Annotated in this window: 72 protein-coding genes and 1 riboswitch (2 of these 73 only partly in view); of the genes, 19 read left to right on the forward strand and 53 right to left on the reverse strand. The window is 31.6% G+C overall.

Features of this window, described 5'->3' with window-relative positions; genetic code table 11:
- The 30 genes from BS101_RS18485 to BS101_RS18595 form a co-directional block, all read right to left on the reverse strand.
- Positions 1–141, reverse strand: partial view of a DNA cytosine methyltransferase gene (locus tag BS101_RS18485; RefSeq protein WP_347472797.1) — the beginning only. The gene continues 834 nt to the left of window position 1, outside the view; the window shows 141 of its 975 coding nt (coding positions 1–141); it begins with the start codon at positions 139–141; its stop codon lies off the left edge, out of view.
- Complete coding sequence (locus BS101_RS24460; RefSeq protein ID WP_347472798.1) at positions 107–493, reverse strand: DNA cytosine methyltransferase; 387 nt, start codon at positions 491–493, stop codon at positions 107–109. The genes BS101_RS18485 and BS101_RS24460 overlap by 35 nt, the downstream gene beginning before the upstream one ends.
- 103 nt (positions 494–596) lie before the next feature.
- A complete protein-coding gene (locus BS101_RS24030) occupies positions 597–1,154 on the reverse strand; it encodes a hypothetical protein (protein WP_242951333.1) in 558 nt (185 codons plus the stop codon).
- Positions 1,155–1,280: 126 nt separating this feature from the next.
- Entirely contained in the window at positions 1,281–2,432 is a 1,152-nt protein-coding gene (locus BS101_RS18495; protein WP_073540093.1) for a DUF4317 domain-containing protein, read from the reverse strand.
- 4 nt (positions 2,433–2,436) lie between these two features.
- The gene (locus BS101_RS18500) at positions 2,437–2,700 is read right to left on the reverse strand and encodes a DUF1064 domain-containing protein (RefSeq protein ID WP_242951327.1); all 264 of its coding nucleotides are present in this window, start codon (positions 2,698–2,700) and stop codon (positions 2,437–2,439) included.
- A gap of 43 nt (positions 2,701–2,743) precedes the next feature.
- The gene (locus BS101_RS24035; RefSeq protein ID WP_242951328.1) at positions 2,744–2,908 is read right to left on the reverse strand and encodes a hypothetical protein; all 165 of its coding nucleotides are present in this window, start codon (positions 2,906–2,908) and stop codon (positions 2,744–2,746) included.
- Complete coding sequence (locus BS101_RS18505; RefSeq protein ID WP_198039630.1) at positions 2,905–3,186, reverse strand: hypothetical protein; 282 nt, start codon at positions 3,184–3,186, stop codon at positions 2,905–2,907. The genes BS101_RS24035 and BS101_RS18505 overlap by 4 nt, the downstream gene beginning before the upstream one ends.
- A gap of 52 nt (positions 3,187–3,238) precedes the next feature.
- Positions 3,239–4,108 (reverse strand): ATP-binding protein, encoded by an 870-nt coding sequence (locus tag BS101_RS18510; RefSeq protein ID WP_073540095.1) that lies wholly within the window; start codon positions 4,106–4,108, stop codon positions 3,239–3,241.
- Positions 4,038–4,856 carry a hypothetical protein gene (locus BS101_RS18515; RefSeq protein WP_073540096.1) on the reverse strand — a complete coding sequence of 273 codons (819 nt, stop codon included), beginning with the start codon at positions 4,854–4,856 and terminating at the stop codon, positions 4,038–4,040. The genes BS101_RS18510 and BS101_RS18515 overlap by 71 nt, the downstream gene beginning before the upstream one ends.
- A 13-nt stretch (positions 4,857–4,869) precedes the next feature.
- Positions 4,870–5,637: an MBL fold metallo-hydrolase gene (locus BS101_RS18520; RefSeq protein ID WP_347472952.1), complete on the reverse strand. Its 768-nt coding sequence runs from the start codon at positions 5,635–5,637 to the stop codon at positions 4,870–4,872.
- On the reverse strand, positions 5,610–5,828 hold the full coding sequence (locus BS101_RS24040; protein WP_242951334.1) for a hypothetical protein: 219 nt from the start codon (positions 5,826–5,828) through the stop codon (positions 5,610–5,612). The genes BS101_RS18520 and BS101_RS24040 overlap by 28 nt, the downstream gene beginning before the upstream one ends.
- Positions 5,825–6,217, reverse strand: coding sequence for a recombinase RecT (locus BS101_RS24045; RefSeq protein WP_242951335.1), 393 nt, complete (start codon positions 6,215–6,217; stop codon positions 5,825–5,827). The genes BS101_RS24040 and BS101_RS24045 overlap by 4 nt, the downstream gene beginning before the upstream one ends.
- A gap of 800 nt (positions 6,218–7,017) precedes the next feature.
- Entirely contained in the window at positions 7,018–7,215 is a 198-nt protein-coding gene (locus BS101_RS18530) for a hypothetical protein (protein WP_073540146.1), read from the reverse strand.
- Between the two features lie 202 nt (positions 7,216–7,417).
- On the reverse strand, positions 7,418–7,555 hold the full coding sequence (locus BS101_RS23005; protein ID WP_156876091.1) for a hypothetical protein: 138 nt from the start codon (positions 7,553–7,555) through the stop codon (positions 7,418–7,420).
- Between the two features lie 21 nt (positions 7,556–7,576).
- Entirely contained in the window at positions 7,577–8,023 is a 447-nt protein-coding gene (locus tag BS101_RS18535; protein WP_073540147.1) for a hypothetical protein, read from the reverse strand.
- 40 nt (positions 8,024–8,063) lie between these two features.
- On the reverse strand, positions 8,064–8,471 hold the full coding sequence (locus BS101_RS18540) for an AAA family ATPase (RefSeq protein WP_073540148.1): 408 nt from the start codon (positions 8,469–8,471) through the stop codon (positions 8,064–8,066).
- Positions 8,472–8,643: 172 nt separating this feature from the next.
- The gene (locus BS101_RS18545; protein ID WP_073540149.1) at positions 8,644–8,949 is read right to left on the reverse strand and encodes a hypothetical protein; all 306 of its coding nucleotides are present in this window, start codon (positions 8,947–8,949) and stop codon (positions 8,644–8,646) included.
- Positions 8,950–8,952: 3 nt separating this feature from the next.
- The gene (locus BS101_RS23500) at positions 8,953–9,093 is read right to left on the reverse strand and encodes a hypothetical protein (RefSeq protein ID WP_198039514.1); all 141 of its coding nucleotides are present in this window, start codon (positions 9,091–9,093) and stop codon (positions 8,953–8,955) included.
- A gap of 12 nt (positions 9,094–9,105) precedes the next feature.
- Positions 9,106–9,243: a hypothetical protein gene (locus BS101_RS23010; RefSeq protein ID WP_156876093.1), complete on the reverse strand. Its 138-nt coding sequence runs from the start codon at positions 9,241–9,243 to the stop codon at positions 9,106–9,108.
- Between the two features lie 18 nt (positions 9,244–9,261).
- Entirely contained in the window at positions 9,262–9,441 is a 180-nt protein-coding gene (locus BS101_RS18550; RefSeq protein WP_073540150.1) for a hypothetical protein, read from the reverse strand.
- 16 nt (positions 9,442–9,457) lie between these two features.
- A complete protein-coding gene (locus tag BS101_RS18555) occupies positions 9,458–10,219 on the reverse strand; it encodes a hypothetical protein (protein WP_073540151.1) in 762 nt (253 codons plus the stop codon).
- Between the two features lie 24 nt (positions 10,220–10,243).
- Positions 10,244–10,453: a hypothetical protein gene (locus BS101_RS18560; RefSeq protein ID WP_073540152.1), complete on the reverse strand. Its 210-nt coding sequence runs from the start codon at positions 10,451–10,453 to the stop codon at positions 10,244–10,246.
- Positions 10,454–10,470: 17 nt separating this feature from the next.
- Positions 10,471–10,686, reverse strand: coding sequence for a hypothetical protein (locus BS101_RS18565; protein ID WP_073540153.1), 216 nt, complete (start codon positions 10,684–10,686; stop codon positions 10,471–10,473).
- Positions 10,687–10,688: 2 nt separating this feature from the next.
- Positions 10,689–11,093 carry a hypothetical protein gene (locus tag BS101_RS18570; RefSeq protein WP_073540154.1) on the reverse strand — a complete coding sequence of 135 codons (405 nt, stop codon included), beginning with the start codon at positions 11,091–11,093 and terminating at the stop codon, positions 10,689–10,691.
- Between the two features lie 6 nt (positions 11,094–11,099).
- Positions 11,100–11,306 carry a hypothetical protein gene (locus BS101_RS18575; protein ID WP_073540155.1) on the reverse strand — a complete coding sequence of 69 codons (207 nt, stop codon included), beginning with the start codon at positions 11,304–11,306 and terminating at the stop codon, positions 11,100–11,102.
- Entirely contained in the window at positions 11,284–11,478 is a 195-nt protein-coding gene (locus tag BS101_RS18580; protein ID WP_073540156.1) for a hypothetical protein, read from the reverse strand. The genes BS101_RS18575 and BS101_RS18580 overlap by 23 nt, the downstream gene beginning before the upstream one ends.
- Positions 11,479–12,267, reverse strand: a complete 789-nt coding sequence (locus tag BS101_RS18585; RefSeq protein ID WP_073540157.1) for an ORF6N domain-containing protein — start codon at positions 12,265–12,267, stop codon at positions 11,479–11,481.
- Positions 12,268–12,292: 25 nt separating this feature from the next.
- Entirely contained in the window at positions 12,293–12,787 is a 495-nt protein-coding gene (locus tag BS101_RS18590) for a helix-turn-helix domain-containing protein (protein WP_073540158.1), read from the reverse strand.
- A gap of 185 nt (positions 12,788–12,972) precedes the next feature.
- Positions 12,973–13,155: a hypothetical protein gene (locus tag BS101_RS23015; RefSeq protein WP_148204860.1), complete on the reverse strand. Its 183-nt coding sequence runs from the start codon at positions 13,153–13,155 to the stop codon at positions 12,973–12,975.
- Between the two features lie 41 nt (positions 13,156–13,196).
- Positions 13,197–13,406, reverse strand: coding sequence for a helix-turn-helix transcriptional regulator (locus BS101_RS18595; RefSeq protein ID WP_073540159.1), 210 nt, complete (start codon positions 13,404–13,406; stop codon positions 13,197–13,199).
- 155 nt (positions 13,407–13,561) lie between these two features.
- Here BS101_RS18595 and BS101_RS18600 point away from each other — a divergent pair, with 155 nt between their 5' ends.
- The gene (locus BS101_RS18600; protein ID WP_073540160.1) at positions 13,562–13,801 is read left to right on the forward strand and encodes a helix-turn-helix transcriptional regulator; all 240 of its coding nucleotides are present in this window, start codon (positions 13,562–13,564) and stop codon (positions 13,799–13,801) included.
- 24 nt (positions 13,802–13,825) lie between these two features.
- Positions 13,826–14,110, forward strand: a complete 285-nt coding sequence (locus BS101_RS18605; RefSeq protein ID WP_073540161.1) for a hypothetical protein — start codon at positions 13,826–13,828, stop codon at positions 14,108–14,110.
- Positions 14,111–14,175: 65 nt separating this feature from the next.
- On the opposite strand, the gene BS101_RS18610 is transcribed toward BS101_RS18605, so the two are convergent.
- A complete protein-coding gene (locus BS101_RS18610; RefSeq protein WP_073540162.1) occupies positions 14,176–14,421 on the reverse strand; it encodes a helix-turn-helix transcriptional regulator in 246 nt (81 codons plus the stop codon).
- Between the two features lie 163 nt (positions 14,422–14,584).
- On the opposite strand from BS101_RS18610, the gene BS101_RS18615 reads away from it, so the two are divergent.
- From BS101_RS18615 to BS101_RS18640, 6 genes are all read left to right on the forward strand, one after another.
- Complete coding sequence (locus tag BS101_RS18615; protein ID WP_073540163.1) at positions 14,585–14,995, forward strand: helix-turn-helix domain-containing protein; 411 nt, start codon at positions 14,585–14,587, stop codon at positions 14,993–14,995.
- Positions 14,996–15,118: 123 nt separating this feature from the next.
- Positions 15,119–15,262, forward strand: coding sequence for a cyclic lactone autoinducer peptide (locus tag BS101_RS18620; protein WP_073540164.1), 144 nt, complete (start codon positions 15,119–15,121; stop codon positions 15,260–15,262).
- 109 nt (positions 15,263–15,371) lie between these two features.
- The gene (locus BS101_RS22455) at positions 15,372–15,500 is read left to right on the forward strand and encodes a Spo0E family sporulation regulatory protein-aspartic acid phosphatase (RefSeq protein ID WP_242951496.1); all 129 of its coding nucleotides are present in this window, start codon (positions 15,372–15,374) and stop codon (positions 15,498–15,500) included.
- Between the two features lie 124 nt (positions 15,501–15,624).
- The gene (locus BS101_RS18630; protein WP_073540165.1) at positions 15,625–16,938 is read left to right on the forward strand and encodes a sensor histidine kinase; all 1,314 of its coding nucleotides are present in this window, start codon (positions 15,625–15,627) and stop codon (positions 16,936–16,938) included.
- A gap of 139 nt (positions 16,939–17,077) precedes the next feature.
- Complete coding sequence (locus tag BS101_RS18635) at positions 17,078–17,266, forward strand: hypothetical protein (RefSeq protein WP_242951336.1); 189 nt, start codon at positions 17,078–17,080, stop codon at positions 17,264–17,266.
- Between the two features lie 166 nt (positions 17,267–17,432).
- Positions 17,433–19,073, forward strand: a complete 1,641-nt coding sequence (locus BS101_RS18640; protein WP_073540167.1) for a recombinase family protein — start codon at positions 17,433–17,435, stop codon at positions 19,071–19,073.
- Here BS101_RS18640 and BS101_RS18645 read toward each other — a convergent pair.
- Positions 19,035–19,337, reverse strand: a complete 303-nt coding sequence (locus BS101_RS18645; protein WP_073540168.1) for an ABC transporter substrate-binding protein — start codon at positions 19,335–19,337, stop codon at positions 19,035–19,037. The two genes, BS101_RS18640 and BS101_RS18645, sit on opposite strands and share 39 nt — an antisense overlap.
- A gap of 175 nt (positions 19,338–19,512) precedes the next feature.
- On the opposite strand from BS101_RS18645, the gene BS101_RS18650 reads away from it, so the two are divergent.
- On the forward strand, positions 19,513–20,859 hold the full coding sequence (locus BS101_RS18650; protein WP_073540169.1) for a flavodoxin domain-containing protein: 1,347 nt from the start codon (positions 19,513–19,515) through the stop codon (positions 20,857–20,859).
- Positions 20,860–20,910: 51 nt separating this feature from the next.
- On the opposite strand, the gene BS101_RS18655 is transcribed toward BS101_RS18650, so the two are convergent.
- Together BS101_RS18655 and BS101_RS18660 are read right to left on the reverse strand one after the other, a co-directional pair.
- Positions 20,911–21,819, reverse strand: a complete 909-nt coding sequence (locus tag BS101_RS18655; protein ID WP_073541425.1) for an MBL fold metallo-hydrolase — start codon at positions 21,817–21,819, stop codon at positions 20,911–20,913.
- A 127-nt stretch (positions 21,820–21,946) separates the two neighbouring features.
- On the reverse strand, positions 21,947–26,242 hold the full coding sequence (locus tag BS101_RS18660) for a 2-hydroxyacyl-CoA dehydratase (RefSeq protein WP_073540170.1): 4,296 nt from the start codon (positions 26,240–26,242) through the stop codon (positions 21,947–21,949).
- 426 nt (positions 26,243–26,668) lie between these two features.
- On the opposite strand from BS101_RS18660, the gene BS101_RS18665 reads away from it, so the two are divergent.
- From BS101_RS18665 to BS101_RS18675, 3 genes are all read left to right on the forward strand, one after another.
- Positions 26,669–27,427: an ABC transporter ATP-binding protein gene (locus tag BS101_RS18665; protein WP_073540171.1), complete on the forward strand. Its 759-nt coding sequence runs from the start codon at positions 26,669–26,671 to the stop codon at positions 27,425–27,427.
- Entirely contained in the window at positions 27,427–28,230 is an 804-nt protein-coding gene (locus BS101_RS18670) for an ABC transporter permease (protein WP_012103659.1), read from the forward strand. Before BS101_RS18665 ends, BS101_RS18670 begins: the two co-directional genes overlap by 1 nt.
- Before the next feature lie 193 nt (positions 28,231–28,423).
- Positions 28,424–28,783 carry a tetratricopeptide repeat protein gene (locus BS101_RS18675; RefSeq protein WP_073540172.1) on the forward strand — a complete coding sequence of 120 codons (360 nt, stop codon included), beginning with the start codon at positions 28,424–28,426 and terminating at the stop codon, positions 28,781–28,783.
- Positions 28,784–28,814: 31 nt separating this feature from the next.
- Here the strand turns inward: BS101_RS18675 and BS101_RS18680 are convergent, their stop codons facing one another.
- The 3 genes from BS101_RS18680 to BS101_RS18690 form a co-directional block, all read right to left on the reverse strand.
- On the reverse strand, positions 28,815–29,990 hold the full coding sequence (locus BS101_RS18680; protein WP_073540173.1) for a transglutaminase domain-containing protein: 1,176 nt from the start codon (positions 29,988–29,990) through the stop codon (positions 28,815–28,817).
- A gap of 104 nt (positions 29,991–30,094) precedes the next feature.
- The gene (gene recX, locus BS101_RS18685; protein ID WP_073540174.1) at positions 30,095–30,919 is read right to left on the reverse strand and encodes a recombination regulator RecX; all 825 of its coding nucleotides are present in this window, start codon (positions 30,917–30,919) and stop codon (positions 30,095–30,097) included.
- 23 nt (positions 30,920–30,942) lie between these two features.
- Positions 30,943–32,172 (reverse strand): M16 family metallopeptidase, encoded by a 1,230-nt coding sequence (locus tag BS101_RS18690; RefSeq protein WP_073540175.1) that lies wholly within the window; start codon positions 32,170–32,172, stop codon positions 30,943–30,945.
- Between the two features lie 161 nt (positions 32,173–32,333).
- On the opposite strand from BS101_RS18690, the gene BS101_RS18695 reads away from it, so the two are divergent.
- A complete protein-coding gene (locus tag BS101_RS18695; protein WP_073540176.1) occupies positions 32,334–33,908 on the forward strand; it encodes a DEAD/DEAH box helicase in 1,575 nt (524 codons plus the stop codon).
- A gap of 119 nt (positions 33,909–34,027) precedes the next feature.
- Here BS101_RS18695 and BS101_RS18700 read toward each other — a convergent pair whose 3' ends face one another.
- The 4 genes from BS101_RS18700 to greA form a co-directional block, all read right to left on the reverse strand.
- Complete coding sequence (locus BS101_RS18700) at positions 34,028–35,614, reverse strand: glycoside hydrolase family 57 protein (RefSeq protein ID WP_073540177.1); 1,587 nt, start codon at positions 35,612–35,614, stop codon at positions 34,028–34,030.
- Positions 35,615–35,711: 97 nt separating this feature from the next.
- A complete protein-coding gene (locus tag BS101_RS18705; protein WP_242951337.1) occupies positions 35,712–36,179 on the reverse strand; it encodes a DUF4912 domain-containing protein in 468 nt (155 codons plus the stop codon).
- A 135-nt stretch (positions 36,180–36,314) separates the two neighbouring features.
- Positions 36,315–36,791 carry a YbaK/EbsC family protein gene (locus tag BS101_RS18710; protein ID WP_073540179.1) on the reverse strand — a complete coding sequence of 159 codons (477 nt, stop codon included), beginning with the start codon at positions 36,789–36,791 and terminating at the stop codon, positions 36,315–36,317.
- Positions 36,792–36,900: 109 nt separating this feature from the next.
- A riboswitch (SAM riboswitch) is annotated at positions 36,901–36,997 on the reverse strand.
- Between the two features lie 143 nt (positions 36,998–37,140).
- Complete coding sequence (greA, locus tag BS101_RS18715) at positions 37,141–37,605, reverse strand: transcription elongation factor GreA (RefSeq protein WP_073540180.1); 465 nt, start codon at positions 37,603–37,605, stop codon at positions 37,141–37,143.
- A gap of 325 nt (positions 37,606–37,930) precedes the next feature.
- Between greA and BS101_RS18720 the strand changes: the two genes are divergently transcribed.
- Positions 37,931–38,575, forward strand: a complete 645-nt coding sequence (locus tag BS101_RS18720; RefSeq protein ID WP_073540181.1) for an undecaprenyl diphosphate synthase family protein — start codon at positions 37,931–37,933, stop codon at positions 38,573–38,575.
- 121 nt (positions 38,576–38,696) lie between these two features.
- Positions 38,697–38,858 carry a CDIF630_02480 family spore surface protein gene (locus BS101_RS18725; RefSeq protein ID WP_073540182.1) on the forward strand — a complete coding sequence of 54 codons (162 nt, stop codon included), beginning with the start codon at positions 38,697–38,699 and terminating at the stop codon, positions 38,856–38,858.
- 36 nt (positions 38,859–38,894) lie between these two features.
- On the opposite strand, the gene nifJ is transcribed toward BS101_RS18725, so the two are convergent.
- On the reverse strand, positions 38,895–42,413 hold the full coding sequence (gene nifJ, locus BS101_RS18730; RefSeq protein WP_073540183.1) for a pyruvate:ferredoxin (flavodoxin) oxidoreductase: 3,519 nt from the start codon (positions 42,411–42,413) through the stop codon (positions 38,895–38,897).
- 304 nt (positions 42,414–42,717) lie between these two features.
- Here nifJ and BS101_RS18735 point away from each other — a divergent pair, with 304 nt between their 5' ends.
- Complete coding sequence (locus tag BS101_RS18735) at positions 42,718–43,641, forward strand: cation diffusion facilitator family transporter (RefSeq protein WP_073540184.1); 924 nt, start codon at positions 42,718–42,720, stop codon at positions 43,639–43,641.
- A 206-nt stretch (positions 43,642–43,847) separates the two neighbouring features.
- Here BS101_RS18735 and BS101_RS18740 read toward each other — a convergent pair whose 3' ends face one another.
- The 3 genes from BS101_RS18740 to cobS all read right to left on the reverse strand — a co-directional run bounded on the left by BS101_RS18740 (position 43,848) and on the right by cobS (position 46,029).
- Positions 43,848–44,045: a DUF1858 domain-containing protein gene (locus BS101_RS18740; RefSeq protein WP_012103672.1), complete on the reverse strand. Its 198-nt coding sequence runs from the start codon at positions 44,043–44,045 to the stop codon at positions 43,848–43,850.
- Between the two features lie 129 nt (positions 44,046–44,174).
- Complete coding sequence (locus BS101_RS18745; RefSeq protein ID WP_073540185.1) at positions 44,175–45,227, reverse strand: FAD:protein FMN transferase; 1,053 nt, start codon at positions 45,225–45,227, stop codon at positions 44,175–44,177.
- Positions 45,228–45,270: 43 nt separating this feature from the next.
- The gene (gene cobS / locus BS101_RS18750; protein WP_073540186.1) at positions 45,271–46,029 is read right to left on the reverse strand and encodes an adenosylcobinamide-GDP ribazoletransferase; all 759 of its coding nucleotides are present in this window, start codon (positions 46,027–46,029) and stop codon (positions 45,271–45,273) included.
- Positions 46,030–46,240: 211 nt separating this feature from the next.
- Here cobS and BS101_RS18755 point away from each other — a divergent pair, with 211 nt between their 5' ends.
- Positions 46,241–46,663, forward strand: coding sequence for a Fur family transcriptional regulator (locus BS101_RS18755; protein ID WP_073540187.1), 423 nt, complete (start codon positions 46,241–46,243; stop codon positions 46,661–46,663).
- 135 nt (positions 46,664–46,798) lie between these two features.
- Here the strand turns inward: BS101_RS18755 and BS101_RS18760 are convergent, their stop codons facing one another.
- Positions 46,799–48,025 carry an ABC transporter substrate-binding protein gene (locus BS101_RS18760; RefSeq protein WP_073540188.1) on the reverse strand — a complete coding sequence of 409 codons (1,227 nt, stop codon included), beginning with the start codon at positions 48,023–48,025 and terminating at the stop codon, positions 46,799–46,801.
- A gap of 125 nt (positions 48,026–48,150) precedes the next feature.
- Here BS101_RS18760 and BS101_RS18765 point away from each other — a divergent pair, with 125 nt between their 5' ends.
- Positions 48,151–49,092, forward strand: coding sequence for an FG-GAP repeat domain-containing protein (locus BS101_RS18765; RefSeq protein ID WP_073540189.1), 942 nt, complete (start codon positions 48,151–48,153; stop codon positions 49,090–49,092).
- A 145-nt stretch (positions 49,093–49,237) separates the two neighbouring features.
- On the opposite strand, the gene BS101_RS18770 is transcribed toward BS101_RS18765, so the two are convergent.
- Positions 49,238–50,200: a helix-turn-helix transcriptional regulator gene (locus tag BS101_RS18770; protein WP_073540190.1), complete on the reverse strand. Its 963-nt coding sequence runs from the start codon at positions 50,198–50,200 to the stop codon at positions 49,238–49,240.
- 261 nt (positions 50,201–50,461) lie between these two features.
- Between BS101_RS18770 and BS101_RS18775 the strand changes: the two genes are divergently transcribed.
- Positions 50,462–50,842: a hypothetical protein gene (locus BS101_RS18775; RefSeq protein WP_073540191.1), complete on the forward strand. Its 381-nt coding sequence runs from the start codon at positions 50,462–50,464 to the stop codon at positions 50,840–50,842.
- Between the two features lie 100 nt (positions 50,843–50,942).
- On the opposite strand, the gene BS101_RS18780 is transcribed toward BS101_RS18775, so the two are convergent.
- From BS101_RS18780 to tig, 6 genes are all read right to left on the reverse strand, one after another.
- Entirely contained in the window at positions 50,943–51,644 is a 702-nt protein-coding gene (locus BS101_RS18780) for a CPBP family intramembrane glutamic endopeptidase (protein WP_073540192.1), read from the reverse strand.
- A 77-nt stretch (positions 51,645–51,721) separates the two neighbouring features.
- A complete protein-coding gene (gene yihA / locus BS101_RS18785) occupies positions 51,722–52,315 on the reverse strand; it encodes a ribosome biogenesis GTP-binding protein YihA/YsxC (RefSeq protein WP_073540193.1) in 594 nt (197 codons plus the stop codon).
- A gap of 12 nt (positions 52,316–52,327) precedes the next feature.
- Positions 52,328–54,652, reverse strand: a complete 2,325-nt coding sequence (gene lon, locus BS101_RS18790; RefSeq protein ID WP_073540194.1) for an endopeptidase La — start codon at positions 54,650–54,652, stop codon at positions 52,328–52,330.
- A gap of 116 nt (positions 54,653–54,768) precedes the next feature.
- Entirely contained in the window at positions 54,769–56,061 is a 1,293-nt protein-coding gene (clpX, locus tag BS101_RS18795; RefSeq protein ID WP_012103683.1) for an ATP-dependent Clp protease ATP-binding subunit ClpX, read from the reverse strand.
- A 19-nt stretch (positions 56,062–56,080) separates the two neighbouring features.
- Entirely contained in the window at positions 56,081–56,665 is a 585-nt protein-coding gene (gene clpP, locus BS101_RS18800; protein WP_073540195.1) for an ATP-dependent Clp endopeptidase proteolytic subunit ClpP, read from the reverse strand.
- A gap of 147 nt (positions 56,666–56,812) precedes the next feature.
- Positions 56,813–57,135: the 3' end of a trigger factor gene (gene tig, locus BS101_RS18805; RefSeq protein ID WP_073540196.1), read on the reverse strand. The gene runs 970 nt beyond the window's last position; 323 of the gene's 1,293 nt are visible here — the last part of the coding sequence; its start codon lies beyond the right edge, outside the window; the stop codon is at positions 56,813–56,815.

Below are 57,135 nucleotides of genomic sequence, written 5' to 3' on the forward strand. Positions count from 1 at the left end.
AGCTATCAACTCCCTACTGTCAAATTCATAACCTAATCCTTTCATTGCACTAATGAATTTCTTATAATCTTCCCCTTTACGTTCTTTTATAGGATGTCCCTCATTATCAAGAGGACCCCATTTTTTGAATTTCTTCGACATTTTCCATTAGGATAACATCTGGCAAAATTTTTCTCGCATGTTTGTATACTGCCCATGGCAATATTCTTAATCCTTTTATCTTGGGTTGCCCGCCTTTTGCTTTTGAATGACTTGTACAGTCTGGGGAAGCCCACATAAGTGAAACATGACGACCTTTTGTATATTTAAGCATGTCAACCTTGAATATATCTTCTGTAATGTGCATAGTCTCTGGATGGTTAGTTTTATGCATTAATATAGCATCAGGATCATGATTTACTGCTAAATCAATCGGTCTCCCCATTGCCATTTCAATTCCCGTAGATGCTCCACCTCCACCTGCAAAAATATCAATTATAAGTCCTTTATTCATTGTTTTAACCTCCACGTCTGGAGGCATGGCCATGCATTTTATCTAGAATTACTCCGATTTTTATTTTTTATTTACTTCACAATAATTTCAGATTATGTCACAACTAATATCCTATAATAGTTTCAGTTCTGTCCATAAAACCACAATCTAATAAATATTTGCAGAATTCTTCAGGTGTGGGGTCTTCACTATCATGTTCCCCTAATACATTAATCAAATCATGAAAATTTGACAACGCGCTCCAAGCATCACTGAATATATTCAATTCAGGAACTATTTTTCCACTTAGATTTATCCAATCCACTGTCATTTCACCGGTTGTACCTCCTTGGGAGGAATACAACCCAAAAATTACTCTATCTACATAATCTGAATTCCTTAAACAAACCTCTCCATACCATGCTCTTGATAATTGAGTAAAACCTTTAATCATGCCTTCGTTTTTATTTTCCATCATCCTATCTCCTACCACATCAGCCCCAACCTCTGCACAAGCCTCACAGCCCCTATCAACCAACTTTTTATTGTGCCTGTGAAATCCCTGAACTATGTCAAAATTCTCTCTAAAAAGCTTGGCCAAGATTCCTATACCTACTTGAATAACGTCCAGTACCTCTTCCATTATCTTTTTCTTATCTCCAGAGGAGAGAGCTTCACACAACTCTCCTGCTCCTCTAAAACTTTATCCTTCCAATCTTCCCAAGTCATTGTACGATTGTCTATTTTATTCCTTTCGGTCTATCAATTTCTAAGCACCATTAGTTTTAGTTTCAATGTGTTCACCTTCCTAATCAACTTCTGTTTCCAAATTAAATCCATCTATAACCATGTCCTCTTTAAGTTCTATAAGTAAGCACTTCTTTCCCGATTTAACATATACCACCTGTTTTACAGTACTCAAATCCCTGGGACTTATGGTTATATTGGTACTCTCATTTTCTATCTTTATAGACTTGCTTCCAAAATCAGGTATTACATTTCTGACCTTAAATTCATAATCCCCTCCACACACTTCTTCAAAAGCACTTTTAACTATTCCTGTGTTTTCAACTCCACTTTCCCTTAACACTCTGGTTACTTCATTTATATCCAAAATAGGCTCTTCTTCTCCCTCATCTTGAAATTTTTCATTTATCCTTTCGTATATATCCTGAACTATATCAGGTTTTATTTTTCCCCCTAATGAGATCCCTAAAATGGCATTAAAATTCTCCTTTTCTTCCAAAGCTGTGGGTTTAATATTGCATTCCAATACTTTTTCTACGAAAACATTGTTCATCTTCTTTGATTTTGAAGAATAATAAATTATTTTATTTACATCTACATATTCAGATGTAAAGCTTGGAAACATGAATCCTTCCACAGGAGAATTTAAGTTTATAACCATATCTAATGCAGAATTAGGTTTAAATTTCATCTCCGTATAATCAAACTTCAGCATCTTTTTAGGTATTTCCACTTTATTTACACTACACAATATAACTTCTATGGCTTGTACATATTCCTCTAAAGAATCTTTTTTTCTCTTACCATCACTGTAATATTCTGCCTTTGTAAAACTTATAACCACATCCGTATCATAATTATAGTTTTGAGAAATTTTATCCACTATCTTATCTGCATATTCACTTATTCTTTCCTTTGAATTTAAAGCAGCATATAATACATGCTGAGTATTTTCTTCTGATTCTTCCTCATTTATATTTTTAAAATCCAACTCAAATATTTTAGAATCCAAAGTTCCTGTAAGCACTTTTTTAAAGTTATTTAAATAAAGCTCTCTCTTTTCTACTTCCATCATTTCAAAATATTCCAGTTCTCCTGTTATTATTTCACCGTTATCCTTTTTCAGGTAAACACTATAGATTTCCTTAACTTTAAGCATATAGCTTCCCAACTTAAATTCTTTTCTTATATCCGATAAATCCTTTTTATTCACAAACTTATACCTCCTTCAATATTTTCAGTTCTACCTCTGGATACCTCAATTTAAACTGCTTGTACGTCCTCTTCCATTGTGCTGACTCATAACCTTTGGTATCCTCAACACTGTAGGTACCATCCTTATTCAAAACCAGAAAATCAGCAGTATAAGTTATAGCTCTTTCTTCTCCTTTACCTTCCTGAAGAATAAACTCCGGCTGCAATATAAATCCTGCGATTTCCCCAGCATAGAATAAAAGTTTTAACTGGCAGTATCTCTTCATTTCCAGCTGACTCCTGAAATACATTCCATCATGCCATGCACCCTTATTCCTGTATTTCTGCTTCTTTACTTTTGGTTTCTCTACCTTCTGACCTCTCTTTTTGAGGTATTCCTGGTATTGTTCCTCTGTCCAGTTCATCCATCTTCATTCCTATCTGATTACCAAATTTTATGGGTTTGGCTCCTCTTATGATTTTTAAACTACTCATGCCTTGGCTACTTCCTTAAGCTCCCTAAGTTCTGCAATAAAATCATCAATATCCTTGAAATCTACTGGTATGGTATTAATATAAGATTTTTGCCTTAAAAGAAATCCACCCTCTTGAATTTCATAACTCATTACCTTACCTTGGAGTAATGCTATTTTCAGTCTTTTCCCAGACTTTTCATTAATATCTTTCGCCGGCTCTTCGCAGTCCTTCGTCGGTTTATCCGCCGGCTTCGCTGGCTTATCGTCTGTTTTCTTGCTTTCCATGTTTGCCGCCAATCCATTTTATGTTGCTTAAATTCTTAAGTTTCACATTATTCCTCCTTACTTTCTAACTGTTTAGTATATCTCTGAGCATCTGGGTTTTTCTAATCCCATTCTTTATCCGTATACTTGAACCTGTATTTTCAATAGGGGAACACATGTCATGGATTAATCTATCTGCAGTTCTGCCAATATCATATTCACAGTCCCTGTCATATCTCCTCTTAAGTTGATTCATTGACAAATTTGATGTTATAATTAATGGTTTTTTCTTCCTGTACCTTGAATCCAATATTTGATACATGGTAGCTCTGGACCAATCCGTATTATTTTCAACTCCTATATCGTCAATAATCACCAAATCTGCGTTATCCAAGCAATTGAGTATGTTCTGCACTCCTTCATCACCGTAGCTTCTGAAACTGCTCTTTATCCTCTCCAAAATTCCAATAGCAGAAACACAAACCACAGGTATAAACTGTTTTATAAGTGTATTAGCAATACACCCCGATAAAAATGTTTTTCCGTTACCTGGCTTTCCGTAAATAAGCAGGCCTACGTTTTCTTTCAAGGCTTTTTCTTTGAAACATTTCACATACTTTATTCCTAGTTCATACATGCTCTCATTGCCCAAAGTATGGTCCCAGCTTTCAAAGGTGAACTCCCTAAACTCCCTGGTCATTAAGCTGTTATTAAATATTCTCTCAAGCCTAATCTGCTTTTCTCTGGCTTGAGATATACGCTCGTTTTCTTCAAAGGCTTCTTTTTTACACTTACACATCCTTGGGACTATATAATTTCTCCCCATTAGCCTGACCACTTTTCCTGTAGGTTCACCACAAACAGGACAATTGTCTAGTTCTGTTTCAGAAGTGGAAACCAATCCCGGAGCTGTCGATCCCCTTTTCTGTATTTTCTTGTTTTGGGTCTCTATCATGACTTTTACCCCCATTCTTGATATTTTCACGTTTCCATAAATCTTTTATAATGCCTATGCAGTAGCAAAAAGAGTTTATTTTATCATTCTCAGTATCTGGCTTGAATCTATCAAAGGCTTGATCTATACCTCTTAGAACTGTATTGAGGGACAGCACCTCATTACAAATCTTCTGGGCGGCTTCTAGTTCACGAGGTTTTAAATTCAGATCCAGCTTTCCTGATTTTTGGCAAAAATATTTTAATGCTATTTCCCATGGCTCTTTTTCAGTAGTAGTAATATTATTATCTTTATTATCATTATTGTTTGTCTCTGTTTGTAATCCATTATCATTCTGTTTGTAATCTGTTTGTAATCCATTATCGTTCTGGTTATCGGCGGAACTCGTTGATATATCTTCATTTAAACCGTTCTGATTTTGGTACTCTTCATAATTCACTACTGTAATCATAGTTTTTCTTTTATCAGTTGATAATTTTATCATTTCTTCGGTAGCAAGGAGCTTTAAAAACCTTCTAGTTTTTTCTGTACCCCACCCCCATCTTTCCATTAATTTTTTTTGTGACGTTATAAAACTTCCTCTTTTTACATTTATTAATTCACTACCAAGTAAAGTTTTCTTATCCTTATGGTTGGCTGACAGGAGAAGGTCAATCCAAGCCTGGCCTTTAGAAAAAGGCTTCTCTTGCCATAACCAACTGTATTGAATTTTTCTGTGTACACTTATCCATCCTTTGCCTTCTCCCATAATCCAATACTCCTTAAAATAAATCTATCTTCAAACCTTTATCCGCAATATAGGTAGGCTTTCCTGTAAGCCTCTCTATCTCTTCTTGAAACTGTGCAGCATTACTATTGCTATCACTAAGATGTAAAAGCACAATATCTTTAACCTGACTTAAATCAGTGACCTTTAAAAATTCTTTTACATTCTCCAGGCTAAAATGAGATTTCAAAAGCCTGTTCCTAAGTACAGGATGTATTAATCCTCTTTCAAAGTTTTCATTTACAATATCCATACTGTAGTTGCACTCAATCATAATGTGATTAAGTCCTGTAAAGTTATACTGGCAGTAGTAACTATCTGTAATGAAGAGCAGCTTGCCCATATCACTATGTTGTATAAGGAACCCTAAAGGCTCTATTGCATCATGTTCAGTTTCGAATGGAAGTACAGTAAAATCCCCTATAGAAACCTGATTTTCAGATTCAATTACTTGTGCTCTATAATCCCCAGCATCTACTGCCTTCAATGTTCCACTGCTGCTGTAAACATCTATTCCGTTACTGATAAACTCCTTTATGGCCTTACTATGATCCTTATGCTCATGTGTTACCAGGCACCCTACAACATTCATCAAATTAAAATCTAGTCCTTTTAAAATAGTCTTATAGGGCAATCCACATTCAAGTATCAAAGTCTCATCTCTATTCTGGAGCAGATAGCAGTTTCCACTGCTACCACTCCCTAAAACTGTAAGTTCATCAAAATCCTGGCCTTCTATTTCAGTCTGTTCTGTGAATTGGATTTGTTTTCTTCCACCTTCTCAGGCTCCACATCAATTACATTCTGCTTATCCGTTTTCTCCTCAGAAGCCTTTATATCTATAGACTTTTTATTTGCCTTATCCTTTATTTCTTCCTTAACTTCATATTCAACATTACCTACCATACTTTCTTCATCATAGGTCTTATCCGTATTGTTAAAAGCTTCAATCAAAAGGTCACTGTCGTCAGAAGTATTTGCATACATCTTGCAAGCCTGTTTATCACCGATTTCTTTGCCATTTCATCAGTAAAATTATTATGGGCTGTAGATTTTCCACTTTTATAGGCAATACCCTGTCCCCATGCTTTTCTAATCTGGTCGATATTCATTACCTCTGCATGGATGGGACCATTCTCTCCTATTACTACAGCAAAGGCACCTTTGATTTTATTTGTATCTATATTTTCAAACTTAGGATTGAATTTACTGATTTTTAAAGTTGCTGTATCTAAATCATAGGTCTGCTCAAATTCATCACCTTCATATATACAATAGGCTTTAATGTCCTTAACACCTTTCAACCTTTTGGTTACTGCTACTGTTCCCATGTAACTACGCATAATGCAGTTGATTTCCGTAAACTACAAATAGCATTGTTTTTTAGCGGTGAGTCCCTGCAGCACATATCATAAGAACCTATAATTGAATTTTTGTACATACTTCCAATGCAGGTTTATGTCCTTTTCTTACTTCTTGAAGTTGAACCATGCACTGTTTAGGGCATTGCAACTGAATAATTAGGCGGAAAACTATTCATTATTTTTTCTAAGCTCCCCTATTTTTTCCGTTATCTGATTTAAGGGCATCTTCTTTGGCTAGTGTTATTGCAGTACTTTTATTTCCATTTATCACCTTCCTTTAACTTAACTTGCCAGTGTTTTTCCTCCGCAAGTTCACCATTTTCAATCCTTAAAGATTTATCTTTACTGCTTACAACTAAATTCACTACCTGGCTTTCCACATCTATAAGCTTGTGGTGCTTTCCCTGTTGTCTATAAATATTGGTGCATTAATTCCATAGTGCTGAGACAGGGTGTTTATAATATCTATACCGCATTAATCCTTGCGCCTGAATTTAAGTTTCGTAGAAAGGAACCATCTACAAGGGTTCACAGCCCTCTTCAATCCTCCGTTAACTGTTTAAAGAACCTAAACTTAACATATTTGAATTTGAATTGATACTTGATTCCATAAGTTCAACCTTGGTTTTTATAAATTCATCACCAGGAACTCTTGTTTCTCTAAATTAGCAATCTGCTGGACTTAGTCTTTTTCTTGTTTAAAGTTCTCAATCCTGCATTTGTCTTATCATTCATTTCCCTGTATCCCAGCTTGTAGTTGACCTCCTCAAGTTCTTTTTCTATACTTCTTTTCTCTCCTTAGTTCTCTTATCTGGGTATCCGTTCACTGGTTTTGAAAGTTCCGTTTCAAGTTCTTCCACATGTTTTAATATTCCCTGGTATTCCTTGTTACTATCAAGGTCTATATTTATTTCAAAATTGTCCATTTCAGATTGACGTTTATCTTTTTCATTATTGAATTTTTCCAGAGAATCCATAGCATTTTTCAGGGCGCATCATTCTTTATATCTCTCTTTATACTTTTAAGTTCATTAGATTTTTCTAACCTTGGGCCTTATCTTCTTGTAATTGTCGCTTATTCTGTTTAAATTACCCTCCATCTCTTGCCTGTGACTCTCCACATCTTCTTCATCAAAAGGTCTTTGGCAGAAAGGACAAATCTTTGCATCTTCTGGAAGTTCAAAAACTTTTCATCTTCCTCATACCATTTGTCCTTAAATTCTTAACTTCTACTTCTAAGTTGCTGGCTATTTTAAGGTTGTTGTTTTTCTCCATTTCAAGGGATTTAATATCAAACTTAAGCTGGCTATTTCCCATTTAAACTGGTTATGTCCTGGGCTATTTTATCTTTCCACTTTCGGCCTTTTCAACTTCCTCATGTTCAATATCCTTAAGTTTGGATTTAAGTCCATAAAGCTTGTCTTTTTTCATAAATAGTTCATCATCAAGTTTTGTTTTATCAAGGAGCTGCTCCTCCACACTCTTCATTCCTGCAACTATTCCACGCTTTCTGAACTTCAGGGCTTCAAAGTCAACATCTTCTTCTTTTATACTTTTTCTAAGTTCGTCAACTCTAGGAGGTATTGACTCCTTGTCCTTTATAAGCTTTTTTCTTGATGCATTTATGCTTTTTTTAAGTTCATCTATATCCTTGTTTACGAGAAGTTCTTCCAGAGGTTTCAATTTTCCCTTTGAATCAATGACATTCTGGTCTGTAATTTCACCTATCATTCCCATGAGTATATTTTTTCTTTCCTGCCATGTCATTTTAGTTGAGAAATGCATTGGATTTGTCAGGAGCTTAAATATATCCTCCTGGATGATTTCATTTATTTTTTCTTATACTCTTTCTCTTTCTTAGGTACATCATCAATATAATAAGAAGTAGTGGCACCCTGAAACTCTGATTCAGTTTTTCCTTTGGTTTAACCCACTTTTCTTTCAAGAGCTTCCTTAACACTGTGTTTATACCATTTATCTCAAGTACTGCTTCCACTTCCGTATCAACCATATGAACTACTTTATTATTTTCATCAAGTGGCTGCACATCAAACTTGCTTATGTCCTGGCTATCCTTGTTAAACAAAAGCCATGTAAAGGCATCAAATATCGTAGTCTTTCCTGTAGCATTGTCCCCATAGACGTTGGTTATTTTGTCAAAGTTTATGTCAAGCTCTTTTATTCCCTTGAAACTTCTAAGATGCAGTTCTTTTAAAACTATTGTTTTACTCATGTTCTACCTCCTTGATATTTTTCTATAAAAGTTATTCCCATAAATACTAATGCTACATAGTATATAAAGAAATCAAATATCATAATCTCTCTCCTATTTGATTTTTCCCCCATTCTGCGGTAGAATGGGGATAACGAAGTTTTAATTTTGTGCCCTTTGGCGAGGGCGTTTTTTATTTCTCTGGCATTTGGTAAACATACCGACCTTGTGCATACATTTTTTCATTGTGAGATTTATACACTTTGTCATACTCCAAAACGTTGATATTTTCTTGTATATCATCCAGCACCTCAATAGCTCTTTTTTTAGATTCATATTCGCCTAAGCTATCATAATCTGCGAAAGTACCAAGTTCAGCATCTGATATTTCTGAAACATAGTTAACTATTTCAAATTTCTTTCTGTAGGCATTGGGTGAAAGTATTAATATCCTTTTTGCCTCTACAAGAAACAATTTGTCCTGGCTTCTAATCCACATCTCCTATCCCTCCACAAATATTTTTACTTCCTCAACTGTTAGTTCATCAATGCTCTTGAAAGTCTCCCCAGATACCGGATCATAAAGCTCTCCGTTGTTATCCAGTTTGCACTCTCTAAGCTTCTTTACTGTAAGTGCATCCATGTTATTCACCCCCTAACTCTTCTGCTTGCACACATCCTCCTGACACTTAACCTTTTCCACGCAAATTTCCATAAATTGAATACCTTCTCTTAAAAGCTCCCTAAGCACCTTGTTTTCCTTCTGCAGCTTCATAAACTCCTTATCTCGCATCTATTTATTGGCCTCCCTTCAAGCACTCATCAGCACTTTTAAACTTCTTTTTGCAATAGTAAACATCTGCTCCATGCTTGTCTTTTTACCGAACTTCATTCGGTTTTCTCTTATATCATCTGTAGTAATTTGCATTATTTCTTTGAGTTCCTGGTCTGTCACTTTGATGCCGGCGTTATGGAACAATTGTTTTATCATGCTTCCACCTTCTTTCCTATTTATGTTTTACTAATATGCCATCCCTTATTAACCTTTCTATCTTCCCATTTATAGCTTGAGCAGACTTATTTATATATTCTTTTATGACATCACTTTTATAACCATTGTTATACATATCAGTTACAATACTTATTTCTTCACTTCTCCAGCTGCGGGACAAGTCCTTGATAGGCCACATGTTTAGACCTAAATCGTTGATTCTCCTTTTAATGCCTGCTTCTGTCCTAAGAATCTGCATTGACAGCTCTCTATAACTGTATCTGAAGATTCCAAGTAAACTTTCAAGCTGCGAATCTTCCTTTTTGGTCCATTGGGTAACCTTGTATTTAGAAAAAGCAATATCCGCCCTTCTCTGCCCTTTTACCCAATCTGGCTCAAGTCCCAATTCATTTTCTTTAAATTTGCTAAAATCAATATGCATTCTGTATTCTCTGGCCCACTTCCAAAAATCTTCCAAATAAACTACTCTAAAACTACTATTCAAAACTTTTTTATTTTTAACAGGGAACCCTTTTCTTATCCAGTTACGCAATGTATAACCAGTACCTTTTTCTCTTCCTATAGCCTTAAAAAGTTGATTGACTGTTATATACTCACCATTATCCAAAAATGCTCCAAGCTGCAAACGTGTTTTCTTATTCATTATTGAAGATATACTTCTGTTTAAATCATTAGCCATAGCATTAATGGACTTAATTCCCCAATTATTTTCTAGATACTCAACTTCACTTATGGAAAAATTACTATTCCTTCCCATGGCTTCTTCTCTCCCTCTCCATACCTAATACCACTCACAATCCTTAGTAATATGCAACCAGCTAACATCAACCAAAGTCACCTTCAAATACCCCTTCATTTTTTGCACTTTTACCGGTTTATGCTTCTCTGGATATTCCCATGCATCATAAAACTTTTTACAGAATCTTGTGAACAGGTCCTTGTCTGCATTACTTAATTTGTTAAATCCTTTAACTTCCTCGGCATTAAACATTTTCTTTATCTCCCTTCCTAAATTTTCAAATACCACTGTCCGTTTTTGATTACCTCTGCTAGCTGGTCCGGTTTGAAGCAAAGACTTAAATGATACATGATACATGAAAACATCATATAGCCATCAAATATATTTTTTAGCCCTTCTTTCTGTATTAAAGGGTGCTCCACCTTAACCTTTATGTCTGGATTGTACTTTATAGATTCCAATAATACCTCGTTAAAATCATTCATCCTTAATCCTCCTTTATATACCATTTGCCCTCTAAAATGACTTCTCTCAATTCTGCTGCACCCAAACTATTAGATAAGATATATAACAAACGATCTATTGAGTTCCAATATGTTGTATCTCCATAGTCACTCAGAAATCTTTCTGGTTGTATAATCTCATGCTCAACTTTAACCCATTTCCCACTCTCTAAAGCTTCCATAAAAGTTACTGGTTTCTGAACTAATTCCCATTTTCCTTCTATATCAATAATTATTTCATCCCCATGAGCGTTCCTACTAACTAACCAACCTCTATCGTTTAATTTAAGAAAAACAACTCCATCCACATCCGTATACTGTTTAAACTCTAACTTACGGTTTTTCTCCAACATTTGTATTGCTTCTGATAAACTATAAGTCCTTGGCATCCTTCTTTACCTCCTTCTCCTCCTACAAGGTCGTTCCATACTCTCCAATTCCTCGGAATATTTATTTAAGGGTAAACTTTCTAAAGAATCGGTATAGTAATCAATATTTTCATGCGGGTAACATAGTTCTTGAATAATAGCTTGAGCCAATTCTCTGCGTGTTACCTGTGCTCCTGCAAATACACCCATTTTAATTTTTACTGAGTTGGTCATGCTCAATCTCACTCCATCCCCAATCTAAATTTTGACAAAGTATATCAAATAAAGCTTTTTCTATTTCTTCATTAGTTGCATCCTCGTTCAATCCTAATTCCTTCATTGTAAATTCCTCACCATTTACATAAGGTGTTGAAGCACTAAGTTTAATTCTTCTTGAGGTGGTCATTTATATTGCAACCTCCTCCCTTATCCTTACTCCATTTTTAATGGCCATTTCCTTTACTATAGTTACATATATTTCTTTAAGCCTTGGCTCATTTTCCAGCACATCAAGTATGTTTAATTTTTCTATTTTACTTGGAGCCATGCCATTTTCTTTAGCTCTTTTCTTAAGATTTACGATCAATACATTGGGTCTGCATTTACCCCTTACTTTCAGAGCTTCATACACCTGATCCTTTGGAGTCTTATAATCTCCAAGTTCTCTTCCTATGGCATTTAAAATCCTATTACACTCTCGGCGCCACGCTGCTTGTGGATTCAATGTAATTACATTTCTTATATCCTGTACTTCTTCTTTAACCTCGCTGGTCTGTTTCTTGGCTTCCTCAATCTGTAGGCGCATGTCTTTCATTTCTTGAAGTGACTGAATCAAAACATCTTCTATGCATGTTGGTTTACTTTCCTTAACCCTGAAATAAGTTTCTTCTAACTCCTCATATATATCCCATGCTTCGTCAGTATCTAAAATTTTTGCATGTCTCGCTGCTCCCCTGTCTGTCCATAAATATAAAATAGATACAAATTTTAGGCTTTCGTCATTTAGTACATACCCTTTAAATTCCTTTAATTCCTCACCTTCCAATTTAAAATAATGTTTACCTTCTACAAATCTTTCTGAATTTCTAGTGAAGTTTTTACTTATGTTTTGTTCATTTGTTCCATACTGCTCCGCCAAAACCTTAGTAGTCATAATTCTCTGATTTTTAAATTCCATGGGCATTATATTACTCAACTCTTATCCCTCCTTCCATTTTCCCCTAAAGACATTCACCACACTTCAAATATTTTTCCACTGAGAGTTTTAGACTGCTTGTTTGTTTAGAAATCTCTTCAAGAAAATTAATAACATGTTCAAGCTTTGGTTTTTCATCCTCATCAATAACCCCATCTTTAGTGATAGCGATTAATTCCGATTTAATTACCCCTATACCTTCCAGTGAACCAATGACTTGAAGTGTAACCCTGTCAATTCCCAGCACCTCAATCTTTGGTACTGTAAGTCTTCCTATGGGGCATTCGTTGCAACAATAATAGTTCATGAGTTCTGGTGCGCTATAGATTTCTGCCATCTTAACTACTACATCTGGAGGTATTTGTTTACATACTCCAGTCTCATAATTGAGAATAGAGCTTGGACTAACTCCCATCATTTCAGCTGCTCCTTCTCTACTTTTGAGCTTGTCATTGAATTCTGATGCTCTTATCCTTGCCTTTTTATAAGCATTGTCAGCATCCCTTACTGTTTTTCCCATCCGTCTCTCACCCCTTTCTTATTCAAACTATAAATTTTCATATGGAATATACAGTTAAATTACACCCCACGCTTTTTTCTCTTATGATAAAATTTTAGTAGCAAAAACTTTGAAAATTTCATAGCATATATTGAGGATGTGTTTGCTTTTAATTGAAAGTGAAATTTTAAAATAGGCATTTCGGCCTATAATCTTTTGCTTTCAATTCTTTGCATTAACACATCTAGTCCTCTGGCTCCTGAGCCTTCCTCTTTAAATAATTTTTCAAGGACTATTAATGTTGCTCTCGCTTGACTTTCGTGAAGTTGTCGCATTGCTTCTGGATCATCCAATGGCCAATTAGCTATAACTTTTATTGCCATGCCCATACCCCTTTTACTTACTTTTTACTATAGTATTCAGTTTAGAATTAAGTTGTTACTGTTTCATCCAACTCTAGTAGCTTACTTACTGGTACTTCTAGAACTCGAGATATTTTTAGTGCTTGTTCAACATTTGCTATACTTTTACCGGTTTCTATATCGCTAATCGTAGTTTGTGGTATGCCAGTCTTCTCTGACAAAAATGCTTGTGACCATTTAAGTTTAGTTCTCATTTGTCTAAGTTTTTTACCGAACATTATTAAGAACCTCCTTTGCACTTCTTAACGATGTATCGTTAAATTTATTATATTATTACTTTTGTAGTTTGTCAACGATGTATCGTTAAAAGTTTTTCTATTATTTTGATATAATTGTTTTAACGGTAATTCGTTACGAACAGGTGGTGTTATTATTGAACATATCCGAAGCTACAGCTAAAAGAATTATTGAATTATGCAAAGACAAAAATATTAGTGTAAATAAGCTCTCTTCTCTATCAGGGCTTACACAGTCAACAGTAGATAGCATAATTAATGGTAAAAGTAAGAATCCTCAACTTAAAACAATTTTAAAAATATGCTATGGGGTTGAAATTCCTCTGTATGAGTTTTTCAAATCACCTGTTTTTCAAAATATTGATATTGATATTTAAAATAAACTGAAAGGATATGATTTCATGGATAAAGAAACCTTATCTGCTATCAAGCAGCTACTGCAAGAAGAACTGTCTCCAATAAAATCTCAGCTTGATGAAAACACCCAAATACTTAAAGCTCTTGAACATAAAGTTGACATTGTAAAAGCCGAGCAAGAAAACATGAAGCATAATTTAGCCAATATTTCCGGCGACATACAATCAATAAAAAAAGATGTTAATATACTATCAAAAGATGTAGCTTTCATTGAAACTGCAACTGGTAAAAACATAATGGATATAGCCTACCTTAAATCTGCCAAATAGATCGAACTATATCTTTAATATTCAGATTGAAGTTAAGTGGTTACTGCTTGTTCTAATTTTGCTAATTACACTACTTCTTTTTGAATTTTAGTTTCTTCAAAAGCAACTTTCGTATTAAAAAAAATTGCATCTATTGTTTCTGGAGATAAATGTAATAACTGTTTTAAAATTTTTATCTCACTAGCTGTAAAATCTACTAATCCATTTTCTTTTTTTGAATATGTTGAAACATCCTTATTTAAAGCATTTGATAGATCTTTCTGGGTAAGCCCTGCTTTAACTCTCTCTGCCTTTAAAAGATTTGGTTTCATTTTCTATCACCTCGTTTCTTTGAAAACAACTTTATACTAAAATATTAATGCTTTTAAAGAAACTTGTCAATACTTTTCAAATAAAAAGTTTCTCGTAACGCAAAAATTATTTCTTTTCATGCAACATAGTTTATAATTAAATGTATTAGGGAGGGAGACTTAAATGGCTTCATTCGGAGATAGATTAAAAGAACTAAGAAAAAAATCAAATTTGACTCAACAAGAACTGGCAAATAAATTTTACCTCAATAAAAGCTCCATATCTAGATATGAAAATGATACACAATTACCCGAGCATAATATACTTGAAAAAATAGCCGATTACTTTAACGTTTCTATAGATTATTTACTAGGCAGGACAAATATACGAAACACCGAAAATACCTATGTAACACCCAAAGAACATGAAGATATAGAAGAAGTTGTGGAAGAACTAAGAGAACGATTACTAAATACAGAAAATTTTAAGATAGAAGGCAAGCCTGCTACCAAAGAAGATATTGAAACAATTTTGGATTCTGTTAAGGTGGGCATAGAAATGGCTAAGATTAAAAAACGTAGAAATCATGAATAAATAAAAATTCTCATTCTAAAATAGTTTGAGAATTTTTTTCGTGAAATTCTTGTAAAATATAGCAGGAAAATTGAATATCTTGTAGAATTTATACATTAAAACGTTTGAGGAGGTATATACAAAATGAAATTTTTAAAACAGGAATTATTAAAGAAAAGTATGAAAACGATGGGTTATCTATCTTTATTTTTAGCAGCAATAGTTATGATTCCAACATCTTCAATGGTTGGTCACCAGCCAAAATGTCCTGATGAACTTTTAAAATAATATATAGTTGTGATATCTTAAAGAATAAACTTTTAACACGTAAAAGATATTATGTAGTAAAAATTAATTAAAATGTAACCATATACAAAAGTTAAAAAACAAAGACAAGATAAATACTTTATTAAACTCAAGTAAATTCACTAATAAAGAAATATTTGCTGTGAGCCAACAACTGGACAAACTTATTATTACTTATTATGAACTTAATTTCCTAGATTCTTTAAAAAATAAAACTTAAGAAATTAAGTTTTATTTTTTGTAAAATATAGAGGGGTAATTCAATATATTGTAGAAATTATAATTAAAGTATTTTTAGTCGCAGTAACCCAAAAACAAATTTTTAAGAACAAAGGAGGCTTTACATGTCTATAATAAAAGAAATAGTATTAGATACTATAGAGGTATTACTTCTTTTAGGTATTTTCGAAGCATTATATAGTAATAAAAAATTTGTAATTAATCATAAAATTAAAACGGGGTTATTTTATATATTGTTTGTTTTTGCAACTTATTGGAGTACATTTTATATTCCACTAGTCTATCACACATTGTTTCTTATAGTATTTGACATTCTATTACTTGCCTTTATTACAAAGATAAAGATTTTTCATTCTACAATTATAGTTTCCTTATTTTTCACAATAATATTCACTACTGAATCTTTTACTGGAATTATTGAAATGCTTATATTTAATATAAGTTTAAATCAAATTATTTTGAATCCTAGGTATATTAATATTTTTATAATAACCTCTAAAATATTACAAGTACTTATTGTAACTCTAATTTTTAAATTTAACTTATATTTTACTAAACTTAAACTATTTGAAAAAGAAGGAGTTGTATTTGCTAATTTAATACTTGAATTAGAAGCGTTCACTTTCTTTATATTTTGTGTCAACTATGGTATTTTTCATATAAAAAACGTTCAAACCTATAATATTATTATTTTTATTATCTATTTCATATTTTTAATAGCAAAATTCAGAAACTTAAAAGAAAAGCAACTGGCTGTAAATATAAATATTAATTACAAAATTCAAGAACAGCAAATTAAAAATATGGAAGAAATAATAAGCATAATAAGACAGGAAAAACATGATTTTGCCAACCATATAAATGTTATACAAGGACTATGTTTATTAAACAAGCCTGATACCGTAGAGAAGATAGATAGTTATGTACGAAAAATTTCAGGTACAATACATTCCTCTTTTAGGTATTTGGATACAGGTAATGATTACATAGACGGTATGTTATCCATAAAAAATAACTATGCAATGAAAAATAATATTGATTTTAAAGTTATAATTGATGAATCTTTCAGCTCAATAAAAATCAGAGCAGATGAATTGATAAGTATTATAAGTAATCTCATAGACAATGCATTTGAAGCATTCACTAAATCGGATGTGGAAAATAAGGAAATATCCATTACCACCTTTAAGGAAAACAGAAACTTTTGTATTGAGATAGCTGATAATGGAGATGTTATTCCTGAAAATATAATAGAAAAAATTTTCAATAGAGGTTTTTCTACAAAAGTTAAACAAAATGATCTTCATGGCTTCGGATTGTATATTACTAAACAATTAGTTGAGAAAAATAATGGGACTATATCTGTAGAAAGTATTCCAGAAAAAACTAAGTTTGTGGTAAAGTTTAGAATGGATTAAATAGATAAATCTCTTACATAGAAAAGTAACTAAAATATGGTATAATATTAATTAAGAGAATAAAAATGTTTTTAGTTAGCCACCTTCCGGAATTTATCTCTTACAAAGAGGTCGTTACGGTTAATAGACAGCAGAGGAGGTGGCAAATTTGAGTGAAACTATCATTGCACTAGGATTTATATGTGCTACAGCACTTGGCTTAACAGCTATGGTGATTGTAGGAACATATTTTAAAGATAAGCTTGAAATTAAAGGTAAGTCTTCAGTTCATAAGTTAACTGAAAATGAAATTTCTATAACTGCTGAAGATAAAAACTCAAAAAACTAAAAATGCACCCTTCGCCAAGTAGTGCATTTTTAAACTAAAAACCTTATAAAACATAAACCGTAACGGCTTCTTTTAAATATATTATACCACAATTATATTAATTTTAAACTTATTTAATTATAAAAATAATCTATCGGATTTTATTGCTAAAATGAGGTGTATTTTTATGATAGCAGCCATATACTCTCGTAAATCCAAATTCTCTGAAAAAGGAGAATCCGTTGAAAATCAAATTGAAATGTGCAAAGAGTATCTTAGAAGAAACTACAGCAAAGTTGAAGATATAAGAATATATGAAGATGAAGGATTCAGTGGAGGAAATATAAACAGACCCGAATTCAAAAAACTTTTAATTGATGCTAAAAAAAATAAATTCAATGTTCTTATATGCTACAGGCTTGATAGAATCTCCCGTAATGTCGCTGACTTTTCCAATACCATTGAGGAACTTCAAAGACACAATATAGACTTTGTGAGCATAAAGGAACAGTTTGACACTAGTTCTCCAATGGGTCGTGCCATGATGAATATAGCTGCGGTATTCGCCCAGTTAGAAAGGGAAACTATCGCAGAGCGTATCAAAGATAATATGCTGGAGCTTGCAAAAACTGGACGTTGGCTTGGAGGCACTCCTCCATTAGGCTATAAATCGGAAGCAGTAGAATACTCTAATCAATATGGTAAAGATAAAAAGATGTTCAAGTTGAGCATAGTTCCTGAAGAAATAGAAACGGTAAAATTAATCTATAAATTATACTTAGAGAAAAGGGGCTTTGCGTCAGTAGCTACCCATATGTGTAAAAATAAATACAAGGGTAAAAATGGCGGGGAATTTTCAAGAGCTACAGTAGAACAAATTATAATCAATCCAGTATACTGTATAAGTGATGAAAATATATTTAAATGGTTTAAGGAACAGGATACTACGACATATGGTGTTCCAGACGGAATGCATGGACTAATGGTATATAATAAAAGAAAAGAAAGTGGTAAAAAACCAAATTCCATAGACCAATGGATCGTTTCAATAGGCAGGCATGAAGGAATTATATCTTCTGATATGTGGATAAAATGCCAAGACATATTAAGAGATAACAAGGCAAAAACCTCTCCTCGTTCCGGGACAGGCAACAAATTTCTTCTATCCGGTATGGTAGTATGCGGTGAATGCGGGTCTGGAATGGCTTCATGGTCCCATTATAATCAAAAAAGAGATTTCATGGAGAGATATTACAGGTGCAACCTTAAAAACAGAGCCAGCAACAGATGCAGTAATAAAATGCTTAACGCATATAAGGCGGAAGAATATATAGAAAATTACCTGCTTGGATTAGATATGGAAAGCTTAATCTCAACGTATAACGAAAAAGATAAACCTAAAGCAGATAAAGATTCTATAGTAAAAAAGCTTTCCAAATTAAAAAAACAGGTTGATGATAATAATAAAATAATTAAAGGTTTGGTAAGAAAGCTAGCCTTAGAAGAAAACATTGAATTAATCCAAACATTAAAAGAAGAAATAGGCGATACAAAAATAGAAAACAATGAATTGCAAAAACAAATAACAGAACTAACAAATTCTATGGAAGATTATGAAGTCAAAGAGGACTTTATAAAAATGATAGAAGAAGCTTTAATTAACTTTAAAAAGTTCTATAAATTAGTAGATGTAGACAGCAAAAGAATATTAATAAAATCTTTAGTTAAAAACATTATATGGCATGGGGAAAATGAAACCTTAGAAATAAATCCATTAATAAGTAATAAATCAACCCCTCAAGGTATTGTAAGAAGGCGTAATTACTAGTGTTGTGCCTTCTTGTGCTTTTGTAGTGGTTGCATCTGCGCCCTGTCCTGTCGTAAGTTCTATATCTATACCTTGTTCTTTAAAAAACCCCTGATTTATTGCCACATACATAGGTGCATAAAAGGTAGATCTGGCTACCTCATTTAATTTTATAGTAACTGTGGACTTGCTATTTTCTTTACTTTGGCTGCATCCAGTAAAAGCAGCTATTATAAATATAAAACACAATAAAATAGAACCAAGATACAGTTTTTTCTTTATCATATATCCTCCAAAACAATTTTAATATTAATTTATAATATGTAGGTTATTATAATTATGTTAAAATAATTTTTTACAAGCAATTATTGTATTTTAGTTGATTTTAATAAAAATATATACTATAATAGGGATATACAAATAATAATTATTTATTAATAATAAATAGGAGGTAAATAGTATGAATGCTTTAGAAATTAAAAAAGATATTTATTGGGTGGGAGCATTAGATCCAGATCTCCGAATATTTGATATAATAATGAACACTCCTTATGGAACTACTTATAATTCTTATGTTATAAAAGGAAGCCAAAAAACTGCTGTATTTGAAACTGCGAAAGAAAGATTTCTTGATGAATTTCTAGAAAGATTGAACTCTGCAAATGTAGATGTAAAAAATATAGATTACATAGTAGTAGATCACACAGAACCAGATCATTCAGGTTCTATAGCAAAATTACTAGATCTTTCACCTAATGCAAAACTTGTAGGTTCTGCTGCTGCTATTAGATTTATGAAAGCCATATCAAATAAAAAATTTGATTCTATTGTGGTAAAAGATGGAGATACTTTGGATCTTGGAAATAAAACCCTGCAATTTATTTCTGCACCATTTCTTCACTGGCCTGACTCCATATATACTTATGTTCCAGAAGATAATATATTAATTACCTGTGATTCTTTTGGAGCACACTATTGTAGTCCAAAGGTATTTAACGATTTAAATACGGATGAAAAAGGTTATATGGATGCTTTAAAGTATTACTTTGACGGCATAATGGGTCCTTTTAAACCCTATGTACTTGAAGCGATTGATAAAATTAAAGATTTAAAAATTGATATCATATGTCCGGGTCATGGTCCTGTTTTAAGAAAAGATCCTTTAAGAATAGTGAATTTATACAAGCAGTGGTGTACACCTGCCAAGCCAGGTAGTAGAAAATATATAGTAATACCTTATGTATCTGCTTATGGATACACTGAATCCCTTGCAAATAAAATAATTGACGGAATAAGAGATTTTGGAGATTTTGAAATAAAATCTTATAATGTAATTTATAGTGATATGAATGAAATAATAGAAAATATCGGAAAGGCAGATGGAATACTCTTTGGTTCTCCAACTATTAACGGGGATGCCCTAAAGCCAATTCTCGACATATTGATTTCTTTAAACCCTATAGTACACGGCGGTAAAGTAGCTGCTGCCTTTGGCTCTTATGGCTGGAGCGGTGAAGCTGTAAAAAATATTGAAGCCAGGTTACAGCAGTTAAAAATGAATTTATTAACTCCTGGACTTAGAATAAACTTCAAACCATCTGAAGATGAGTTAAATTCCGCTTATGAATTTGGGAAAAGTTTTGCAGAAAAGGTTAATCAAAATTCAAGTGAAGTGCTAGAGACTCCAGAAACTAAGCCTACAAAAAAATGGAAATGTACTGTCTGTGGTTTTATAGCCGAAGGTGATACTCCTCCTGCAAACTGTCCTGTATGTCATGTGGATGCAAGCAAATTTGTAGAAGTATAATATATATAAATTAAGAACTGTATATATGTACAGTTCTTAATTTATTAAACACTATGGAACTTTGGAATATTTTAAAAACCCATCCTTTATTTCCATTTTTACCATTCTCATTTCACAAAAATATTCAATATAAAGCCTCAGTACCTTATCTACCATTATATATTTAAGAGTATTGTTGACACAAATATTAAAGCTCTCTATGGCATTTTTAACGATATGCTCCATTGTCATGGTACCCTCTATAATATTATATAGCTTTGCCGCTATATTTCTATATAAGTTTATATTATCTTCTATAAGTTTTGTAATGTCTTCATAAATACCTTTATGTGCTACTATGTATTTTTCACATTTCAAATTATAAAGATTTGCCTTGCTTTTTAAGTCTTCACTCAGATTATATGTATAGGGCATTTTAGCATTTTCAATAACTTCATGACTTATTAGAGCATCACCTAAATATGCCACATTGTCAGGGGTCACAATACATATATGACCAGGACTATGTCCTACTGTATGAATAATTCCAAATTTGACACCACATACTTCTACATAATCCCGCTCCTCTGTAATTATAATATCTGTTTCACAAACCATATATTCCAAATGCTCTCTAATATCATATGTAGTATAGGTATTATATTGGTTATTATAATAAAATTTTAGATTATTTTCCGAATTACAGATAAAGGCTTCACACTCTGACATGGCAATAATACAATTATACTTTTTTTTAAGATACATATTATTTCCTGCATGATCTGCGTGAGCATGGCTGCATATTATGCCAACAGGTTGAAGGTCATTTGATTCTAGAACATTCTCTATTTTTTCCCTATCTACTTTATTAAATCCTGAATCCAACATAATAATTTTTTTATTGTCAATCTTATAAAAGGGTATATTAGTTTTCCCCATATCAATACAAAATGTATTTCCCTTTATTTCTTCTATTAACATATAATAATTTAGCAACCTATTTCAAATGTAAAGTTACTAAATCCTCCTCTCCCTTCATTGGATTATATGAAGAGTGAAGAAAAATTTTTCTTCACTCTTATCATTAAAAATCACACCTGTAAATATATTACTTGTTAGTATTTTCTGCAAGCACTGCTTTTGGAACAATTTTTTCTTTACAACTCTCTAATTCAACTTCATTTTCCATGGATTTAAATGCCACGGATAACATAAGCTTTAATCTATTTAACTGATTCACTTCACTTGCTCCCGGATCATAGTCTATTGCTGCAATATTACTGCCTGGATATATTCTTTTCAGTTCTTTTATCATTCCTTTACCTGTTACATGATTAGGTAGACACGCAAAAGGCTGCATACATACAATATTTTTAGTACCACCTTTTATAAGTTCTATCATTTCAGCAGTTAAGAACCATCCTTCTCCAGTTTGATTTCCAATAGACAATATTCTTGAGGCATCCTCTGCCAGCTTCCTAATATCAGAAGTTTCACTAAATCGCTGACTATTCTTTAATGCAGTTTTCATATGTCTTCTAAAATATTCAATAAACTTTATAGCACTATCTTTTATAATTTTATTAAAGTAACTTCCAGACAGATACTTATATTTAAATCCGGCATCGTAGGCACAGTACAAGAAAAAATCCATTAAATCAGGAACTACCACTTCTACTCCTTCACTTTCTAAAATATCCACAATATTATTATTGGCTGTAGGATGAAATTTCACCAATATTTCTCCCACTACCCCCACCCGTGGTTTAACTATAGATTTTATTTCTAGATTGTCAAAATCCTCTACTATATTATAAATATTTTCTTTAAATTCTCTGTGGTTTCCATTTACTACATTCTCCTTACATTTTTTCACCCATTCTTCATATAAGAGATTTGCAGAACCTTTTATTTTTTCATAAGGCCTTACTCTATATAAAACTCTCATAAAAAGATCTCCATATAGAAGTGCCATCATGGATTTATTCACAAGTCCCACAGTAATCTTAAACCCGGGATTTTTCTCCAGGCCCGCCACATTTAAAGATATAACTGGTATTTTCTCCATACCTGCTTCCTTTAAAGCTTTCCTTAAAAATCCTATATAATTTGTAGCTCTGCATCCCCCTCCTGTTTGAGACATTATAACAGAGGTGTTTTCCAGGTCATATTTACCTGATTTTAAAGCTTCTATCAACTGTCCTGTTACTATTATGGAAGGATAGCACGCATCATTATTTACGTACCTTAGACCTTCCTCTACAGCTTTTTTATCTACAGAAGGTAATATCTCCAAATTATAACCAGATTCTTTAAATGCCTCCTGTAAAAACTGAAAATGTATTGGTGACATCTGAGGACATAGTATGGTATGAGTTTTTTTCATTTCTTTTGTAAAAACTACCTTTTTATAGTCCTCCTGAACTTTATGGGGCTTAAAGGCATACTTTTCTCTTTCTTCAATAGCGGCCTTTAGAGAACGTATTCTTATTTTAACCGCCCCTAAATTACTTCCTTCGTCGATTTTTAATACTGTATATATTTTTTCATATTTATTAAGTATTTCTTGAACCTGATCTGTAGTAACTGCGTCTAAGCCACATCCAAAGGAATTCAACTGTATCAATTCTAAATTCTCCTGAGTTGCCACAAAACTTGCTGCAGCATAAAGTCTGGAATGATACACCCATTGATCCACTACCCTAAGTGGCCTATCTACCACTCCTAAATGAGCCACAGAGTCTTCTGTGAATACTGCCATATCATAGGAAGTTATTATATTTGATATTCCATGGTTTATCTCAGGATCCACATGGTAGGGTCTTCCTGCAAGCACTATACCTTTTTTCCCCGTATCTTTAAGATACTTTATTGTCTCTTCTCCTTTTGCTCTTATGTCCTCTTTCATCTTTTTCTGTTCTTCAAAAGCTTTTTCCAGTGCACTTGATATTTCTTTTTTAGATATATTGAATTCTTGTAATTCATCTCTAAGTCTTTTGGCAAGTCTTGTCTTATTATCCAGGGGCAAGAAAGGATTCTTAAAATTTACATTTTTTTCTCTTATTACATCCATGTTATTTTTTATAACCTCAGGATAAGAAGTTACCATAGGGCAGTTATAATTATTATCTGCTCCCTGTTGTTCTTTTTGCTCATAAGGTATACAAGGATAAAATATAAAATCTATTTCCCTGTTTATCAAATCCATTATATGACCATGAACTATTTTTGCAGGATAACAAGCTGACTCAGAAGGTATTGTCTCTATACCCATTTCATAAATATGTTTTGAAGAACGGGAAGATAATTCCACCCTGAAACCAAGTTCTGTAAAGAAGGTAAACCAAAATGGATAATTCTCATATAAATTCAAAACCCTAGGTATACCCACTTGTCCTCTTTTAGCTTCACTTTTTTTAATAGGAACATAGTCAAATGCCCTATGATACCTGTAATCAAAAAGATTTGGCACCTTTAAGGTATTGTTCTCTAAGCCGGCACCTCTTTCGCACCTGTTTCCTGATATAAATTCCTTTCCATCTGAAAACTTATTTATAGTAAGGAGACAATTATTTGAACATTTCCCGCACCTTCTCATATTTACTTCTGTAGTAAAATTATCTAATTCTTTTTCATTTAGCAGAGTACTTGTATGAACTCCATCATATCTTTCTTTTGCAATGAGTGCAGCTCCAAAGGCTCCCATAAGACCTGCTATATCAGGTCTTACTGCTTCCCTCTCAGATATTATTTCAAAAGCCCTCAATATGGCATCATTATAGAAAGTTCCCCCTTGAACTATTATTTTTTCTCCTAAATTTTTAGGATTTGTTATTTTTATCACTTTAAATAAAGCATTTTTTATAACTGAATAGGAAAGTCCTGCGGATATATCTCCTACAGAGGCTCCTTCTTTCTGGGCTTGTTTAACTCTAGAATTCATAAACACAGTACATCTAGAACCTAAATCTACTGGTTTTTGGGAATCTTGTGCAGAAACTGCAAAATCCTTCACATTCATATTCAATGATTTAGCAAAAGTTTCTATAAAGGATCCACATCCAGATGAGCAAGCTTCATTTAACATTATACTATCGATTATTCCATTTTTTACTCTAAGACATTTCATATCCTGTCCACCAATATCCAATATAAATTCCACTCCAGGCTGAAAAAATTCTGCAGCTTTATAATGAGCAACAGTTTCCACCTCTCCTATATCTATAGATAGTGCAGCTTTGGTAAGGCTTTCTCCATAACCTGTAACTGCAGAATTTACTATATTGGCGTCTTTAGGCAACTTTTTATATAAATCTTTTAATATATTCAGGGCAGATTTTAATGGATTTCCATTATTACTTCCATAAAAAGAATATAATAAATTGCCCATTTCATCTATAAGAGATGCTTTAGTAGTGGTAGATCCCACATCTATTCCTAAATAACAATCTCCACTGAAACTTTCTAAATCTTTTCTTTTTATTTTACTTTTGTCATGCCTTGCCTTAAACTGGCTAAATTCTTCTTTATCTTTAAAAAGAGGCCTTAATATCTGAATTTCATCTTTCAAGGATTTATTTAAGTCCGGTAATCTATCTATTAAATCCTTAAAAGAAATAATTTTTTCATTCTTTGAAGATAGGGCAGCCCCCATTGCCACAAAAATCTGAGAATTTTCAGGAAAAATTACTTCACTTTCGCTGAGCTTTAAAGTCTCTATAAATCTCTTTCTAAGCTCCGATAGAAAATATAAAGGTCCTCCCAGAAAAGCAACATTTCCTTTTATAGACTTGCCACAAGCAAGTCCACTTATAGTCTGATTTACTACAGATTGAAATATAGATACTGCAATATCTTCTTTTTTTGCTCCTTCATTTAAAAGAGGTTGAATATCAGTTTTGGCAAATACTCCACATCTGGCAGCTATAGGATAAATCACTTTATATTCCTTAGCTAGTTCATTTAACCCTTTTGCATCTGTTTCAAGAAGAGATGCCATCTGATCGATAAATGCTCCTGTACCACCTGCACAAGTCCCATTCATCCTCTGGTCAATTCCTCCATCAAAAAAAGTTATCTTGGCATCTTCACCTCCAAGTTCTATGGCTACATCAGTATCTGGAATAAATTTTTCTATGGTATTAGTACATGCTACTACTTCCTGAATAAATGGTATATCAAGCCACTTGGATACAGATAATCCTCCAGAGCCCGTAACCATGACAGTTATATTAGCATCTTTTAACTTTTCATAGGCATCTTTGATAACTTTAGCTATAGTACTTTTTATATCAGAAAAGTGTCTTTGATATTTACTATAGATTATACTGTCCTTTATATCTGAAACAACTATCTTTACCGTAGTGGAGCCTACATCTAGACCTACACGAAATAAATTTTTCATACTTAATCACCTTTTAAAATTAATAATTTAAACTGGATTTATAATCTTTAAAATACTAGGTATTTAAAAATATCTTAATTTGGAATAACCTCTTCTTGGATGTTAATATTTTCATTATGTACTATATAGTCCTAATGAAAAAAATAACCCTATTCTTGTATACGGTTAAATTATCAATACTAATACTCTGATTTATGTAATAAAAAATACTTTCACTTATATTATAACATATGTGCGTATATGTGCAATTCCAATATATCCTAATGATCATATTTGAGATAAAGCTGTAAAGTTCATAATATACCCGAAGACCTTTAACACTATATTATATCTATTCATATACTAAATTATATATTAATTTTTAACTAAACTTTAAATTATAAACTCTATAAGCTGTAATTACAGCTGATGTAAGGAGATGATATTTTGGACAAATTAACCCTTGACAATATCTATATGAACTATCATTCATTGAAAAATTCAACTAAAGCATTAGAAGATATAAGCTTTACTATAGAAAAAGGAGAATTTTTAAGTATAGTAGGCCCCTCTGGATGTGGTAAAACTACACTTTTAAATATAATAGCCGGTCTTATAAAACCCTCTTCTGGGGAAATATATATAGATAATGAAAAAATAACTTCATTTTCTCATAAAATGGGCTATATGTTTCAAAAAGACCAATTATTTGAATGGCTAAATATTTGGAATAATATATTGATTGGTATTAAAATACAGCATAAACCCATAAATGCCTATAAGACTAAATTAGAAACTTTATTGAAAAACTATGGATTGTGGGATTTTAGATATCATTATCCTCAGGAATTATCAGGAGGTATGAGGCAGAAGGTGGCTCTAATAAGAACCCTTGCCCTTGACCCTGAAGTATTGCTTCTTGATGAGCCTTTTTCTTCTTTAGATTATCAAACTCGATTAAATATAAGTGATGAAATCTTTAAAATAATAAAGAATGAAGGTAAAACTGCCATAATGGTAACTCATGATATCTCAGAGGCCGTATCCATGTCAAACAGAATTATAGTCTTATCTAAAAGACCAGCTAAAATAAAAAAAATATTCAATATAGTCTTTAAAGAACACCATGATTCTCCTTTAAAGTCCAGGGAAGATCCAGAATTTAGAATTTACTTTAACCACATATGGAAGGAGTTGAACTATTAATGGTGGATGACAGACAAGAACATGAACTCTATATAAAAAACATAAATAGAAGAAAGAAAAAAATTACACTATGCCGAATAATAATTTTAATAGCTTTTTTTGTTTTATGGGAAATTGCAGGAGATTTGGGATGGATAGATCCTTTTTTAACCAGTACTCCCTCTAGAATGTACAAAAATCTTATAGCCCTTTATCTCGAAGGAACTTTATTTACACATATTGGGATTACCTGTTTTGAAACAATATTAGGCTTTTTATTAAGTACAGCTCTTGGAACTTTAATTGCTATAATTCTTTGGTGGTCTGAATTTATTTCAGATATATTGGATCCATATATAGTAGTATTAAATGCCCTTCCAAAAGTTGCTCTGGCTCCTATAATAATATTTTGGGTAGGTAACGGAATTTCTGCTATTATTTTAGTTACAGTATTGATTTCCATAATTGTAACTATATTAACTGTATTAAATGGTTTTAAAGAAGTAGATAAGGATAAAATCACCCTTCTTAAAACCTTTGGTTCTTCAAAACTTCAGATCTTAACCAATCTTATAATACCTTCTTCAGTTCCTACTCTAATCTCCTCCTTAAAAATAAATGTAGGACTTTCCTGGGTAGGAGTAATAATGGGAGAATTTCTGGTGGCAAAGGAAGGCTTGGGATTTTTAATAATATATGGTGGACAAATATCTCAGCTGGACACAGTCATGGTCAGCATAATTATACTTTCAATATTAGCTTATGCCATGTATGCATCTATATCCTTTGCTGAAAAAAAACTTAGAAAACTAATATTTCATTAGTGCAAAATTGAGGTTTTAAAGAGAGCCTATAACTCTCTTTAAAACTTATATACCCCATAATTTTTTTACTTTTATCTATACTGCACTTCATAAAATCATTGGTATATTTTTTTAAAAAATGGATATAAATTTATTAAAGGACTATATAATTCCATATGAGACTTTTATTTCATTAAACTTAAGGAGGATTAAAATGAATTACTTTCAAAAGGCCAATGAATATTATAATACCAAAAACTATAAAAAAGCTATTGACCTATATGAAAAGGCCATACAGATAAAGGATAATGAAGCATCTTCCCTATATAACTCTGCAGTATGTTTTATAAAATTAAAAAAATATGAAAAAGCTATAGAACTGTTAAATTCCGCTATAAAGTTAAGGAAAGAGAGTAAATATTTTTTTAATCTGGGATATTGTTATGTAATGTTACATAATACTAAAAAAGCCCTTATATACTTTAATAATGCCTGGTGTCTCAATAATGATGATGCAGATTGTGAAAAAGCCATAAATACCATATTAAAAAATTACATAACAAAAACTAAATGAAACTAACTTAAAAATAAAAGAGTGGTTTGATTTACCACTCTCCTGCTATTTGCGAATCTCTATGATCAAGTTGAAATCTTTTGCTATTAAAATAGTCTCCTCCCTTATAAAAAGTTGTATCTACATTTATCCATTGATTACCTTCTGGAATATAAACCTGATTCCAAGCATGGCTCACCCAATTTATGCCATTAAATCCTTCCCCAGTTATAAGCCTCACTTTCATATTATTGGCCCTTGCCATAGCTACATAAAGACAAGCATAGTCAAAACAAATTCCCTTTTTAGAAGAAAAAGTAGGAATTGCCCCAGATTGTACATCAAAATCATTACTTAATACTTTAGTTGCTTTTTGATGATCATAACTTATATTGGTACCTATCCAGTTATAAAGTATTTCTGACCTTTCAGTAGTATTGCTTCCTTCTGTACCAAGGGCTTTAGCAAAAGTATTAATTTCCTGATTAGATTTTACACCTTCGTCTATGGTAACGCCATTATAGTATATAATACTACCTTCGTCATCTTTTAATCTACTTAAATCATTTACATTCTGCGTATCTTTTGAATTTGACTGTTTTATTACTATTTTAAAAGAATTGTTGATTATATTAGGCAGCTGCTTTGCAATATTAGAGTTAGTCACTGGGATTATTATTTCCCTGCATATAGAGTTGTAGGGTCTTGAACTTTCTAGGTATGTATTTAATTTGGAATTTATATTAAACATAGAAATTATATTCAATATAAAGGAAATTAAAAGTACATAACATATTGATCTAGGTAATTGAAAAATCATCCCCAATATCCTTTTAAAAATATTACTTTTAAATTTTAAAAATCCATCTATACTATCAATTAAAGGATATAGGGTTAAATAATTCATTAGATTTAATAGAAGTTTTATAATTCTGTAAACTATAAATATAAATACAGGAATTACAATTGCATATACCAAAAAACTGTTATTCTCAAAGTAGTTTCCAATATATTCAGGCAAAATATTGTATAAGTTATAGCTGTGCTGTATAAATATCTTTCTCCAGAAATATATCCCGGTTATCAAAGCTATTATAAAAGAAACATTTCTGTTTACATCGTCTATATCCAATTTTAAATCCTTAGAAGAAAACTTAAATAAAAACCCTTTTATAAGAGGATATAAAAATACCAATCCTATCAATATAGTTACGGGACTCGTGTTCAATAAAATCACCTCTAAACATCAAAAATTTCAAATTTACACTAAATTCCTATACCTAAAAATTAAGTTATTTTTGTAAGGTTACAAAAGACCTAATTTACTAAAATCTATATTAATTCTTTTAAAACACTTCTTATATTTTCCCATAAATATCCTCTTCTTAAAAGATACGCCCCTAATTTTTTATATATTTTAATTGGGTCATCTTCAGATTTTATTATTATACCATATCTTTTCTTTGCAATATTATATAATTCATCTTTATTATCTTCTTGAATATTATTTTTTTCCTCACTGCAATTATGCTCTTTTATAATTTTTTTTAGTATATACCTTACCAGATCAAAATCATATCCATTTTTTACCATATAATTACCCAGTTTATTATATACCTTATTTATGTTATTTTCACTTTTAATAATAAGATAATATTTCTTCTTTGCCATGTCAAAGGCAATTTTTTCTTCTAAAGAATTATCTATACTGTATAATTTTTCATCTATAATACTTTCTTTTATCCCTTTTTCAATTAGAGAATATTTAATTTTATTTCTTCCCTGGGAATGAATCTTCTCCTTTACATACATTTCGGCAAATTTATTATCATCTATAAAATTATATTCTTTTAAAAATTTTATACACTCTTTAACTATACCCTCATCAAAATTTTTAATTAATTTATCATACATCTGCTTTTCTGTCTTATATGACTTTTCTATTATGTAAAGGGCACTACGCTTACACCTTATGTAATTATCTTTATAAATTATATCTTTTAAATAATCTACGTCTAGTATTTTACCTTTACATATGTTATATTTATAAACAATTTCTGCACTACAGGAAAAAGCAAACTCTTCATTTAAATATATATTAACTCTTTTATTATTTCTCTTTTGTATCTCAACTTTAGTCACCGCATATTCATTCAAAAAAGCATACCTCCTATAGTAAACTATCCTCTCTTAAGAATGTGGATGGTAGGATTATTAAATACAATTTTAGCTACTTCATATATATCTTCTTTTTTTATAGTTTCAATCTTTTCTATATCATTAATAAGTTTGTATATATCTTCTCCCTTTATGGATTGATGTAAAACATAATTTCCTATGTCCGTGGGATCTTCAAGAGTAAAAGCCACCGCCGTTTTCAATACTTTTTTCATTAAACTAACCATATCATCCTTAAAAATTATATCTCCATTTTTGACTTTATCAATACAATCTTCAATAACACCAACAGCAGTTTTTAGGTTTTCCTCTCCTACAGAAGTATACACATACAAAGTTTTTACACCCTCATCTAAATCCAAATCTGTATAAACATCATAAGCAAGTCCTCTTTCTTCTCTTAATTTTGTAAACAATATAGAATTATTACTGCCCCCAAATTTATGGTTTAGTATTCTAAGAGCCAACTCCTGCTTTTCACTTAGCCCGTTAAATGTAAAGAGATATAAAATGGTACTTTGCTCTATATCCTTTTTAGAAGAAATTTTTTTGCGAGGTGTATTATATTCAAATATTATATCATTATGTTTAACCTCTTTACTTTTCCATTTATTAAAATACTTATAGATTAACTGATAAACTTTTTCATGTTCATAAGGTGAAACTATTGATATATAACAGTTGTTAGGCACATAATATTTACTGTAAAATCCAACCAAATCTTCTCTTGTAAACTTGCTTATATCTTTCTCATTTCCAGCCACATTATATCTAAGTGCACTTTTTTTAAAAGCTATTTTATTTATTCTATCAAAGCTATAATCTTCTATATCATCTTTACTACTTCTTATCTCTGATAATATAACTTCCCTTTCCTTTTCAATTTCCTCTTGGGGGAATATAGAATTCATGAGCATATCAGAAATAATATCCACAGACTTTTCTAATTCTTCCCTTAGAGATGTGACACTATACACCGTGGAAGTATTATCTGTATAAGCATTATATTCTCCCCCTAGGGTTTCCAAATCTATATTCAATTTCTTATTGTTTCTAGACATAGTACCCTTGAAAAGCATATGTTCTATAAAATGAGATATACCTCTTTCATTGTTACTTTCATACATAGCTCCTATATTAACTGCTGCATGAAAAGCCGCTAGCTTAGTATCTTTTTTTATTGTAATGAGCTTTATTCCATTTGGTAAAACTCTTTGTCTAGCATCAAACATATTAATTCTCCTTTTAAGATATAAAGTTTTAGTACATTCTATTATAAATTATATCGTTACAGATAAAAAGTATTTAAAAATTAAATTAAAATTTGATAATATGTATATACTATGATATGATAAACTTTGCTTTGTAATATAAAAAAGAAAGAGGAATATTAATGAAAAATATTAGTTTTAACGATTTAAATTTACATCCTAAGGTTTTTGAAGCCATAGATAATATGGGTTTTGAAGAACCATCACAAATTCAAGCAGAATCTATTCCTGTAATATTGGAAGGAAATGATATTATAGGTCAAGCACAAACAGGTACTGGAAAAACTTTAGCTTTTGGAGCACCAATGTTAAGCAAAATAACTCCTAAAAACAAACATATTTCTGCCCTTATACTCACTCCCACAAGAGAACTAGCTATTCAAGTCAATGATGAATTATCTAGAATCGCTAAATTTATGAAAATATTATTAATCCCTATATACGGTGGTCAGCCTATAGAAAGACAAATAAAATCCTTAAAAAGAGGTATAAACATAGTAGTAGGTACTCCTGGAAGAATATTAGATCACCTTCACAGAAAAACCCTTGATTTAAGTAATATAGAATTTTTGACAATAGATGAAGCAGATGAAATGCTGGATATGGGCTTTATAGAAGATATAGAAGAAATAATAAAAGCCTCAAACCCAAACAGACAGACTCTACTTTTTTCCGCCACTATGCCAGATCAAGTTAAAAGATTAGCTTCCAAGTATATGAGTTCAAATACAAAATATATAACAATAGCTAAAAATACACTAACTGTAGAGAAAACAAAACAATATTACTATGAAATAAAACACAAGGACAGATTTGAATCTTTGTGCAGAATTTTAGACGTAGATGAACCCTCAAGTGCTATAATATTTTGTAAAACCAAACGTGGTGTGGATGAATTAGTCGAGGGTATGCAAGCCAGAGGATATAACGTAGAAGGTATGCACGGCGACATGGGACAAAATCAGAGACTAAATACTCTCAGAAAATTCAAAGAAGGTTCTTTGGACTTTTTAGTAGCTACAGATGTGGCTGCAAGAGGTATAGATGTAGAAAATGTTTCCCATGTTATAAACTACGATCTTCCACAAGATACGGAATCCTATGTACATAGAATAGGTAGAACAGGAAGAGCCAACAAAGAAGGTATTGCCTATTCTCTGGTAACTCCTAGAGAGTATATACTATTAAAGCAGATAGAAAAATTCACTAAAAGCAAGATAAAAAGAAAAGACATACCTACTGTAGATGAAATATTTGAAGCCAAATATAAAAACATAGAAGAAAAAATTAAAAAAGTTATATCAGAAAATAATTATAAAAACTTTATTCCTATAGCCACAGAACTAGATGAAGAGTATAACCTGGTAGACGTAGCTGCCTCTCTTATGAAAATAATTTTTGACAAGGAGTTAAGTTTTGATTATAAAGAAAATTCCATAGGTATAGAAGATAATAATGTAAGATTATTCTTCTCCATAGGAAGAATGGACAATATAACTCCGAGAAAATTGATAAAATTTATAAATGAAACTTCTTCAGTAGAAGCATATGAAATAGGTGATATAGATATATTAAATAAATTTACTTTTATAAATGTTCCTGAAAGGGTGTCATCTATTATATTAAAGAAATCCAATGGCAAAAAGCTTCAAAGCAAAAGAGTTTCTGTGGAACTTGCAAAAAGCAAGAAAAATTAATATATATGCATAATTCGCCTACTTTTAGGGACATAATAGTGCCTTTAAGTATATAAAGTAATTAACTAAGCCCTATGTACCAAAATTTAATTTTAAAGGTTTTAGGGCTTTTGTAATGCTTATTTGGATTCCTGGTAAATTTTATAATCAATGCTCTCAAAAATATTGTCTAATGCTTCTAACTGTGATAAATACTTTAAATCAATGACATTTTTAGTTATACTATCATAAAGTTTATTAAATCTATCCACATGATTATTTATTCTTTTAACGGCATATTCTACAGCAGTATTGTTTTTTATAATAAAAGGCCAATCTGAGGATTCTGCAATCATCAATTCACGGGCTGCCTGATTCAAAGCCCTCCTTTGTAAGTCTGTAGGATTTGTATAGGTATTAGAAAGTCTCACCATCTGTTCCCCGCATTTATGTATTTCTCTATATATCCACTGATTATGTGGATTTATCCATACGGAAAAGTCTCCATTTTCCCCCCAACTAGAGGGACAGGGACTTGAACATTGAACTATAGGATATTTCTTTAAATAATCCATAGGAGAAATCAATTTATAATTACAATTATTTTGCATGGTTTTTCTTATGAATTCATCTATAAAGTCAGGTCCTTCAAACCACCAATGTCCAAATAGTTCTGTATCATAAGGGCATACTATTATAGGATACTGATCCATATGTTCACTAAGTTTATCGATTTGTTCTACCCTGCATTTAAAAAAATGTTCTCCATGCTCTTTTATCTTTTCTAAAGCTCTTTTCCTATTGTAATATTCCTTGTTGTCTGTATTACCAGTTATTCTGTAGTATTTTATTCCAGTGTCAATTCTAATCTTATTCTCATTTATATAAGGTTCTATATACTCTAAAGGGAGTTCATATCCTATATCCCTATAAAATTCCCTATAATTAAAATCTCCGGGATAACCCATAAAGTCACTCCACACCTGATAAGATGATTCAACATCCCTTCCAAATACAGAAATTCCATTTGGAAGGGCAATAGGTGCATAAACGCCATATCTGGACTTAGGAGAGGCATTTGCAAGTGCTTTATTCTCTGCTATAAAGTATTTAATTCCAAATTCCTTAAGTACATAATCCAATGAATAGGTATAGGCGCATTCAGGAAGCCATATTCCATCTGGAACATGACCCATATGCTCCAAATAACATTGAACCCCCACGCCTATTTGTGCCTTAACCGATTCTGGATTTATGGCAAGCAAAGGTAAAAGTCCATGGGTAGCAGAGCTGGCTAACACTTCTAAATACCCCAGTCTGTCAAATTTTCTAAAGGCATTCATTATATTGTAATCATAGTTTTTATAAACACCTAATATTTTACAAAATCTTTCATTATAAAACTCGGCAAGTACAGCAAGTTCTTTATTATATTTTGTTCTCTTTATCTCCTTTTCAGAGAGTTCTATAGATTTTTTTAAATACTGTAAATATCTTTTATTTAAATATTCATCTTCTAACATAGTCATTAAAGTAGGTGTTATAGACATAGTTATCTTAAAATCCACATGATCTTTTATAAGCTTATCATATATACTTATGAGAGGTATATAACATTCACTGATACCTTCAAATAACCATCTTTCCTCTAGTGGATCTTTTAAATCCGGATGTCTTATAAAAGGCATATGACTGTGAAGTATAATTGAAATATATCCTTTAGTCATTTTAGCCCTCCTCTAGAAGAAGTTAAACTATATTTATTCTCTAACTCTTCCATATATTTATCTATAAATTTATTGTATCCACCTTCATCCTTGAATATTAATTCTGGATATTTAATTTTTTTTTTCCTCTTGTAAAGTTATTAGAAAACTCCTTCTCTAGATTGGATATATTACTTTGAGAAACATCCAGAAAATAAAGAGAATTATCTAAAGACTTGCTGTTCCTTGGAGTTGTTACTGTATTTGAAACTGCAAATTCAACAAATTTGTTACCTGATATAATCCTGCCCAGCTTTACAAAAAGATCCATATCGTCCTTTTCAATATCTATATACCAGCTATCTGCAAAGGGGTCTATAAAGATTGTCTCTATATTCTTAGCTATTCCATCTTCTACAGAATAAACCTTTATAACTGGTTTTGAGTTTATCCATAGTGCTTCTCCATATCTATCTTCGAATTCTTTTACCGTCATAGATGATACATTATAATAACAAAATATTCTATGGGAATTTTGAACCATGAGCACTAAAGAAGTTTTTTCATCACCTCTCAATGAATTCACTCCCTTCATTAATAATACTTACATTATACCTATAAATTCCAAATATGTCACTTATAAATTAAAATATATATCCTAAAACTTTGTAATTTTTTAAGATTCATATGAAAAAAGCATTTTACAAGCAAATTCCTGAATCTAAGAATCCTTTGCTTCACCTTCACATACATCAATCCATTGTCCATCTACTAGTTCTTTAATTTGTTGTGGATTTATCTTAAGAGCAAATTCCTTTGAGCCAGCTGCAGGATATACATATGGGAAATTCTCTACAGAAATATCTATGTAAACTTTTAAAGATTTCTTTAAGCCAAAGGGACATAGTCCCCCTACCGGGTGACCTGTATTCTCTAAAACTTCATCATGATTTAACATTTTAGCTTTAGTTTTAAAAATGTTTTTGAATTTTTTATTGCTAACTCTTAAATCTCCTCTCATAACTATAAGTATATCTTCATCCTTAAGCTTGAAGGCCAATGTCTTTGCTATATATTTTGGGTCTGTATGTATAGTCTCCGCTGCCTGCTGTACAGTAGCACCACTGTCTGGAAGCTTAAATACAGGATTCTCCAAATTTCTATTTAAAAAGTAGTTAACCACATTTTCTACACTCATCTTTAATTCCTCCAATTTTATTAAAATTTTTTATTATAAGCTTTAAAAATTAAGATTTTAAAAGCCCCCTGCAGATAAGCTACAAGAGGTTTTACATACTTCTTCATTTTTCTTATCTCTCAGGTAATACCTGCTGGAATTAGCACCTTAAATATTCAGGTTGCCGGACATCATGGGGCCAGTCCCTCCGTCTCTCAAAATAAGAATTTTACTATTTAATTTCATACATGATAACAAAACAACAAATATTTGTCAACATCAATGCTGCCAATTCACACAAAAAAGGAGCTCTATATAAACTCCCACAACTTATGTAGTAATAAAAATATTCCGCTATTAAATATATTCATTATAATAGTTTCTCTACCTCTACGTCATAGCTTCCATCGGGTGATATAACTGTTGCTTTATCTCCAACCTTTAATCTAAAAAGAGCTTTTCCCAAGGGGGATTCTATGCTTATCCTCATATTTTTAACATCTGATTCCACAGAACTTACCAATGTTACTTCTTCAATTTCGTCCACATCGTAAAATTTTACTAAAGCAGTTCTATTTATATCAAACACATCTGTTTCCAATGAACTCTCTATTATTACAGCATTTTTAAGTTGATATTCAAGTTCTTGTATCCTAGTCTCAGTCATAGATTGATCCTCTTTAGCTGCACTGTAATCAGCATTTTCACTAAGGTCTCCCTGCGCCCTAGCGGCTTTTAAGGCAGCTTTTATTTCTACTCTCTTCACTGTTTTCAAATACTCTAATTCTTCTTCCAGTTTTTTCTTACCAGCTTCTGTCAAAATTACATCTTGCATAAAACTCACCTACATTCCAAATTTTATAAGTTTCTATTCTATAAATCATGAAACTTCTATAAACTTAAAAACCTTCATACAGTTATTTACTTTACTATTTTATTATAAGATATATAAAAATAAATAACAAGTGAAAGGCAAATAAAGTAGGAATAGTTTAATTCCTACTTTACCTTTTGGACGCTTATAGTCGGTAGCCTATGTTACAGAATAGAATTAAAATTATACCTCTTTAGAATAATCTACTAATGTATTGGCAATAATTTAAAGTATTGTTTTAAAGATATACCTTATTACATCTTTAAATAAAAAGGAGGATTAAAAAATGTCAATGCCAGCTCACATAGGCATAATTCCAGATGGAAATAGAAGATGGGCACTAAAAAATGGTATGGCAAAGGAAAATGGTTATAATTTTGGTTTAAAACCTGGTATAGAGTTATTTAAATTATGTGAAAAATTAGGCATAAAAGAATTAACTTATTATGGGTTTACCACAGATAATACGAAACGTCCTGCCCCTCAAACCAAAGCATTTACTAGGGCCTGTATAGAAGCTGTAAAAATTTTGTCTAAAGAAAATGCTTCCCTTTTAGTAGTAGGCAATTCAGATTCTCCTATGTTCCCTAAATCACTTCTTCCTTATACAGTCAGAAAAAAGTTTGGAACAGGAGGAATAAAAATTAATTTTTTAGTGAATTATGGTTGGGAGTGGGATTTAAGTAGTGTAAAAGATCTTGGAACTACAAACAGAACTTCCATCATGTGTAATCTAAATTCCAGTGACATAACTAGAATAGATTTAATTATACGCTGGGGAGGACGAAGAAGACTCAGTGGATTTCTTCCTGTTCAATCAGTATACTCAGATTTTTATATAATAGAAGATTACTGGCCGGATTTTAAACCTGAACATTTAATGCAAGCTCTCAAATGGTATAGACATCAGGATATAACTTTAGGAGGATAGATACCTGAAAAGATCACCTTTTAAGAATATGGGAATATCAGCTGATTCTGGCGTTGGGACAAATTTTTCCACTTATATGTTATGATTTTTCGAAGATACTATATATGAGGTGATAAAAATCATGCCAAAGAATAAAGAAAGAATTGAGCAGCCAATTGTAGAAAATCACCAAACAGCCTCCTGGGCAAATATATATAAAACCAAGCCAACTTCAGAAGTACCCCTACCAAATAAAGTAGAAGTTGAAAATGCTAAAGAATGGGTAGACAGTAATGAAAAATAGATTAAAGGCCGTATTAAAGCGGCCTTTAATCTATTTTTACATCTCAGATAATTTTTTATATATTCCATATCTATCTGCAGCATTTTTTTCTGCAAGGCTGAACAGGCCTTCCGCCCTTTCTGGAAAAATATTTTTCAATGAAGAAAATCTTACTTCTCCATCTATATATTCTTTGAAAGAAGCTTTTGGCTCTTTGGAATCTAAAACAAAAGGATTTTTACCTTCTAATTTTAGCACAGGATTAAATCTATATAAATGCCAGTATCCACACTCCACTGCTTTTTTCTCTTCAGCCATGCTAGTTCCCATCCCTGTCTTTATACCATGATTTATACATGGTGAATAAGCTATTATAAGAGATGGTCCTTTATAATTTTCAGCTTCTACTATTGTCTTTAAGGTATGATTCATATTAGCACCCATGGAAATCTGAGCTACATATACATATCCATAACTCATTGCCATAAGTCCTAAATCTTTCTTCTTGGTCACTTTACCTGAAGCTGCAAATTTTGCTACGGCACCAGTTTGAGTTGCCTTAGAAGACTGACCTCCTGTATTTGAATAAACCTCAGTATCCATTACAAATAAGTTCACATCTTCTCCTGAAGCCAACACATGATCTACACCCCCAAACCCAATATCATAAGCCCATCCGTCTCCGCCCACTATCCAATGGGATTTTTTAGCCAGATAATCTTTCTTGTCAATTATTTCTTTTAATATAGGATCTTTTAAATAGTCATAATTTTCAATGACCTTTACTACTTTATCTGAAGCTATTTTGGATAAACCACCCTCTTCCATGGTACTTACCCATTCATTAAAGACCTCTTTTATATCATCATATTTACAATTTCTTAGGTAAGAAGCCATGAGAAACTTCAGTCTCTCTCTCATTTGTTTTACTGCCAAAAACATGCCATATCCATATTCTGCATTGTCTTCGAACAGCGAATTTCCCCAGGAAGGTCCTTTTCCATTTGAATTTTTAGTATAAGCTATGGAAGGTGTACTGGCTCCCCATATGGAAGAACAGCCTGTAGCATTTGCAATCATCATTCTTTCACCAAACAACTGTGTAAGTAGTCTTATATAAGGAGTTTCTCCGCACCCCGGGCAAGCTCCATTAAATTCTAGAAGAGGTTTTATAAATTGACTGCCCTTTAATGTATTTCTACTTATTAGATCTTCCTTTGGAGTTATTTTTAGTGCATAATCCCAATTTTGTGATTCAACGTCGACTTTCTCCTCTAAAGGCTTCATAACAAGTGCTTTTCCAGGTGCAGGACATATATCCGCACAATTTCCACATCCTGTACAATCCATAGGACTTACCTGTATTTTGAAATTCAATCCATCTAATCCGCTGCCTAGAGCTTTTTTGCTTTGGAATCCCTGTGGTGAATTTTTTACTTCTTCTTCATTTAAAAGAAAAGATCTTATGGTGGCATGAGGACAAACCATTGCACACTGATTACACTGGATGCACTTATCAATTTGCCATTCTGGTATCATTACAGCTATGCCTCTTTTTTCATAGGCCGTTGTTCCAAGAGGATATACTCCGTCTGCTCTATCTAAAAATGCACTTACAGGTAAATCGTCTCCTTCATTTCTCGCCATTGGTTTTTGAATGTCTTTGATAAAATCTGGAGCATCACAGGTTTCACCTTCATAATCCCTTGCATTTATCCAATCTACAGGTACAGTCACCTTTTTCAGAGCTTCTATGGCCTTATCCACGGCCATTTTATTCATTTCTACTATATTTTCACCCTTTCTTCCATAAGTTTTTTCTAAAGATTCTTTCAAATACTTGAGGGCTTCATCTATAGGTATTACCTTAGCTAATTTAAAAAATACTGACTGCATTACCATATTTATTCTTCCTCCGAGGCCGATTTCTCTTGCAATTTTAACGGCATCTATGGTATAGAATTCTATGTTGTTTTGAAAAATATATTTTTTCATATATGCCGGAAGTTTTTCTTCCAATTCTCTTTCCTCCCAAGGACAATTAAGCACGAAAGTACCATTCTTTTTCAATCCTCTTAATATATTATAATTATATATAAAAGATTTATTATGGCATGCTACATAGTCTGCACTGTGCACAAGATAAGGAGATTTTATAAATTTTTTGCCAAATCTCAAATGGGATACAGTAGTTCCTCCAGATTTTTTACTGTCATAAGAAAAGTAAGCCTGAACATAAAGATCCGTATTATCTCCTATTATTTTTATGGCAGATTTATTGGCTCCTACAGTACCATCTGAACCTAACCCCCAGAATTTACAGTTTATAGTTCCCTCAGGAGTGGTCTCTACCACTTTCTTCTCTTCCAGGGAAGTGTGGGTTACATCATCTGTTATTCCAATAGTAAATCTCTTTTTAGGTTCATTACTTATCATATTTTCAAATACGGCTAATATCTGAGAAGGGGTGGTATCTTTAGAGCCAAGTCCATACCTTCCGCCAAATATAAAAGGTCTGTTATCTCTTTCATAAAATACTTTGCATACATCTAAATATAAAGGTTCACCAATGGAGCCTGGTTCCTTTGTTCTATCCAGCACTGAAATAACTTTAACACTTGAAGGCAGTACCTTTAAAAAATGAACTGGTGAAAAAGGTCTGTAAAGATGTACTTTTATACATCCTACTTTCTTATCCTTTCCCATCAAATAATCTATAGTTTCTTCTATAGTATCACATACAGAACCCATGGCTACAATTATATGCTCAGCCTCCTTGTGTCCGTAATATTCAAAAGGCTTATAATTTTTCCCTGTTATTTTATTTATGTCCTCCATATATCTTTCTACAATTTCAGGTACTTTATCGTAAAACTTGTTTGAGACCTCTCTGCTTTGAAAATATATATCTGGATTTTGAGCTGTGCCTCTTACTGTAGGATGTTCTGGATTTAAGGACCTATCCCTGAATTCCTGTATAGCACCATAATCTACCAGAGGTTTGATATCTTCATAATCTATAACTTCTATTTTTTGATACTCATGAGAAGTTCTAAATCCATCAAAAAAATGCAAAAATGGCACTTTGGATTTTATAGCACTTAAATGAGCCACAAAAGCTAAATCCATGGCCTCCTGAACGTTAGAAGATGCCAGGAGTGCAAATCCAGTCTGTCTGCAGGCCATGACATCCTGGTGATCTCCAAAGATTGAAAGTGCATGAGCTGCAACTGCACGGGCACTTACATGAAATACTGCAGGCAGATGCTCTCCTGCCATTTTATACATATTGGGAATCATGAGCAGAAGTCCTTGTGAAGCTGTATATGTAGTAGTTAATGCACCTGCTATTAAAGAGCCATGTACTGCTCCCGCAGCTCCTGCCTCTGATTGCATTTCAGCTACTTTGACAGTCTGACCAAAAATATTCTTTTTCCCATGAGCCGCCCATTCATCTACCCCTTCAGCCATAGGCGTAGATGGTGTAATTGGATATATGGCAGCCACATCTGTAAAGGCATAAGAAGCATAAGCTGCTGCTTCATTTCCATCCATAGTCTTGGTAATTTTATGCATAATTTATTACCCTCCTTTAGTATATATTCTTTTATCTATTATTTGAAATATACAAATTCTCATGCATATAAACTATAAAAACATTTTATTTTCAAATAACTTAATCAAAACCAACTATTTCACATATACTATATACGTAGCTAATTTTTCGTATTGTGAGGCAGTATTTAAATTAATTTTAATTATCAATTGATAAAACATATCGCAGTGCTTATCTATTGACTTATTGGTATTTTTGCTCTATTATAATAGGTATCTATATTTATCATTTGATAATTGTTGAACTTAAAAGGAGATGTTTTAAGTGAAAGAAAAGGTAAAAGTAGCTAAGCTTTCTATTTTATCCAATACCGGGTTGATTGGCATTAAACTGGCGGCAGGATTGTCCACCGGCTCAGTTAGCATTATATCAGAAGCCATACACTCTACTATGGATTTAGCTGCATCTATAATAGCATTTTTTTCTGTAAAAATATCATCTAAACCTGCAGATAGGCAGCATCCTTACGGACACGGTAAATTTGAGAATGTATCTGGTGTATTAGAGGCAGTATTAATCTTTATAGCATCTTTATGGATAATAATAGAGTCTGCCAAAAAATTAATAAATGGTCAGGAAGTTACTTCATCAAATATAGGTTTTATAGTTATGTTCTTATCTGCAGGCGTAAACTATTTGGTATCTAAAAAACTATATGACACATCAAAAAAAGTAGATTCCATAGCCCTAGAGGCAGATGCTCTTCACCTTAAGACTGATGTATATACTTCTTTAGGAGTAGGCGCTGGTTTATTTCTCATATGGATTACAGATCTTCATTTTTTAGATCCTGTAATAGCCATATTTGTAGCTTTATTCATTTTAAAAGAGGCTTTCACTTTGTTGAAGGTTGCATTTGCCCCCCTGGTGGATGTAAAATTATGTGATGGGGAAATTGAACTCATAACCTCAATTTTAAATAGATACAACTTTAGATACTGTGACTTTCATAAGTTAAGGACTAGAAAATCAGGAGATAAGCGATATGTAGATCTTCATCTGGTATTTCCACAAAATATGTCTGTAAAGAATGCCCATGACATTTGTGATAAAATAGAAACAGAAATAGAATATTCTCTTAAAAATACAGAATGTATGATTCACTTAGAATCTTGTGATAACAATTGCGGGAACTGTCCCTTTTATACTGAATATACCTCAGCCAATGCTTCAAGAGATGAGCATTGATGCACCCTTATCAAGTGATTCTTAGGTTCAGGTGGAGTTTGCTTATGAGAACTGCTTTTCTCCAGCTGAACTTTAGAAGAACTTATCCAGGCGCGCAGCAGTGCTTATCCCCTTTGATAGAAGATGGGGGTGTTAGCAGTGGTAGCGATCGGATAAAAATATAAAACAGATAGGAATTAATATCCTATCTGCTTTTAATGTCTTGTTTAGTTTTTATCTTCACTTAATGCTTTAATTAATCTATCAAGGTCTATTCCATGCACCAAGGAAGCTTCTCTTAATGTCTCAGATTGTGCAGAAGGGCATCCTACGCACCCCATTCCAAAATTCATAAGTTTCTGAGCATTTGCAGGATTCATTCTTATTACTTCTCCCACAGTAGTATCCTTATTAATTTTATCCATAATATTAACCTCTCTTTAACAGTTTTTTACTAAGTATATAGTTGTCTTTTTAATTATAATTATTATCTATTTTAATACTAAAATCACATCATATCAAGATTAAAATGATTTTTCTAATGAAAAAGATTATTATTTGCCATTCATCAATGAAAAACTGGAATTATCAACATGAAAATTGCTCTTTAATCCTTCTGTAACATATACTTCTTTATTTTTAGTTACGAATATGGCATCTAATCCCTTTATTGTTTTCACATACTCCATTCCTTTATCCACCCCTAAATAAAATATGTTTTTGGTCATGGCATCTGCGTCTATGGAAACATCAGTAACTAAAGTAACACTAGCCAGATTATTATCCATAGGATACCCTGTAAATGGATTTAATATGTGATGATATTTTTTGCCATTTTTTTCTAAATACCTTTCATATATACCTGAAGTAACTATAGTTTTATTAGTAACTTCTATAGTTCCCATTTCTTCCCCAGTATCTTCAAAAGGATTCTGTATTCCTATCTTCCATGGCTTACCGTTCACGTTATTATTTAGGACAATTACATTTCCCCCTAAATTTATAATAGCATGTTTAACTCCTCCTTCTCTTAATATTCTGGCAGCTTCATCTGCTGAATATCCTTTAGCTATTCCCCCTAGATCCAAAGACATCCCTGGTCTAGCCAGCATTACTTTATTGTTCTTTTCATCTAATATAAGATCCTTATAGTTTACTAATGCTTTCTTTTCATTAATTTCCTGCTGGGAGGGAACTTTGGCATGATCTGTACCTATTCCCCAAAGTTTTACTAGAGGCCCAATAGTTATGTCAAAAGCTCCTGACGATTTCTCCGAATAATACTTCCCCTTTTCTAGAACATAGAAAGTATCCTCTGATACTTTAACAAAATTTTTACCTGCTGCATCTGCTACTGCATCTAATTCCGTACCAGATTTATTCACACTCATCTTATTCTCAATTTCTTTAATTCTATTAAAAGCTTTATCTATAACTGTATCTTTTTTATCATCATAAACAGTTATAGTACATATAGTACCCAACATGTATTCAGTTTTTGAGATAGGCTCCAAAGAAGAATAATTATTTACACATGAGCATAAAAAAATTACGCAGACCATTATAATTGCAGTAAGAACCATATATTTATTTTTCTTATAGGTCATTTTTATTTATCTCCCTTTAATTATCATTTAATAAATTCATAATCTACTTTGTAATTATAGCACATAACATAGCCATAGTAAGTATTTCTATTATTTCATTATTTGCTCCCAGTAGGTCCCCAGTGAGTCCTCCTACTTTTCTATTACAGAATATATTAAACAAAAATGACATAAATAGCCCGGCAAATATTAATATAACCACATATATAAAATTCATATTCATTAAAAAACATAAAGTAATTACCGTTATAAAAGCAGCCCAAAAAAGTTGCCACTTACCTATATTCTCTATAAATAGATTTCCCAAACCAGTGCTTTTAGCTGGTTTTCCTATAAAAGCTATAAAAACTATTGAAAATCTAGATATAACAGGTGCAATTATTATTATTAAAGAAAAGGAAGGTACTATAGAACAAAAAAAACTATATTTTAAAAGTACATCTATTATAATAGCCAAACAAGCATATGTTCCTATTCTACTATCTTTCATAATTTCTATTATTTTACCCTTTTCCTTAAAAGAAAAAAAACCATCACACATATCTCCCAGGCCATCTATATGCAATGCACCTGTGAGTAATATACCCGCTAAAATTACAATAACAATAGAAACATTCAGTGAAAATATAATTATACATAATTTATATATAATCCACTGTATTCCCCCAACTATCACTCCTACAAGGGGCATAAAGCTAGCTCCCCTCCTGAAATTTTCTCTGCGGCAAAGTAAATTTCTATTAATTGGAATCCTGGTCAATAGTTGAAGCATTAAAAAGAAATCATCTAAAAGTTCTTTCATAATAATTTACCTTTCCATAATTAATCAAATACTGATATTATTTATTATATTATAACAATGTAGTATATACAAATTTACATATACTTAAAATATCTATGACAAATTATATGATAATTTTACAATTTTGAAAATCATTACTTATAGATTATTTTTGACAAACAATAATTTTTATTATATAATTATAATTAATATCAGAATGAAGGTGGTGCATATGAATAACTTAACTTCTATATTTAAAGAAAAAAAATTGAAACTTACTCCTCAGAGAATTGCAGTATATAAGTACCTACAATCTACCAAGGAACATCCTTCTGCTGAAACTATATATAAGACCCTTCAAGTAAATTATCCTACTATGAGCCTGGCAACTATATATAAAGCGTTAAAAACATTAGTTGAAGTAAATTTAATCCAGGAAATCAATGTAGGCGAAGGGAACTTCAGATATGATGGAAACACTTCCCCTCACTCGCATATACAGTGCTTACACTGCGGAAAAGTCGATGATGTAGAAGGAGTTTGCTTTACAAGCTTAAATGACAAAATTAAGGACTGTGTTGATTATGAGGTAATAAGCAACCAAGTTTATTTTTATGGAATATGTAAAGATTGCCTCAAAAATAAAACCCATTAATAAGTTGGTTGAGATTGCTAAAGGCAGTTACTGTTTTAAACAAATACAAGTAACTGCCTACCTTTATTTTAGAACTCTATTTCAATCCCCCTCTTAAAGTGGAGATAATCATTGTTCTGCCTTTTTTCATAACTTCTAATAAGATTCATCCACTACCTCATTCCATTCATTATCAGTATATTTTCCTGAAAGCATACTCTCTATTTTAGAAGATATATTATTTGTGAAATTTTCCGGTATATTATATATAAAACTAATATTATCTTCTGTACTATTTTGTAAATGCTCTATTACAGTCTTTTTAATTCCTTCCTTAGAAGTATTGGCATTTTTATTAGCTGTTACAAATCCTTTTTTAGATAACTTTTTTTGCACATCATCACTAAATATATACTTTACAAATTCATCTGCTATATCTCTATTTTCACTATTCATAGGAATACTTATTATAGCATCTGACATAACGGGAACTTTTAATCTATTCTTGCCTTCTAAATCATAGGACTTCAAACATTCTATATTGGAATTATCAAACTTATTTGCATAATAGGAAGAGGCGATAACCATAGGAATATTATTTCTGTTAAGTTTTTCTATAGTACTCTCATTTCCTATTTCAAAAGTATCTTTATTTACGTATCCACCTTTCACTAGATTTTCTAAAATATCGAAGCTTTTCTGAACCTGATTTAATTGTTTATATTCTGAAGCGCCACTATCATATATATTTTCAAGCTTTCTCATTGGAATCATGTTATTTAATATTATAGAAAATATGGTATTATTTATATCCATTCCTTCATTTAATACCACAGGTACTCTTTGAGATGAAGAATTAAGAACTTTTAAAATCCCCTCCACCTCACTTATTGTGCTTGGTACCTTTAAATTTAATTTATTAAGTGCTTCTTTATTAAATATTATCTCTATTGTATATGGAATCATAGAAATTCCATAATATCTATCATTAAATCTACCATAGGATTTTGCCACGGTATAATACCTACCACTTAAATTATTTTCCTCATATAAATCCCGCATATCGGCTAAAAGACTTTTCCTAACTAGCTTCAACATATCATTTCTAGAAGTAAATACAACATCTATATCTTTACTTTCATTTATATCCTCTTCTATTTTACTGCCTATGGCATTATTTATATTAAGTTGAACTTTAGGATTTTCCTTCTTATATTCATCTGTTAAGAATTTTATTATATTTAAGGATTCCTTATCTTTTACACCTATATATAAACTTATCTGCTTATTTTTTAAAGATTCTTCTTTTCTACCACAGGCATATAAATTAAATGTACATATTATAATTAATAGAATTGCTATACCCTTACTCTTGTAAACCATATCTTCCCTCATCTCACTTTTTAATAAGATACAGATCAAATTAAACATTAATATTCTACAAATTTATTTTATACATAATAATTAAATATATAATACATTCATATAATTAAATGGAGGTGAAATTCATGAAATTCAGGGTACTATTTCTAAAAAAGACACATATCTATCTTGTAATATTAATATTGTTACTTATAATATTATTTATACTTTTTATAACATCCAAAGCCTCTCCTACATCCAACACTATTTCCAATAATAAAAATATAAAAGCTGATTTTAATGGAGACGGAAAGGAAGATATATTGTCTGTTACCCGAGTAGATGACAATTACTTAATGGAAGTAACAATTAACAATAAAACCTTTAGTTTTAAAACAGACGAAAATTCCCCTATAATTGAAACTTATTCTCCCTATTGGCCCATAAGAGTTACCCTTATGGACATATCCAGAAATAAGGTTCCAGAAATATTTATACAAGGTTCCAAAAACAACAAGCCACTGCAGCGTGTTTTTGTATTCCATAATAATAATTTTGACAATATTCTTTCTAATTCTAATGACATATTGGGATTTATAGATTGTAAAAATAATAAAACCCCAAAAGTTATATCCGGTAAAATTCAAGGAAATAACATAGCCTTTTCAAATTATATTTTTTTAAATTATAAATTTACAAATTATAGTTATGATACCAACAAAACATTTATAGGCAAAGATACTATATATACATTCATAAAACTTATTGAAGGTCTCCCAGAAAGCGAGTATTATAAGCCAAACAGTATATTTTCATCCGATATATCTAAAGAGGACATGTCTTTAATAGGAAGGCTTTCTGGAGAAAATAATTCCTATGTATTTCAAGATGCTTTATTTAAGGAAAATAAATGTGATAATAAAGGGGACATATCAGAAATCTGTTGGACACTAAATTTCAGGGGTATATCCAATGCAGATAATAGCATAGTAAAGAATTACACATTGGATTTAATACTAACACCGGATAAAAATAGTAAAGATAATTATTACTTTAAAATTGCTTCCATATACAAAAAGCAAAGGTAAAAAATAAAAGGGACCGTTTAACGCGGTCCCAAGGGGGATGGGGGGTTATTACATCAAATAAAACTTGTTATCTGATGTAAAGGAGAATTATATCTCCAATTACATTTATTATAATATCCAAATAGGAATAAAGTATTCACATAAATTAAAAATTATAATATTTTTTATACAATTCTTCTATTTCTAATTTGATACTTTCTTTTAGTACCTTAGGTTCAATTACCTCTGCATTTTTTCCGAAACCCAGTATCCACTGTTTTACATCTTTAATATCATCTACATATAAGCTAAATAGTATACTTCCTCCCTGTAATTCATCTATAATCTGATTTGCATGCCATTTGGTATGTTGAATAAAACTGGCTATTTCCTTATCAAATCTTATTACTATTTTTATTTTATCTCCAACGAATAATCCCCAATGATTATTTAAATAATCTTTTAAAGAAAAAGTACGCGGCCTCATATAAATATTATTGCTTACCTTCAAACTTTTTATCCTATTCAGTTGAAAATTCTCCACATCATCCTTCATATGACAATACCCTATTATATGCCAGGCACCCTCTTTAAATATTAAGTCATAAGGATCCACCTTTCTCATAGTTAAATCATTTTTATTTATGGAAAAATAATTTATATTTAAACTTCGTCCCCTGCTCATAGAAAAATTAATTTCATATATCTTATGCTCTAAATTTTCCACACTGCCTATTGAATCTATGGAAAAGCCTCCTGTATTATCTATTCTATCTAAATTCATATTTTTATTTATATGTAAACTCTTTATTTTATGAATGGCACTTTTTAAATCCTTTTCATATATAAACCCTGTTTTCTCAGTAAAGGTTTGAGAAGCCATAAGTAGAGCTTTAAGTTCTTCCTCGTTTAAATCTGCAGATTTCATATAAAAACTCTTGTCTATGTAAAATCCTCCATATCTCCCTTTCCTGGTATGAACCGGTATATTAGCTTTATTCAAACTATTTATATATCTATATATAGTTTTCTTGTCCACCTTTAACATTTCAGATAATTCTGAGGCTGTAGTTAATTCTTTATATTGTAATATTATTATCATTTCTAATAAGTTAGAAATTTTAGACATGCATTTTACCTCCAGTGTAAATATCATAATACCTAATATATATCGTCATTTTCTATATTTTTTTTAGTGTATTTTTATATAAAATTAAAATTTGTATTATTTAGAACAATTTATTTAGATATCTATAATTTTAGTACATACTTTACTTTCTGTATCAAATTTTCCGCTTAGGAATAGTATATAGTATAATTAAGTCTACATTGTCTACTATCTTTTTAATAAATTTTATTAAATTTCTACTTAGAATAAGGGGTGAATGTAATGTCAAAACACCGTCGCAAAAATTATGATACAGGCTTTAATTTAGGTGATATTTTAAGAAATATAGATATTACTCAACTTATGTCCATATTATCCGTTTTAGGCGGGGGTAACAATAATTTATCTAAGGATAAATTGAGTTCAATGCTGAATAATTTGGATTTAGGAGATATATCTAATGCAGCTAATAAATCTGGATTTAATGAATCTAATATAAAGTCTCAACTTGCTGCACTTGAAAATAGATTATCTAAAATAGAAAATGGAAGTTCTACAAAAGAACAATTGCTAAGTACGATAAAAGAACTCCAGAACTCTCCTGATGCAGCAAAAATGTTAAATGATCTTATGAATTCCAACTTTAAAAATTCTGATGAATAAGTTTTTAATTAAAAGTAAATTAAAAATGAATTAAATAAAAAATACTATCAAGATCAATTAATAAATCCTGATAGTATTTTTATTCTAACAATGATACAAATTACATGAATTTTAGTTTTTCTGTTAAAAGTGCCGCTATGGTTATGGAATTAAATACAAAGTGATTAAATACTGCGTACCAGTATCCTTTCTTATTCATTAAATAACAATTATACAAGCCCACCCACAGTATTACTGCAAAGGCATTTAAACTGAAGTGAATTAACGCAAATATGCCACTGCTTAAAAATGCAGCCAAATACACTCCTATTCTCCCAGAAAATACCTTTTTAAACAGAAACCACCGAAATACGAATTCTTCAAGTACAGGTGCGAAAATTATAACTATAGGTATCATTATTAAAAATTTTTTCAGCGGCATATTTACCATATTAGTTACTATTTCCTGATGCTTTAATTCAAGCTTAAAATTAGAAAGTATGACAGTTTGAACTGTAGATATACCAATACTTACTATATAAAATATAATTGTCAAATTTAATGCTTTAACAAATTTAAAATTTTTTATATCAAATTCATTAAATTCATTGGTATATTTTATATACCTTATATTTAAAAGTACAAATATGAAAGGAACAAAGTTTTCCACAAATATGGAACTAACTATATATAATATTCCAATTAATGCAAGAAGTAAATTACTTCTCCTTCTTTCCCTCCAAAACTTTGTAAATATCAGAAGTGGCGGTATATATACAATTATAAATACAAGGATATTCTTTATAATCTCTAATCCAAACATGGTTATTTCCCCTTGTGCTATTATTTTAGGTATTTAATAATACCTTGATAACCCATACTTAAATTCACATTAAATATTTAGGAATAAAAATTTATCACAGATTCCAATACTTTCAAAAATTCTTCCTTTCCCTGTTTATTAAGGGATGAAAAAGTTAGAATTTCATCTCCAGTCTCTGGTTTTAAAGTATCTTTTATAATTTTTAAATTTTTGAATAGTTGGCTCTTGGATACTTTATCAACCTTAGTAGCAACAATAATGGTATGATAGTTATAATACTTTAACCACTTATACATAGTTATGTCATCATTTGTTGGTTTATGCCTACAATCTAAAAGTAGTATTACTCTTTTTAATTCTTCCCTGCCTCTGAGATAATCCTCTACTACTTTACCCCAACTCTTCTTCTCTGTTTTAGAAATTTTAGCATATCCATAACCGGGTAAATCTACAAAATAAAATTCATTGTTTATTAAAAAGAAATTAATCAATCTGGTTTTACCTGGTGTACCACTTACTTTAACCAATTTTTTTCTATTTGTGAGTGCATTTATAAGAGAAGATTTACCCACATTTGACCTTCCCACAAATGCTATTTCTATCCTTTTATCTTTAGGATATTGGGATGGATGCACTGCAGAAATTATAAACTCTGCTTGTTTTATTTCCATAAACACTCCCACCTAACTATAATTTGAAATTGAATTTTCTAGTACTATATCTATGTTATCCGCAAGGATATAATTCAATTTATTTTTAACTGTATTTGGTATTTTCAATAGATGTTTTTCATTATCTTTAGGTATTATGACTGTATCTATACCTGCCCTATATGCAGCAAGACTTTTTTCTTTAAGTCCCCCTATAGGAAGTACCCTTCCTGTCAATGTTATTTCTCCAGTCATAGCTACATTGTGCTTGACTTTCTTTTTGCTCAGAGCAGATATCATTGCCGTTACCATAGCTACTCCTGCAGAAGGCCCATCTTTTGGTACTGCTCCTTCTGGTACATGTATGTGTAAATCATATTTTTTATAAAAATCACTCTCTACCCCATATTTATCAGCATTTGCTCTTATATAGCTATATCCCGCTTTAGCAGACTCTTTCATTACAGCTCCAAGCTGACCTGTCAATTCCAATTTTCCATTTCCTGACATAATTGTTGCTTCTATAGGCAGTGTATCTCCCCCATATCCTGTCCATGCCATTCCCATTACCACACCAATTTTATCCTCTTTGTCAATTTTATCATATGTATATATTTCGGCTCCAAGATAAGACTTTATTTTAGTCAAAGTAATATTAATTTTTTTCTTATCTTTTTCCATCATCTCAGCTACTGCCTTTCTTATAACAGAGGCAATCCTTCTCTCAAGGCTTCTAACTCCAGATTCTCTGGTATAATTATCTATCAGCTTATATATAGATGAATCCGATATTACAATTTCATTATTCTTTATACCATTCTCCTGCAATTGTTTAGGTATTAAATATTCTCTGCATATATGAAATTTTTCCTCGCTGGTATATCCAGATACCTCTATAACTTCCATTCTATCAAAAAGTGGCCTAGGTATGTTGCCTATGCTATTTGCTGTGGTTATAAACATAACATTTGACAAGTCAAAATCCAGTTCCATATAATGATCCCTAAAGGAATTATTTTGTTCGCTGTCTAATACTTCTAAAAGTGCATCTGCAGGATCTCCTCTAAAATCATTGCTCATTTTATCTATCTCATCCAGTAAAAACAGAGGATTTTTAGATTTTGCCTGTTTCATACCATATATTATTCTTCCTGGAATAGCTCCCACATAAGTCTTTCTATGTCCCCTTATCTCGGCTTCATCTCTTACTCCTCCAAGAGACATTCTAACAAAATTTCTATTTAATGCATGGGCTATGGATTTAGCTATGGAGGTCTTTCCCACTCCCGGAGGCCCCATAAGACAAAGTATAGGCCCTTTAAGAGATTTACTCATCTTCTTAACCGATAAATATTCAATTATCCTATCTTTTACATCTTTTAGGCCATAATGCTCTTTTTCAAGTATATCCCTAGCAGACTTTATATTTAAATTATCTTTAGTCTGAGTATTCCATGGAAGTTCTAATATCCAATCCAAATATGTTCTTATTACCCCTCCCTCTGCTGAATATGCCCCTGTATTTTTTAATCTGTCCAATTCATACAGTGCTTTATCTTTGGCAGCTTTAGGAAGTTTAGCCTTACTTATCTTATTCTTATATCTTTTCATTTCTTTTTTATTCTCATCATCTTCCCCTAACTCTTCCTGTATTGCCTTTAACTGTTCTCTCAAATAATAATCTTTTTGAACCTTATCTATTTTATTTTTTACTTTAATTCCTATTTTTCTTTCCAATTTCAAAATTTCTATTTCATTTGCCAGTACTGCAAGTACTTTTTGAAGTCTTTCTTCTATTTCATAAGATTCAAGGAGCTCCTGTTTTTTTTCTTGTTTTAACATTAAGTAAGAACTGATAGTATCTGCCAATCTTCCATGATTATCTATCTCATCTAATGTTATTATAGTTTCTGCAGGTATATTGCCTGATAACTTTACATATTCATTAAAATTCTTTTTTATAGCACGTACAAGTGCTTCACAGTCTTTATTTTCATTATAGTTTTCTTCATCTTCTAGAACTTCAACTTTAACCTTGAAAAAAGGTTCTTCACTAATATATTCCTTAAGCAAGGCTCTGGTTTCACCTTCCACCAATACTCTTACTGTATCACCTGGAAGTTTTAATATTTGCTTTATGTTGCAAATAGTACCTGTGTTAAAGATATCCTCCCTACCTGGTTCCTCGGTCTTTGCCTGCCTCTGTGCAGTCAAAAACACTTTCTGTTCTTCAAGCATGGCTTTTTCTAAAGCAAGTATTGATTTTTCCCTACCTACGTCAAAATGCAAAACCATATATGGAAATATAGTAATACCTCTTAATGGGATCAGAGGAAGTTCTCTAAAGTCTCTATCCATATCTCTCTCTCCTTTAATATTTTCTTAGATAATTTTAACAATACAAGGGGAATTTACTTATAAGCAGCAGCTTATTTAAAAAAGAGTACCGACACCAGTACTCTTTTTAAATAAGATTATGCAGTTTCAGGGCCCTTTCGTGTTCTTGATTTTTTTAATTTAATAGGAGTCCTTTTCCCATTTTCAGCCTCTATAAGTTCTGGCATTTTTGTACTCACCGCATCCTTATTAATTATAACTTTAGCTATCTCTTCTTTTGAAGGGATATCAAACATTACATCCTTCATAGTTTCCTCTATAATAGCCCTGAGGCCCCTAGCACCAGTATTTCTCTTTAAAGCTTCATCTGCTATTGCTTCTAAGGCCTCATCTTTAAATTCAAGTTCTACATCGTCCAGTTCAAAAAGTTTTTTATATTGTTTAACAAGTGCATTTTTGGGTTCTTTTAATATACTTATTAATGCTGCCCTGTCTAATGCCTCTAAAGTAACTATAATAGGAATTCTTCCTACAAATTCTGGTATAAGTCCAAATTTTAACAGATCTCCCGGCATTATTTGCTTTAAAAGTTTTCCTATATCCTTATCCTTTTTAGATTGTATTTCTGCTCCAAATCCTAAAGTACTAACTCTGGTTCTGCGTTCTATTATACTGTCTATACCATCAAAAGCTCCTCCACAAATAAATAATATATTAGTGGTATTTATTTGAATAAACTCCTGATGAGGATGTTTTCTTCCTCCCTGTGGAGGAACTGAAGCCACTGTACCCTCCAATATTTTCAAAAGTGCCTGCTGCACTCCTTCTCCTGATACATCTCTGGTTATAGATGGATTCTCTGATTTTCTTGCTATCTTATCTATTTCATCTATATAAACTATTCCATGTTCTGCTCTTTCTATATCATAATCCGCATTTTGTATTAATTTAAGCAGTATATTCTCTACATCTTCACCTACATAACCAGCCTCTGTTAGAGTAGTAGCATCTGCGATTGCAAAGGGCACATTTAGAAACCTCGCCAGAGTCTGAGCTAAAAGAGTTTTTCCAGAACCTGTGGGTCCCAGTAAAAGTATATTGCTTTTTTGCAGTTCTACATCATCATTTGAATTGTTATTGGAATTTATTCTTTTATAATGATTATATACTGCTACTGAAAGTGATTTTTTTGAATCCTCCTGACCTATTACATATTGATCAAGATAGTTCTTTATCTCCACAGGCTTTGGAATAGAAGTCATATCTATCTGAATATCTTCTTCGAACTCATCACTTATTATCTCAGAGCAAAGTTCTATACATTCATCACAAATATATACTCCCGGACCTGCAATTAATCTTCTTACCTGATCCTGCGTCTTACCGCAGAATGAACATTTAAGCTGTTTCTTATCATCATTTTTGGCCATTTTCACACCTCACTAAAGGTTATTTCTTTTTTGTAAAAACCTCATCTATCAATCCATATTCTTTAGCTTCTTCTGCCGTCATAAAATTGTCTCTTTCTGTATCTCTTTCAACTTTTTCGATTGATTGACCTGTTTTTTCACTTATTATAACATTTAATTTCTTCTTTATTTTAAGTATTCTATCCGCATGAATTCCAATATCAGTTGCCTGACCCTGGAATCCGCCAAGAGGCTGATGTATCATTATTTCAGAGTTTGGAAGGGCAAATCTCTTACCTTTTTCACCAGCTGTGAGTAAAAATGCACCCATGGAAGCTGCCATTCCTATACATATAGTGGATACGTCTGATTTTATATATTGCATTGTATCATAAATTGCCATACCTGCTGTTATTGAACCTCCTGGACTATTTATGTAAAAGTATATATCTTTATCAGGATTCTCTGCTTCTAAAAACAACAGCTGTGCTACTATGAGACTTGCAGTAACATCATTTACCTCCTCACTTAACATTACTATTCTATCTTTTAAAAGTCTAGAATAAATATCATAAGATCTTTCCCCTCTATTAGTCTGTTCTACAACTACTGGTACTAAACTCATAAAACTTTCCTCCTTTTACATAATAATTTTTATAGAACCTTGCAAAATTTTAGTAATTAAAGCTTTAATACTATGGTGCAATTATCTATATATTTGAAATTAATTGCCAGAAAACCTTCTGACAATTAATCTTTATACTTTATAATATTATGCTATTATTTTGCTGCTGTCTACTAGCATTTTCATCACTTTTTCATTAACTATCTGAATTTTCAAATATTCTTTCTGTCCATCTAAAATTATTTTTGCCATTTTTTCTACATCATCGCTGCCATACTGCTTAGCTATTTCAGTAGCCTTTTCCTTAATTTCCTCATCACTTACTTCTACTTTTTCTACCTTTGCTATTTCTGTAATTACAAGATCTGCCCTTACCTTTTTCTCTGAGGTCTCCCTCATGTACTCTCTAACTTTTTGTTCGTCATTATTAGTATACCTATAATATGTTTCAAGATCTAGTCCTTGATATT

Origin of the sequence: Clostridium kluyveri, from assembly GCF_001902295.1 — a bacterium.
Classification (GTDB): domain Bacteria; phylum Bacillota; class Clostridia; order Clostridiales; family Clostridiaceae; genus Clostridium_B; species Clostridium_B kluyveri_B.

Bases quoted from the DNA above. Each gene is read 5' to 3' on its own strand.
- BS101_RS24460 (WP_347472798.1), bottom strand. From the start codon at position 493: ATGAATAAAGGACTTATAATTGATATTTTTGCAGGTGGAGGTGGAGCA.
- BS101_RS18500 (WP_242951327.1), bottom strand. From the start codon at position 2,700: ATGAAGAGATACTGCCAGTTAAAACTTTTATTCTATGCTGGGGAAATC.
- BS101_RS24035 (WP_242951328.1), bottom strand. From the start codon at position 2,908: ATGAGTAGTTTAAAAATCATAAGAGGAGCCAAACCCATAAAATTTGGT.
- BS101_RS18510 (WP_073540095.1), bottom strand. From the start codon at position 4,108: ATGATAGAGACCCAAAACAAGAAAATACAGAAAAGGGGATCGACAGCT.
- BS101_RS18515 (WP_073540096.1), bottom strand. From the start codon at position 4,856: ATGGGAGAAGGCAAAGGATGGATAAGTGTACACAGAAAAATTCAATAC.
- BS101_RS24045 (WP_242951335.1), bottom strand. From the start codon at position 6,217: ATGCGTAGTTACATGGGAACAGTAGCAGTAACCAAAAGGTTGAAAGGT.
- BS101_RS18530 (WP_073540146.1), bottom strand. From the start codon at position 7,215: ATGGATTCTCTGGAAAAATTCAATAATGAAAAAGATAAACGTCAATCT.
- BS101_RS23005 (WP_156876091.1), bottom strand. From the start codon at position 7,555: ATGGGAAATAGCCAGCTTAAGTTTGATATTAAATCCCTTGAAATGGAG.
- BS101_RS18535 (WP_073540147.1), bottom strand. From the start codon at position 8,023: ATGCATTTCTCAACTAAAATGACATGGCAGGAAAGAAAAAATATACTC.
- BS101_RS18540 (WP_073540148.1), bottom strand. From the start codon at position 8,471: ATGAGTAAAACAATAGTTTTAAAAGAACTGCATCTTAGAAGTTTCAAG.
- BS101_RS18545 (WP_073540149.1), bottom strand. From the start codon at position 8,949: ATGTGGATTAGAAGCCAGGACAAATTGTTTCTTGTAGAGGCAAAAAGG.
- BS101_RS23500 (WP_198039514.1), bottom strand. From the start codon at position 9,093: ATGGATGCACTTACAGTAAAGAAGCTTAGAGAGTGCAAACTGGATAAC.
- BS101_RS23010 (WP_156876093.1), bottom strand. From the start codon at position 9,243: ATGCGAGATAAGGAGTTTATGAAGCTGCAGAAGGAAAACAAGGTGCTT.
- BS101_RS18550 (WP_073540150.1), bottom strand. From the start codon at position 9,441: ATGATAAAACAATTGTTCCATAACGCCGGCATCAAAGTGACAGACCAG.
- BS101_RS18555 (WP_073540151.1), bottom strand. From the start codon at position 10,219: ATGGGAAGGAATAGTAATTTTTCCATAAGTGAAGTTGAGTATCTAGAA.
- BS101_RS18560 (WP_073540152.1), bottom strand. From the start codon at position 10,453: ATGTTTAATGCCGAGGAAGTTAAAGGATTTAACAAATTAAGTAATGCA.
- BS101_RS18565 (WP_073540153.1), bottom strand. From the start codon at position 10,686: ATGAATGATTTTAACGAGGTATTATTGGAATCTATAAAGTACAATCCA.
- BS101_RS18570 (WP_073540154.1), bottom strand. From the start codon at position 11,093: ATGCCAAGGACTTATAGTTTATCAGAAGCAATACAAATGTTGGAGAAA.
- BS101_RS18575 (WP_073540155.1), bottom strand. From the start codon at position 11,306: ATGACCAACTCAGTAAAAATTAAAATGGGTGTATTTGCAGGAGCACAG.
- BS101_RS18580 (WP_073540156.1), bottom strand. From the start codon at position 11,478: ATGACCACCTCAAGAAGAATTAAACTTAGTGCTTCAACACCTTATGTA.
- BS101_RS18590 (WP_073540158.1), bottom strand. From the start codon at position 12,787: ATGGGAAAAACAGTAAGGGATGCTGACAATGCTTATAAAAAGGCAAGG.
- BS101_RS23015 (WP_148204860.1), bottom strand. From the start codon at position 13,155: ATGGGCATGGCAATAAAAGTTATAGCTAATTGGCCATTGGATGATCCA.
- BS101_RS18595 (WP_073540159.1), bottom strand. From the start codon at position 13,406: ATGTTCGGTAAAAAACTTAGACAAATGAGAACTAAACTTAAATGGTCA.
- BS101_RS18605 (WP_073540161.1), top strand. From the start codon at position 13,826: ATGGATAAAGAAACCTTATCTGCTATCAAGCAGCTACTGCAAGAAGAA.
- BS101_RS18610 (WP_073540162.1), bottom strand. From the start codon at position 14,421: ATGAAACCAAATCTTTTAAAGGCAGAGAGAGTTAAAGCAGGGCTTACC.
- BS101_RS18615 (WP_073540163.1), top strand. From the start codon at position 14,585: ATGGCTTCATTCGGAGATAGATTAAAAGAACTAAGAAAAAAATCAAAT.
- BS101_RS18620 (WP_073540164.1), top strand. From the start codon at position 15,119: ATGAAATTTTTAAAACAGGAATTATTAAAGAAAAGTATGAAAACGATG.
- BS101_RS18630 (WP_073540165.1), top strand. From the start codon at position 15,625: ATGTCTATAATAAAAGAAATAGTATTAGATACTATAGAGGTATTACTT.
- BS101_RS18640 (WP_073540167.1), top strand. From the start codon at position 17,433: ATGATAGCAGCCATATACTCTCGTAAATCCAAATTCTCTGAAAAAGGA.
- BS101_RS18645 (WP_073540168.1), bottom strand. From the start codon at position 19,337: ATGATAAAGAAAAAACTGTATCTTGGTTCTATTTTATTGTGTTTTATA.
- BS101_RS18650 (WP_073540169.1), top strand. From the start codon at position 19,513: ATGAATGCTTTAGAAATTAAAAAAGATATTTATTGGGTGGGAGCATTA.
- BS101_RS18655 (WP_073541425.1), bottom strand. From the start codon at position 21,819: ATGTTAATAGAAGAAATAAAGGGAAATACATTTTGTATTGATATGGGG.
- BS101_RS18660 (WP_073540170.1), bottom strand. From the start codon at position 26,242: ATGAAAAATTTATTTCGTGTAGGTCTAGATGTAGGCTCCACTACGGTA.
- BS101_RS18670 (WP_012103659.1), top strand. From the start codon at position 27,427: ATGGTGGATGACAGACAAGAACATGAACTCTATATAAAAAACATAAAT.
- BS101_RS18675 (WP_073540172.1), top strand. From the start codon at position 28,424: ATGAATTACTTTCAAAAGGCCAATGAATATTATAATACCAAAAACTAT.
- BS101_RS18690 (WP_073540175.1), bottom strand. From the start codon at position 32,172: ATGTTTGATGCTAGACAAAGAGTTTTACCAAATGGAATAAAGCTCATT.
- BS101_RS18695 (WP_073540176.1), top strand. From the start codon at position 32,334: ATGAAAAATATTAGTTTTAACGATTTAAATTTACATCCTAAGGTTTTT.
- BS101_RS18700 (WP_073540177.1), bottom strand. From the start codon at position 35,614: ATGACTAAAGGATATATTTCAATTATACTTCACAGTCATATGCCTTTT.
- BS101_RS18710 (WP_073540179.1), bottom strand. From the start codon at position 36,791: ATGAGTGTAGAAAATGTGGTTAACTACTTTTTAAATAGAAATTTGGAG.
- greA (WP_073540180.1), bottom strand. From the start codon at position 37,605: ATGCAAGATGTAATTTTGACAGAAGCTGGTAAGAAAAAACTGGAAGAA.
- BS101_RS18720 (WP_073540181.1), top strand. From the start codon at position 37,931: ATGTCAATGCCAGCTCACATAGGCATAATTCCAGATGGAAATAGAAGA.
- BS101_RS18725 (WP_073540182.1), top strand. From the start codon at position 38,697: ATGCCAAAGAATAAAGAAAGAATTGAGCAGCCAATTGTAGAAAATCAC.
- nifJ (WP_073540183.1), bottom strand. From the start codon at position 42,413: ATGCATAAAATTACCAAGACTATGGATGGAAATGAAGCAGCAGCTTAT.
- BS101_RS18740 (WP_012103672.1), bottom strand. From the start codon at position 44,045: ATGGATAAAATTAATAAGGATACTACTGTGGGAGAAGTAATAAGAATG.
- BS101_RS18745 (WP_073540185.1), bottom strand. From the start codon at position 45,227: ATGACCTATAAGAAAAATAAATATATGGTTCTTACTGCAATTATAATG.
- cobS (WP_073540186.1), bottom strand. From the start codon at position 46,029: ATGAAAGAACTTTTAGATGATTTCTTTTTAATGCTTCAACTATTGACC.
- BS101_RS18755 (WP_073540187.1), top strand. From the start codon at position 46,241: ATGAATAACTTAACTTCTATATTTAAAGAAAAAAAATTGAAACTTACT.
- BS101_RS18760 (WP_073540188.1), bottom strand. From the start codon at position 48,025: ATGGTTTACAAGAGTAAGGGTATAGCAATTCTATTAATTATAATATGT.
- BS101_RS18765 (WP_073540189.1), top strand. From the start codon at position 48,151: ATGAAATTCAGGGTACTATTTCTAAAAAAGACACATATCTATCTTGTA.
- BS101_RS18770 (WP_073540190.1), bottom strand. From the start codon at position 50,200: ATGTCTAAAATTTCTAACTTATTAGAAATGATAATAATATTACAATAT.
- BS101_RS18775 (WP_073540191.1), top strand. From the start codon at position 50,462: ATGTCAAAACACCGTCGCAAAAATTATGATACAGGCTTTAATTTAGGT.
- BS101_RS18780 (WP_073540192.1), bottom strand. From the start codon at position 51,644: ATGTTTGGATTAGAGATTATAAAGAATATCCTTGTATTTATAATTGTA.
- yihA (WP_073540193.1), bottom strand. From the start codon at position 52,315: ATGGAAATAAAACAAGCAGAGTTTATAATTTCTGCAGTGCATCCATCC.
- lon (WP_073540194.1), bottom strand. From the start codon at position 54,652: ATGGATAGAGACTTTAGAGAACTTCCTCTGATCCCATTAAGAGGTATT.
- clpX (WP_012103683.1), bottom strand. From the start codon at position 56,061: ATGGCCAAAAATGATGATAAGAAACAGCTTAAATGTTCATTCTGCGGT.
- clpP (WP_073540195.1), bottom strand. From the start codon at position 56,665: ATGAGTTTAGTACCAGTAGTTGTAGAACAGACTAATAGAGGGGAAAGA.